Raw genomic sequence first — 57,671 nt, 5'->3', positions numbered from 1 at the left:
GTACAGGATGTTGTTGGTGGAATAATAGATGACGCCGTTCGAGACGGGTTGTTTCCCGGCACTGAATCCGCCTCCGTCTGCTTTTGCCTGCCAGCGCACTTGTATGGCTGCCGGTTTTGGGGATGGGGAGGCCTTTGCAGCTGCGAAAAGGACAGCGCGGGTATTCAGAGGATTGATAATTGATGATCTGGCATCTGTTATAGAAGCCACACTGTAAACAAGCAGGCCGGAGGCCAGAAATGCAGTAAAACCAAGTTTGAATTTTGACAAGCAGCTCAACTCCTTATTTCTTCTCATATCAAGTAGACTTCCTGAATACAATAAAGTTTCTTGATTATGGAAAAATACATTATATAGTTAACATAATCAAAGTTATGTTGACTGTAAAGCATTTTAGTTCATTTCCATCATAAAAACCTGGGCAAATCCGGAGAGTTTCGGGCTGGCGGGTAACCCATAACAGTTATTGGTGGGATTATCTGGGTTGCCGTGATTACGTTGGTGGCTCCTAAAGAGAGTGGAGTATATTTTTACACTTATTTTGCGCCATGGACGACGGGAGACGGCAAGTACACACTTAACCAGACATCAGCAGTTTTTGCCGTGGAAATTCAATAGCAGGAGAATGGAAAAGAGAAGAGGCCGCGTTGTCCTTGAATTTTAAGGACAACGCGGCCTATTGGTATGGGATAACCGGTTTTGCGTATTTTTAGATTACTTTGGACTTCTCCTGTGAGGTTTTGACCTCAGATAGGTCAGTAATAGAAGCGTGTTTATGACTTAGTAAAATAATTATTGTGAAAACCGCAGTGATAACCAGCGGATAGCCAATTGCCCAGCCGGTAAAAGGGAACACAGCCACCGTCGCCGCAAATGAAATCCAGCTGATTATAACACCGGGGCGGTGTCCTTTGAGCAGCCGGATGCCTGCAGCACAGCCGCCGATATAGGTCAAAATGAAAGTGGCATTCGGAAATTGGATCAAGGTGGTAATGGACAATAGACCACTGCCATACAGGAATAATACGGCTGTAAAACAGGCCAGCAAAAACCTGATAGCCCCGGTAGGCGTATGATACCGTTCCGATAAGCTCCCCATCCATTTCGGGGCATATCCTTGGCGGGACAACGCGAACGCCACACGGGAAGCTGCACCGGTATAAGCAATAATCGTGGCTGTACAGATGAACAGCCCCGTTAGCCCCGCGATGAATCCGCCCCATGAACCCAGCGGCTGGCTGATGATCCAGACCAGCGAGGAGTCTGCTCCGCCCCGGAGGTAGCTTTGGGTGCCGACGGTGGCCAGTGCCGACAGGAAGTAGAGGACTCCGACGATAATGGCGGCAATGGTGACGCCTTTAACCGCGGCCCGCTGCGGGTCCTTAAACTCTTCAGACAAATGGGATACCGCTTCCCAGCCGATGAAACACCAGAAAAGAATAGCCGCCGACTGCCCGACACTGGTCCAACCGTGTGGCATAAATGGCGTGAAATGTACACTTTCCATCCGTGGCAGTGCTGCGGCGAAGGAGAAGACTAAAACGGCAATAATGGCGATTACGACAGCGATCTGTACTTTGCCCGCTACCTGCATGCCGATCCAGTTCGTGATCAGTCCGATGGCCAGCATCCCTGCAGCTATCGTGATTCTGACGCTGTCACCCCAGCCAAGGGCTGCCGTCATATAACCGGCTCCAGTCAGAGCAGCCACCGGCCCGCCGATTGGAACGGACATTAGAAAGAACCAGCCGACCAGGCTTCCGGCTTTCGGGCCGAAGGCCAGTGTGACGAAATAGGACACCCCGCCTGCGTTCGGGAATTTGGCGGAGAGCAGTCCCATGGATAGCGCCAGGGGCAGAATGAGCAGGGTCATGAACCCCCAGGCCAGCAGCGAAGCCGGTCCGGACATTTCCGCCGCCAGACCGGGAACAATCAGCACGCCCGATCCAAGGACGGCGCCGATGTAGAGGGCAATCGCCTGCGGCATCCCGATATTACGTTCCAGTGAATGTTTTTCCTTCATATAATAGTCCCGCTTTCCTTGTATTTAAGTACAGAGTATCAGATAATGAATCCATTGGAAAAACGGAATTATTAAATACTATCCATTCAAAATACCGATAATAGCATGAAACAGGGGAGGGTTATGAACGTTCTATGGAATCACGGCATTTATTCACGTTCCTGGTTGTAGTGGAAGCTGGCAGTTTCACGCGGGCTGCCCAGAAGCTGGACTATGCCCAGTCCAGTATTACAGCACAAATCCAGTCCCTGGAGGCTGAGCTTGGCCAGCCTTTATTTGACCGGATCGGTAAAAAGATCATGCTCACCGATGCCGGACGCCGTTTACTTCCCTATGCGCAGGAAATCTCGCGGATGCATTCGCTGGCGCGCGATGCGCTGCGCTCAGAGACGGAGTTGTCCGGTGTACTGCGCATTGGTGCGCCTGAATCGCTGGCGGCCTTCCGGCTGCCGGGAATTATTAAGGAATTCCGCGGGTGTCATCCTCAGGTTCAGATTACGCTGAAGCCCGGCGCTTGCTGGGAGCTGACTGATTTTGTCCGAACAGGTGAGCTTGACCTTGCTTTTCTGCTTCAGCCTGAGACGGAGTATAAGGATTTACAATGTGAAACGCTGATTCATGAGGCCATGACAATGATAGCACCGCTGAATCACCCGCTAATGAATGCGGCGGAGGTAGAACCGACGGATCTAAAAAATGAAACCATTCTCCATACCGAAACAGGCTGCACCTACCGGACACTTTTTGAGCGTCATTTGAACAGTCATGGCGTATTTCCCGATCCTAATCTGGAATTTTGGAGTATTGAAGCGATTAAGCAGTGTGTGATGTCGGGACTGGGTATCTCCTTCCTGCCGCTGATAACGGTGAGAAGTGAGCTGGCAGAGGGCAAGCTGGTCCGGCTGAATTGGAATGATGAGGCACAGCGTGTAGCTACGCAGATTGTTTATCATCACAAAAAATGGATATCACCTGCACTTAATGAATTCATAAACATAGTCCAGACGCATGCTGTCAAGTGGCGGGAAGAGGCGGCCAACAGCTGAGATTTACGTGTGGTGAATTAGGAATGAGAAGGATTCTACAGGGATTATGTCTATGGTACAATAGGAATCCGGAAATGGGGGGATAGTGATGAATAATTCAGAATCAGACTATGAGGAAGAGCTGGAAGCTTTTCTGATCTGGATGAAAGATGCCGGTTATACAGCATATACACAGAAATCCTATCTGGCTGATGTACGCGAGTTTCTGGAGGGCCTAAACTCCAAGCCACTTGAATCCGTCAAAAAACTTCATGTTGTCTCCTATCTGACTTCTGTTCGTGAACGAGGAGTGAGTGATGCTACACGTAACCGCAAACATGCCTCGATTAACTGCCTGTTCAAAGCACTGATTGAGCTTGAGCTGCTTAGCGTGAATCCGGCGGCAGGCATCAAGAAATCCAAAACAGAAAAGAACCGGGAACCTGTCTATCTGGATGAAGGCGACCTGCAGCGGTTTTTATCTGCTATAGACGGTAAATACCGCAGCCGCAATCTGGCTGTCTTTTTACTCATGTCGTATATGGGACTGCGGGTAGGGGAGGTTCATACACTTAATCTGAGTGATTACAACGCGGAACGCCGCTTACTCCGTGTATTCGGGAAAGGGCGGAAATGGCGCAATGTTCCGGTTCCGGAGGATGTAGCCCCTTATCTGGAGCAGGCAATAAAAGAACGGCTAAACCCATGGCGCAGCAAAGAGGAAGCGATGTTCATTTCCCAAAAAGGCCGGAGGCTCTCCATCCGTGGTATCCAGGGGATCGCAGCCAATACATTCGGACGGTTTCAGAATGGTGTACCTGAGGCGCACCGCCGCCCCTATTCAAGTCATAAGCTGAGGCATTCCTTCGCTACTATGCTGCTGCGCAAGGGTGCGGATCTGCGTACAGTTCAGGAGCTGCTGGGTCACTCGTCTATTCAAACGACAACAGTGTATACACATATCACGAGCCGCGAGAAGGAAGAAGCGATGGCCAGACTGCAAATCAGCATGCCAATGATGGAAGCACCAGCAACAAAGTAACATAACATACATTATGTCAACCTACTTCAAACTGCCGACGGACGAAACAGTTCCCCGGCTTTTTTTGTACTCAAATTATTGCTGCAACAGCCTTAAGCATTATTCATAAATAAATAACTTGTTATTATATTGTTTTTGAATTATCCTAACAAAAGATAGGTATAGAAACTTTTATTATAAGCAGCGTTGAGAGAAGCAAGTTACGATCATTTAATAGGAGGACTGGACTGTGAAAGAACTGTTTTTTAAAGGAATGACCTATGGCTGGGAATCAACGCGAGGGGCGTTCAGACAGCCGTATGCGGAGGATTCACTGCGTAAACTGGCAGAGACCGGAAGTGAATGGATTGCTTTATCCTTCTGGACATGGCAAGATACTGTGCACTCAACTAATATTTATTTTGATTACGGATATACGATGACTGACAGGGATATTGAGCATGCTGTGCGTCTGGCGAAGGAACTGGGGCTGAAGGTATGTTTGAAGCCGGTTGTAAATTCTAGGGACGGCATTTGGAGAGCGCGGATCGGTTTTCCTGAGGAAGGGGACAGTTACTGGGAAGCCTGGTTCAGATCCTATACGAATTTCATCAAGCATTACGCAGAGCTGGCAGAGGAGCTTGAGTGTGAGATGTTCTGTATCGGCTGTGAAATGGTGGCGACAGAGTCAAGGGAAACAGAGTGGCGCCATTTAATAGGTGAGGTTAAAAGCTTATACACCGGCCCTATCGTATACAATGCGAATCACGGCAAAGAGGAGGGCATCGACTGGCTTGATGCTGTAGACTATATTGGAACAAGCGCCTATTATCCGGTAGCCTCCGTTCCGGGTGATTCCTATGAGAATATGCGCCTGGCCTGGGAGAAACAGAAGCCGCGGCTGAAGGCGTTAGCTGAGCGGTTCGGCAAGCCGCTGGTCTTTATCGAAATCGGCTGCCGCAGCGCGGTTGGCTGTGCTACTATGCCATGGGATTTTACACATAAAGAGCTTCCCGCTTCAGAACAGGAGCAGGCGAATTTTTACCGCTCGGCGCTTGAAACGTTCTGGGACGAACCCTGGTTTGCGGGATTCTTCTGGTGGGACTGGAGCACTCGGTTGTATAAGGCGGAGGAAGCCTCTTCCAATGTCGGTTTTGATATTTATGGTAAAGCAGCAGAGCAGGTATTGCGGGAATATTACAAACGCCCTGTCATCAGATAATGCAGAAATGATCCGCAAGCTGGAGCAAATGCACCAGTCTGCGGATCATTTTTCTTTCATTCATTCAAGCGTGTTGTTAATTGCAACCAAGATACTATTATCATTGTCAGGCAAAAATGTTTCATGTTATATTATCAAGATGACATGGAGAGTAAACTCCGTCCTTTAGCAGTGGTGGTATGCCATACACTCAAAGGACGGTTTCTTTTGTGTGCAGGGATTCGATTACAATTCAAGCTTGGAGATTTCCGCCTTGAGTTTTTCTCCCGATTTCCGGAACAATGCCTGTTCTTCCTCACTGAGCGGCAAATCAAGGACTTCTCGTACACCTGAGCGGTCAACTACACATGGTGCACCCAGGAATACATCTGAAACCCCGTTATAGTTGTTGAGCAGGGTGGACACGTTGAGCACAGCACCTTCATTGTCCAGGATAGAGACGACAATACGGTCAAGTGCCAGCGCAATTGCGTAAGAAGTAGAGCCTTTGGCATCGATAATTTCGTAAGCTGCATTCTTGGTGTCTTCGAAGATTTCCTGGCGTTCGGCTTCGTCGAACCCGAGATCAATTCCGGCGACATTGGACAAGCTCCATACCGGAAGCTCGGAATCTCCATGTTCACCGATAATTTGACCGTGAATACTGCGCGGATCGATTTCTTTATGCTTTCCGATCAGATAACGGAAACGTGCACTATCGAGCACTGTACCGGAACCGATGACACGTCTGCGGTCGAAGCCGCTGATTTTCAGGGTGGCGTAAGCCAGGATATCGACCGGGTTCGTTGCAATCAGCAGAATGGCGTGCTGGTTGTATTTCGTAATTTTTTGAATGATGTCTTTAAAGATCGAGATGTTTTTGCGCAGAAGATCGATTCGGGTCTCACCAGGCTTTTGGGATGCACCGGCGGTTACAATGATAATATCCGCTTCCCGGCAATCTTCGTAGGTACCTGCCCATAGCTTCACACCGCCGACAAAAGGCATGCCGTGGTTCATGTCCAGTGCTTCACCAAGTGCTTTCTGATGATTAACATCTATGAGTACCAATTCTTGCATGCGTCTGCGTAGAAGCAGGGTATAAGCAGTTGTCGTTCCTACTGCACCTGTGCCGATAACCACGACACGATTGGGCTTGAATGGGGGGGCCATTGTTACATCTCCTCCGAGTTTGAATTTTTTGTGTCCAATCTTAAACATCATAATCGCTAAGGATAGTGTTTTCAAGCATCCTGTTTTTAATCCATTACCCGAAAACGGGCATGCTAACTATAATATTTGGCAGAAGGGAGAGAATTATGTTTACGATATCCACCTTGTTTTTGTTTATTGGAGCCGCAGTGCTGCTGATTTTGATTCCTGGACCGGATCTTATTTTTGCCGTGACTCAGGGGATTACGAATGGACGCAGGGCGGGAGTTTATACAGCTGCCGGTCTGGCACTGGGAAACACGGTACATACACTGGCCGCTGCACTTGGGCTCTCGATCATTGTGACTACGTCACCGGTGCTTTTTACGGTTTTCAAGATTGCCGGGGCGGTTTATTTGTTCAATTTGGCTTTTAAATCCCTAAAGTACCGCAAAACGGCAATGGTACTGCAGGCAGGAGAGAAGAAAGACAAGCGTGTACTGCTGCGGAAAGGACTCTTGATGAATATCCTCAATCCGAAGGTAGCGATTTTCTTTCTCACCTTTCTGCCGCAATTTGTGAATTATGATCATGGCTTTGTACCGCTGCAAATGGTAGTGCTGGGACTGGTCTTCATTATTCTGACTTTTTTGATTTTTGGACTGCTTGCATATTTTGCAGGTGCATTCAGCAGTAAGTTTTTGGAGAAGCCCCGGATGCAGGAGGGCGCCAATCTTGCTGCCGGAGTTATTTTTGTAGGGCTGGGCATCAAATTGCTGACTACCTCGCCCTAGCTTGGCACACACATCTACTATCGATAGGAGAGAGAAGTAGTATGGATTTATTCCGCAAAAAACCGCTGGTTGCACCTCTTAGTGACAATGCCGGCAACCTCAGCAAAACCTTAGGGGCATTTGATCTCACTACACTCGGTGTAGGAGCGATTATAGGCACCGGCATTTTTGTTATGACAGGAGTTGCAGCTGCACAGCATGCCGGGCCCGGACTGGTATTATCCTTTGTACTGGCCGGATTCGCCTGTGTGCTTTCAGCACTCTGTTATTCAGAGTTCGCCTCTACACTTCCGGTATCCGGGAGCGCTTATGCTTACAGCTATGTTTCTTTTGGCGAACTGCTGGCCTGGATCCTGGGCTGGGATCTGGTACTCGAATATGGAGTTGCGGCTGCGGCGGTTAGCAGCGGTTGGTCCGGGTATTTCCAGGGACTCCTGGATGGTTTCGGAGTACATTTGCCCACAGCGCTCTCCGGGGCTTATAATGCGGACAAAGGAACTTTTATTAATTTACCCGCTGTGATTATTATTTTGCTAATTTCTTATTTATTAACCCGCGGGGTCAAAGAAACAGCCCGGTTCAATGCTATTATGGTTGTCATTAAGTTATCTGTGGTGCTTCTGTTCATCTTTACCGGCGTGTTCTACGTGAAACCGGAAAACTGGACACCATTTCTTCCGTTTGGCTTCCAAGGGGTTGTGAATGGGGCAGCCACCGTATTTTTTGCCTATATCGGCTTTGATGCCCTGTCAACTGCAGCTGAGGAGGTCAAACGTCCGCAGCGGGATTTACCGATTGGTATTATTTCTTCGCTTGCGATCTGTACGGTTCTCTATATTACTGTTTCCCTGGTACTGACCGGTATTGTTCCCTACCAGAGCCTGAATGTAAGTGATCCGGTTTCCTTCGCATTGCGTTTCGTAAATCAGAATACGATTGCCGGATTAATCTCAATTGGCGCTATTGCCGGTATGACAACGGTTCTGCTCGTATTGCTGTTTGGCCAGACCCGGCTCTTGTTTGCCATCTCACGGGACGGGCTGCTGCCGGAGATTTTATCCAAGGTCAATGCGAAGACTCATACACCTGTACGCAGCACCTGGGTGGTCGGAGGGATTATCGCGGTATTGACCGGCTTTGTCCCACTCGACCGGCTGGCTAATCTGACCAGTATCGGTACACTCTTTGCGTTTCTGGTCGTATCACTCGGTGTTATTGTGCTGCGCCGGACTCACCCAGACCTTAAAAGAGGCTTTAGAGTACCATGGGTACCGTTCATCCCACTGCTAAGTGCAGCAGCCTGCGGGTATTTGATGTATAATTTGGGCAGAGAGACTTGGATCGGCTTTATCCTTTGGCTGATTATCGGCCTGCTGATTTATTGGCTGTACGGATACAAACACAGTAAGTTGAATCGAAAATAATCAAGATACGAAAAGGGGAGAGAGTCTTGTCATCCGAAACAACAGGCTTCAAGCTTCTGAGAACAGCGATTGCTTTTCTCATGATCCTGCTGATCCTCTCGGCCTGCTCTTCATCCCCGGTGCCTGAGCCATCCCAGCCCCCACAGCCGACGGAAGCGCCGGAAGAGGGGCAGACGATAACCCTGATTACACCTGGTGATGCCAAGAACGTGACGAATGATAGTGCACCTAAATATCAAATTCAGACCCGGCTGACTGATTTCCGGCTGTTGAATCCATCGGTGGGTCTGGCCTGGGGCGTCACCAAAAATGAGCTGCGGATCTATATGACCAGGGATAACGGCGGGACATGGGCTAATATATCACCGTCTGCCAATGTGCAGTTCCTGTCCAATCCGGTTTACGGCGAAGAGATTTTTTTCACGGATCCGAGTAACGGCTGGATTATCCGCAGCGCATTTGGCATGACAGAGACAGTGGTGCTGCGTACAAAAGATGGCGGCCGGAGCTGGAAAGTGTCTTCCTTTCCTGATTCTAATACCATATCATCTATTTATTTTAATTCCCCGCAGACCGGCTGGCTGATGACCTCCTGGGATGCGAATGCCACCAAGGAGAGCAAGGCTTTGTACGTTACAGCGGACGGCGGAGCAACCTGGAATATGGTAATGCAGAACGAGCAGTATAATCCGAATCTGCCTAACAATACTATTCCTATGGCAGGGGTTATCACTGGAATGATATTTAAGGATATGAACCGAGGATTTGTGACACTCCAGACGGGTGCGCTGCCCAAAATTTATATGACCAGTGATAGCGGAACAACCTGGAATCCGGGACCTGAAATTCTGGTAAATGAAGAATGGGAAGGCTGCGATAAGGTCATTACCGGAGAACCCGAGTTTTTCGGTGATGATAACACCTCCGGCTGGCTGCCGGTAGCCTGTCAAATTGATAAAAAAAACAGCGTTACCTATAATGGTTATTTTACAGCGAATGGTGGAGACAACTGGAAATTTGTGAATTTTGCACTCCGCAGCCAGACTGGAATCAACCGCCATCTTCCTCCCGTTTTTTTAAATGCCGAGGTCGGCTGGACCCTGAATGGAAATCTGATGTACAAAACAGTAAACCAGGGTTTGACATGGACGTCACTGCCTGCTAGCAGTGTACTGCAATCCAAACTGCTGGAATATCCGGAGATTGTGAAGCTCCAGTTCATCTCAGACGATGTAGGCTGGCTTCTAATCCAAAAAGAAGTGGACCGCAGATCGATTCTGCTGCAGACAACCAATGGAGGAGTCAGCTGGCGGGTGATGTAGTACTTGCGCAGATAAGAGGGCTGCACAGGCAGCCTTCTTTTTTATGCTTTCAACCGTTTACTTTCTGTGTGATATAATGGGCAGAAAAGATTCTGTATTATAAATTCATACATACGGAGTGATGACGGTGCCTGACTTTGAGATTATCCAAACGGAAGAAGAATTGCGCACTATCCTCGGGTATCCGGGAGAACTTGTTAAAAACAAAGTGATTGATATTCTCGACGGGCATTGCCGGCAGTTTATCTCCCAGTCGCCGCTGGTAATGATAGCTACTACTGATCATGAGGGACGTTGTGATGTATCTCCCAGGGGTGACGCCCCGGGATTTGTACTTGTTCTGGATGACAGACATTTAGTTATTCCTGAACGGCCGGGCAACCGGAGAATGGATTCCCTTCGAAATCTGCTATCTAATCCTAGAGCTGGTCTTATCTTTATGATACCGGGCTTGGAAGAGACTCTGCGGGTGAATGGCCGCGCATATATCGTCAAGGACGAGAAGCTGCTGCAGCAAATGGAATCCCATGGCCGCAATCCGCTTGTCGGAATTGTGATAGAAGTAGAGGAGTGCTATAGTCACTGTGCCAAGGCATTCAAGCGTTCCAGCCTCTGGAACCCTGAATCATGGATGTCTAAACAGAATCTGCCGAATATTGCCCAGATGATCGCTGATCATGTGAAGCTTCCTGGTATGAGTGCAGACAAGGTAGCGGAGTCGTTGAACGAAAGCTATACTAAAAGGTTATATTAAACCTAGCTTACCAAAAGATGATTAAGCAAAAAAAACGTATTTAAAATTTTCTTTAAAAATGTGAAAAAAATCACATGACAAACGGTGAATCCTGTGATATATTTAACACATAGAAAGCAAGTTCATTTTTTCACAAACTTTAATCCCGAAGAGGAGCGATTACAATGACAACTTTTGAAACGGATTATACGACTAGAAACCTGCTGCAATTGTGCTATAACTGCGATGATGCCCACCTGTGTGAAACCGAAGAGCAATGCAGAGCCTGCTGGGCTGAGAACGGTATGCTTCCAGTTGAAGAGAACGAAACCAAACAACTCCTTGACCTTGTACATGCTTAATATGTTAGAACAAATAGAAGATAGTAAAGACCACATATGTTCTCGAAACGGAGAACAGCGTGGTCTTTTTGTTTATGTTTCTTAGAATTGCAGCTTCCGTATCCCTGATTTTCTTTTTTATGATGCTGTATTTGCGGTTAAGGGCATATACATGTACAGAAGCAACCTGAAGAGACTCAGGGTGCAGCCGCAAGTATTTGGGGATTAAGGGGGAATAAGTCATGGGAATGGGCTCGGATCCTTCTTGGATGTTTGATCTTACCGGAACGGTGATACCGATTTTCCTCGTCGTGATGATTGGCATAGTTGCTGTATCTGCGGGCAGGGCACTGTTTCAATGGAGCCGCAACAACAGTTCACCCTTGCTGACTATCCCCGCCCGCATCGTCAGCAAACGCAGTGAAGTCCGCCAGCAGCAGCTTCAGGATGAGAGCCAGACCAGCCGGACCAGCACAACCTATTATTTAACCTATGAAGCTCAAGATGGTGCGCGGATGGAGTTTAAGGTGGACGGGATTGAATTTGGAATGAGTGCAGAAGGGGATAGAGGATTACTGACATACCAGGGAACAAGATACCATGGTTTTCAGCGGCATCCTCATTACTCTACTGCGGAATAGATCTTGTCTTCAAATAGAGCTGCTGAACTTCTAGCGTCCTGTTTACTATATAATGCATTATGCTGTACAATCCCCTTGTTTCCGCTTTTGGAACAAGGGGATATTTATATTATGGTAAGCTAACTTTTTGAAGGGAGAATCATACTCGTGAAATATGCAGATAAAACAGTTATTGTTACTGGTGCCGGTCATGGTATTGGCAGGGCAATTGCCGGAGCGTACGCTGCAGAAGGTGCAAATGTTGTTATTGCAGAGCTGAATGCAGCTCTTGGACAGGAAGCAGAGGAGGAGATCAAGCGAAGAGGCGGATCTGCGGAATTCGTAGCCTGTGATGTAAGTAAAGAAGGACAGATTATTGCCTTAGTCGCCCACACTGCCAGCAAATACGGTACTATCGATATCCTGATTAATAATGCAGGGATTGCCAATGCACACACTAAGACGCTCTACGAGCTCTCGGCGGACGAATGGGACAAGGTGCTTAATACGAATGCCCGGAGTGTTTTTCTGGCCACCCGTGAGGCAGCTAAAATCATGCGGAAGAATGCAGCAGGAGGTGCTGTTGTGAATCTGTCTTCCACCCGTTCGTTAATGTCTGAACCTAATACGGAAGCTTATGCGGCCTCCAAGGGAGCAATTACAGCCTTAACGCATGCCATGGCGGTCACATTAGGAGAGGATGGTATCACGGTGAACTGTATCAGCCCCGGCTGGATTGAGACCGGTGATTATGCGCAGCTGCGTGAGATTGACCATAAACAGCATCCTTCCGGACGGGTAGGCAGGCCGGAGGACATTGCCCGGGCCTGTCTTTATTTGACGGCGCCTGAGAATAATTTTATTACTGGCGCACAGCTAGTGATTGATGGAGGGATGACCCGTAAAATGATTTATGAACCCTAAATCACTCAAATAAAAAAGTACCGGGGAGAAATTGGGCACTGACTGTCACCTCTTAGGCGAATGCACATACAATACAGCGAGCAGTTAAGAAAAGTGGCAAGAACAAGGAGGAGAAAGCGTGGCCGTCATCAAAGCGAACTCAGAGGATGTGAAGGTGCTCGCGCGGCTTATGAGGGCTGAGGCTGAAGAGGATGGGGAATCGGGCATGCTGATGGTTGGCAATGTAGGTGTGAACCGGATTCTAGGCAATTGTCTGGACTTCAAAAACATTCGCAATGTGAATGATATGGTGTTCCAGAGTCCGGGCGGCTTCGAAGCCCCGCAGAAGGGATATTTCTATCAGCGGGCGCGGGATAGGGACATCCGCTTGGCCCGAAGAGCCGTAGGAGGCGAAAGAATCAGACCTGCATCAAATGCTTTATGGTTCTTCCGTCCTGTCGGTGACTGCCCAGCCCAGTGGTATAACCAGCAGAATAGCGGACGTTACAAAGCCCACTGCTTTTTCACCCCGACTGCTGGAGATTGCCCGGCTGTATACTAGGCAACACAGCCCGCAGGAGACAGTTGGATGGATAGGGAGTAATTCCAGAGTCTGTCTCCCAGGCTAATTACGATTAGGAGGTTTTACAAATGATAGGTCAACCTTACCGCCCCGTTACTTATATGATGGGCAGCAATGCTTCCGGTGGCATGATGCCAGCCGGGTCAATGGGAACTATGGGAACTATGGGATCAATGGGAACTATGGGAACTCCGGGTACAATGGGTACTATGGGAACTGTGCCGCCTCAAGTTACAAGCGGAAGTCCGATGACTCCGACTGGAACGGTAATGCCGACAACCGCCCCGGTCTTTGAACAATCCTATATCGAGAATATTTTCCGTCTTAACTTGGGTAAAATCGGTACTTTCTACTACACATATGAGAACAACAAAGAGTGGAATGCTAAGATATACAAAGGCGTTCTTGAAGCTGCCGGCCGTGATCACATCATTATCAGCGATCCTGCTACCGGTCAGCGGACCGTACTTCTGATGGTCAATTTCGATTACGCAACCTTCGATGAACCGCTTGTTTACCAATATCCAGGGGTCATAGGCAATCCGCCAACCCGCAACTGGCGTTAATTGACTTCTGCTTCCTATCCATAGAAAACAATCCAAAGAAACAGCAGAACCCCTTAAAGGCGGTCTGCTGTTTCTTTAATGCTGGAGTACAAAAGTTGACGGAGCGGGCTCTGAGGATTTAACATATATATTAAAAGTTTTACGCAGGTACCTTCATTTTTATATAGATCATATTTTACAATGGTTTAGACCTGTTTTTGTACTGCGAGTAATAATATAATATTGTATATATTTATAAATTCGTGATTTCAGTCAGGAGATGAAGGCATTGGGAAATTGATTCTGAAAGGAACAGCTGACGGTATACAGGCTGACATTTTGAACAAACGAAGGAGGTGGGCCTATCCGCCCGAATGAGGAGACGGTGGATAGGAGTATAAATTGAGCGACCCTTTACCCGGTATATTACATGTAGGTCTAATTATTTTGCTTGTGCTGTTTAACGGCTTTTTTGTTTCGGTCGAGTATGCAATGGTCAAGGTACGCAGTGGCCGCATTGAATCGCTGATTGAGGAAGGCAGCAAAAGAGCGCTCGCAGCTAGAAATATTGTACACAATCTGGATGCTTATCTGTCCGCCTGCCAGCTGGGCATCACGCTTGCCTCGCTTGCTCTGGGGTGGCTTGGAGAACCTGCAGTAGCCACGATTGTGGGGCCGCTTGTAACAAGCTTAGGCTTTGGCGATGCAGCCGTTTATGTGATTTCGCTGATTATTGCCTTTATGTTTATCACGGTTCTGCATATTGTCCTTGGAGAGCTTGCTCCCAAGACCATTGCGGTGAACAAAGCGGAAGCAGTACTTCTGCTAACCTCGGGAGCCATGAATGTATTCTACCGGATCATGTATCCGTTTATTTGGATCGTGAATGGATTGGCCCGGGGATTACTTCGCATTTTCCGCTTGTCACCGGCTTCGGAGCTGGCAACAGCGCACACCGAGGAAGAGATCCGTATTATCATGCAGGAGAGCAATAAGAGCGGGCTGATCGACAATACCGAAATGACACTGGTAGACAATATCTTTGAATTTGCTGATACCATGGCACGCGAGATCATGATTCCCCGGACTGAAATGATCTGTTTGAACAGCCATCTTTCTACTGAGGAGAACCTGGAAATTGCCTTTGATGGAATGAGAACCCGTTATCCGGTCTGCGACGGCGATAAAGATCACATTCTCGGATTCATTCATATTAAGGATATGATCCGTGAGCAGGCTCCGAAGTATAATGAATTGATTCGTCCTATTCTTACGGTTCCTGAATCGATCCAGATTAGTGCGCTTCTAAAGGTAATGCAGCGTGCCAAGACTCAAATTGCTATTCTGATTGATGAGTATGGCGGTACTTCGGGTATGGTTACCCTGGAAGACATTATGGAAGAGATTGTCGGAGAGATTCAGGATGAGTTCGATGAGGAACGTCCCGGCGTTGAGAAGCTGGGGGAGGATGAATATTCTATTGATGGTCTTATGCTGATTGAGGAAATTAATGACCTGCTGGGACTTCATATGGAGACGGATGACTATGATACAATCGGCGGCTGGATGTATTCCAAGCTGGAGGTTAATCCTCCGCAAGAAGGTCAGACTGTCGAATTTGATAGCCACCTGTTTGTGGTAGAGGAGACTGACAACAAACGGATTTCCCGGATTAAACTGTTGAAGATGCAATTTTTGACGGAGGAAGCCGGAGCGTAAATTTAAATCTACATGTGGTATGGCGCTGAGCCATTGTGCTGTGCTTTTGCAGTAAATAACGTACTTGCGGAACGGATACTGTCCCTTGGGAGAGTATCCGTTTCTTTTTTTTGATGAAATTGACCATGCAATGGTCATATTTGGCCGATTCGTGCCGTTTCTTGTCGGGTAAAGGTAGTGTAAATAGTATATTTATACTTTATTGATGAAGAAAGGGGGAGGGGCGAATGCTGCATCATCAGGATCATTTTAGTGAGCTGCTGGTCCTCTTTTCCGTTGTAATAGCATTACTTACCTGTTTTGCAACCCTTGATCTGGCAGAACGGCTGGTGCGCGGAAAGCGAGGGTATCGCTTTATCCTTATAATATCCTGTATCCTGGGTACTGGGATGTGGAGTATGCATAATATCGGTATGCGGGCTATGAAACTGGAGGTCACTGTATCGTATGATCTCCCGTTGCTGCTGCTGTCCCTGGTTGTGTCCATAGCCGCGTCTTACGCGCTTCTTCTGCTCCTAAGTAGTCCTTACACACGCAGCAAGGGTTATTTGGCGTTCGGCGGTATACTATTCAGCAGTGGTATTCTCATCATGCATTTTAGCGGAATTATCTCTATGAAGTTTGCCGGTGACTATGAGCAGAGCCAGCTTTCTGTCCTGCTGGCCATTGTTTTCTCTTTAGCTGTTCCGGTAATTACTGCTTCGTACAACCCCAAATGGATTGAAAATGACTACAACATGTTCACGGCGAAAAAAATACTGCTAGTATCCGTACTGACCGCTTCCTTAACAGGGACACATTATGCTGTGATGTCAGGTGCGTCATTTCCAGCAGACGAGACCCTCAGTTATTCAAGTCCAGCTCCCTTACTGGCTGAATCGTTCCTCGGTATGATCCTTGCCGGTTCATTTATATTAATCGTATTAATCGTACTGACTCTTCTTTATAAAGACCGTAAACGGGTCCTCTTCTCGGCAAAATTCAATGAACAGCGGTATACGGCATTGTTTGAATCCAGCCCGGATATGGTGGTTTGCATCGATCCGTTCCGTAAAAAAGTCGTCAGTGCTAATCCATCATTGCGGCAAACGACCGGCTATGGAAAGGAAGAGCTTAGTGATTACAGGAAGATCCTGTGCACTCCAGACGATGAAGCCTTACTTAAGGCAGCGGTTAAGCAGGCGGTGGAAGGGCACTCTGCCAAGCTGGAACTTGCAGTGAAAATAAAAAGCGGCGGAAGACTGATCTGCAGTACTACTGTCTTTCCGCTCATCAATGACAAACAGCGTTTCGTATATATCGTTGCGGAGGATGTAACCTCTATTGTTAAGTTTCAACAGGAGCTGATTATTGCCAAGGAAGCGGCAGAAAGCGCAGACCGGATGAAAAGTGAATTTCTGGCCATCATGAGCCATGAAATCAGAACACCGCTGAACGGGATTATTGGAATTAATCAGCTTCTGGCAGAGGATATTGAGAATCCGGAACAGCAGGAAATGCTGCCGCTGCAATATAGAAGCAGTCAGGCGCTGCTTAATGTAATAAGTGATGTTCTGGATATTTCCCGTCTGGAGTCAGATGGAATGCAGCTGCGTTGTGAAACCTTCCGTCTGCCTGTATTGCTGAAAGAGTGTATAGATTTGTTTGAGGCGACCGCCAGAGAAAAGAAACTGGAGCTCCATCTGCAGGTATCAGGGGATATTCCAGAATATTTGATCGGAGACAGCTTGAGAATCCGCCAAATTATGGTGAATCTAATCGGTAATGCCGTGAAATTCACTCCGTTTGGTGAGGTGCATGTAACAGTAGAATCCTCTGGTGTGCATGAGAATAGCCAGGGATTAATATTCAGAATAAAAGATACAGGCATCGGAATTCCTCCGGACAAACTGGAGCTGCTGTTTCAGCCGTTCACCCAGCTGGATGCCTCACATAGCAGGCAGTATCAAGGTACAGGGCTGGGCCTCGCGATTTGCAAGAAGCTGATAGAGCTGATGAATGGACGGATCTGGGCAGAATCGGAGGTTGATAAAGGTACTGAGTTTATTTTGAATATCAGGCTGCCGTCCGCGGAGACAGAGCCCCGGCAATTACAGCATAAGAATGAACAGAATGGGAGGCAAATGAAACCGGAGGCCGTGTAAGCTCTAGTTTGCCAAAGTGAGAAGTTTAATTATATAATTTTAAATTATATGATTCATATCTCATGGGTCCTACAGGACAGAAAGGAACTCTCATTTGAGCCAAAACAAACGAAAAACCGCTGCGATTCCCCAAATGAGCAAACAGGAGAAACGTAAAGCAGAGCTGGAGCACCAAAAGCAGAAAACGAGAATCCTTATTGTCAGCACAATAGCTTTAGTGGTCATTATCTTTGTAGGGTTATTTATGCTTGCTGCAAAGGACAATTCCAATTCGGGTTCATCCGCCGAGCCGGTCAGTTTTAACTACAGTGAACTACCACGACTCGGAAAAGAGGATGCGCCGGTCAAAATCGTTGAATTCGGTGATTTTAAATGCCCGGCCTGCGCTCAATTCACCGGTGTCATTAAGCCGCAGATTGTACAGGAGTATGTGAATCAAGATAAGGCAGCCTTTTATTTTGTAAACATGGCCTTTATCGGACCGGATTCGACTACAGCCTCGCTCGCCGCTTTGTCTGTCTATCATCAGAACAGTGATGCATTCTGGACCTACTATGACGCTCTCTATGCCAATCAGGGCGACGAGAACAAGGAATGGGCGACCACAGACTATTTAGTGGATCTGGCCCGTAAGGAAAGCCTGCCGGTTGATTTTGATCTGCTGCGCAAAGATATTGAAGATAAGACTTATATGGATGAATTACAGACCGATATTGATCTTGCCAAAAACGCCGGAGTTAGTTCAACACCTACCGTATTTGTTAATGGAGTGATGGTTAAAGAACCGTTTAATATCGAAGCCATTGACGCTCAGATCAAAGTCGCTTCTGAAGCGGTGGATGCCGAGTGATGAAATTCTCTACCTTTTGCCGCCGCCACTGTCTGTATTTGGCCTGGTTTGTGTCCATCATTGCCGTTGCCGGCAGCTTGTACTTAAGTGAAGTCCTCAAATATGAACCCTGTAAGCTGTGCTGGTTCCAGCGTATCTTTATGTATCCGCAGCTGTTTCTGCTTGGAATTGCCACGTACCGGGGGGATAAGCGCATCATTCCCTACGTATTGCCATTAAGTATTATTGGCGGGAGTATCTCATTGTATCACTATGCCGAGCAGAAGATTCCTGCGCTGAGCAAAGTGCTTCCCTGCACCATCGGCGTTCCTTGTAATCAGGATTATATTAACTTATTGGGGTTCATTACAATTCCTTTAATGGCTCTGACAGCGTTTGTGCTGATCACAATATTGCTGTGGACCGGACGCAAGACTGATCAAATGGAATAGGCAGAGGGTAGGCTGAATTTCAAGCCTAAATTATTCCTGATTTTTCTGTCACAATTAACATCCAAAACACTCAAAAACCAAGGTAATGAGGGATAATGCAAGAGAATGAAAGATCACCTTATCCCCGATCTTGGATTTGCGTGTTTTGGATGTTTTTTCATTCTTTTTTCATTTGATTCAAAGCTTTACTGTAAATGCATTGTAGACTATCATTAGACCTTGTGAGAAGTTGAATATGCGCTGAATTTTCCGAAGGGAAAACGGGGGAACCAAACTTGGCCGTAAGGCCATTGGGGTGAATCGGAAGCGGCCAGATCGACCGCAACTGTAGGGCTACCACAGCCCGAATCCGCCAGCTAACCTCGTAAGCAAGGGTGGGATAATGACCATGCCCAGGCATGCGGATCATTTCCGTATGCTTATTTTTGTGCCTGCATTTATGAAATCCGCCTATGAAAACAGCGCACGGTACTACCGTTTCAACTCACAAAGAGAGGAACTGTTACTACAATGGTAAGCAAGGTAAAACGACTATTGATCGGGCGTCCGATGAAGTCGAACGAACTCGATCATGAAAAGTTATCCAAGGTGAAAGCACTGGCTGTCCTGTCTTCTGATGCGCTCTCGTCTGTAGCCTACGGAACGGAACAAATCCTTATTGTACTAGTGGCCGCGGGTTTCACTGCCATCTGGTACTCACTGCCAATTGCATTAGCCGTTCTGGGCTTGCTGGCCATACTTATTTTGTCTTATCGCCAGACGATCTTCGCTTACCCGCAAGGGGGCGGGGCATACATCGTGGCCAAGAGCAATCTGGGTGTTCCTACCGGTCTGTTAGCCGGAGGCTCTTTATTGGTAGATTATATTCTTACTGTTGCGGTTAGTGCCTCAGCCGGTACAGACGCGATTACATCCGCTTTTCCAGGTTTGCATGATCATTCTGTACTGATTGCGGTATCCGTTATTTTACTGTTAACAATTATCAATTTGCGCGGTGTTACGGAATCGGCTTCTTTTATAGCAATCCCGGTATATTTATTCGTAGTTTCTATCTTTGTCCTGATTGTTGCCGGAGTATTCAAATACATGACCGGCGGCGCACATGCCAATGTGCCTGAAATCGGGTCTGCTGTATCAAACGTCAGCCTGTTCCTCCTGCTTAAGGCATTCAGCTCCGGCTGTTCGGCCTTGACCGGGGTAGAAGCGGTATCGAATGCTATTCCGAACTTCAAGGCGCCTGCAGAAAAAAATGCAGCGAAAACCTTGATGATGATGGGCCTTATCCTTGGTATTATGTTTACAGGAATTACCCTTCTGGCCTACTGGTACGGAGTAGTTCCTGATGAAAAAGCAACTGTGGTTTCACAAATTGCTGAATCCACTTTCGGCCGCGGCGGTTTGTACTTCTTCATTCAAGGGATCACGGCAGTGATTTTGTTCCTGGCAGCTAATACGGCATACTCGGCATTCCCGCTGCTTGCCTTTATGTTCGCCAAAGATAAATACCTGCCCCATGCCTTTATGGTCCGCGGAGACCGGCTGGGCTTCTCGAATGGTATTATTTTCCTCGGTGTGTTATCAGCATTGCTGGTTGCTGCGTTCCACGGAAATACAGAAAGCCTGATTCCATTATATGCGGTAGGGGTATTTATCCCGTTCACTTTATCCCAGCTTGGAATGATGGTGCATTGGTATAAGGACAGACCAAAGGGCTGGCAAAATAAATTCGCTGTCAATACAGTGGGTATGCTCACAACACTTACGATTACACTGATTTTCATTATTACGAAATTTTCAAGTGTCTGGATGGCTTTCATCTTCCTGCCAGTTGTTATGATCGTATTCCACCGCATTCACGGCCATTATCTGAATACTGCAGATCAGCTGCGCATTTGTCCATCTACCGATAAACCGTGTATCAAGGGCAGTACGGTAGTGGTTCCTGTCGCTGGTGTTACACGTGCCGTGCTGCATTCGATCAGTTATGCGAAATCTTTGACCGAAAATGTGGTCGCAGTATATGTTGGTTTTGATGAAGAAGAGATTCACAAGATGGAGCAGAAGTGGGAGGAATGGAATCCGGGCGTACGCCTGATTGTCCTTCGTTCCCGTTACCGCAGCATCATCCGTCCGTTAGTGAAGTTTATCGATACGGTGGAGTGGAAGACAGCTTCGACAGATCATATTACAATACTGATTCCACAGTTTATCACTAAGCATTGGTGGCAGGCGATTCTGCATAATCAGACCAGCTTGTTCATCCGCTCGTATTTAATGAATCAAAAAGATATTGTTGTAGCGACAGTACCTTATCATTTGCACAAATAGACTGGTATATTCCAGCAGACGGCTGTTTCCGTAATTCACGGATGCAGCCGTTTTTTATTGATTTTAACCGGATCTGATCCTCAGTATACAAATGGGAAAATAAATAATATATTGACATAGATAATGAGAATCAATATCATTTAAGAAGTTAAGGCGAAGGCATTCCAAAAACCTTTGACCAAAAAGGATAAATATACAGGAGGGGTATTACATGTTTTTGTTTGATCCAAAGAAATCCGGGAGTAGGAAGCTGGTCTTGGCCGGCCTCTTGATGATGACTGTACTCTTGTCCGCTTGCGGCAATAACAACAATGGCAATGCGGCTAATTCTAGTGCTGCACCTGCGGCAACCGCTGAGACTACAACTGCCCCGGCAGAAACCGCTGCTCCGGCTGCTGAGAAGACTGTGACTGACGCCATGGGACATAAAGTAACTGTTCCGGCAAATCCACAGCGTGTGCTTGGTTCTTATCTGGAAGACTATCTGGTAACACTCGGGGTAACTCCAGTTGCCCAATGGTCCGTGTCAAATGGGATTCAGGACTACTTGTCCGATGCGCTTAAAGATGTGCCTACGATCAGCTACGATCTTCCGCTGGAGGCTGTAACCAGCTTCGCACCGGACTTCCATATCGTCCAGTCTGAAGGCAGTGTGCAGAATGGTCTTTATGATCAGCTGAACAAAATCGCGCCTACCTATGTACTGGGCGATGAGATCAGTAAGGACTGGCGTAAAACGCTGCTTACCATCGGTGACCTACTGAACAAGACTCCTGAGGCTGAACAAGCGATTGCTGAATATGACCAGAAGGCTGCTGAGGCTAAGGAAAAAATCACAGCATCATTCGGTGGTGACAAATCCGTTGCCATTCTGTGGCTGGTGCAAAAGAGCTTCTTTATTGTGGATGAAACACGCAGCAGTGGCGCTGTATTATACGGCGACCTTGGCTTGAAGCTTCCTAACCTTGTAACAGAGATTCCGGCTGACTCCAGAGCGACCTGGAATCCTATCTCACTAGAGAAACTGGCTGAACTGTCTGCTGATCATATTTTCCTTGTAAACAGTGATAAAACAGAGGCATCAGAAATTCTGAACGGACCCATCTGGAAGGGGATTCCTGCCGTTAAGGCAGGAAATGTTACCGAGCTCAGTGCATCCGGCAGCTGGCTCTACAGTGGTGCTTATGCTAACTCCAAAACGATTGATGATGTGCTTAGCGCACTTGTAAAATAAGTGAGCTGAAAATTTCTTTGGCCGCCCGAGAAATGTGCAGGTTCTTATACCTTCGGGTATAAGGCCTGCATCTTTTTTTGGAGCATTGTGAAAAAAAGAACAAAATTTTCAAGAGATCCGTGGAGTCTTGTACATGTTTCTTTTATTTGCGATAATGAGAATGATATACAGTATCAATCAAGTGAGATTCGTTATCATCAACGACTTGGATTTAATCCATTAAGGGGAAGACTTATGGCCGCATCTACACATTCTACAGATCAATCTACAAAGATGGATGGAGCGATGCCGCTGAAATCCAGACCGGCTGCGGCTGCTATTATTTTACTTCTCGGACTTGCAGCCATGCTCTTTGGTCTAGCGCTTTCCGTTTCGGTAGGTGCGGCAGATATTAAGCTGGCGACGGTCTGGGAGGCTGTATTCAGGTTTAATCCGGACTTGCAGCAGCATCAGATCATCAGGGAGCTGCGGATTCCCCGCGCACTGGCAGGGGCCTTAGTCGGAGCCTGTCTTGCTGTGGCGGGAGCAATTATGCAGGGAATGACCCGTAATCCGCTGGCAGACTCGGGTCTGCTTGGCCTGAATGCCGGTGCCAGTGCCGCTTTGGCATTAACCTTTGCCTTAGCTCCAGCGTCATCCTTTTTATACATCATGTTGTATTGCTTCACCGGTGCCGCAGCCGCATCTATTCTGGTATTCGGAATAGGTTCACTTTCTCACAGCGGTCTGACGCCACTACGGCTGACTCTGGCAGGTGCAGCAGTAAGCGCGCTGCTACTTGCCGTGAGCCAAGGGGTAGCAATTCTGTTTCATCTATCCCAAGACATCGCCTTCTGGATGGCTGGCGGCATTGGAGGGGCCAATTGGACTCAGCTTAGAATCATGACGCCATGGATTGCAGGGGCACTGATAATTGCAATGATGCTATCGAGGTCTATCACTCTGCTAAGTCTGGGCCGGGATGTAGCAGCTGGGCTCGGGCAGCGTACTAGGCTGGTACAATTCACCGGGATCATTGTTGTTGTGATTCTGGCGGGGGCGGCCGTTTCGACAGTAGGCCCCATCGCTTTTGTCGGGCTGATCATACCGCATATCACACGATATTTGGTCGGCGTCGATTACCGGTGGATTCTGCCCTGTTCGGCGGTGCTGGGCAGCCTTCTGATTGTTTTTGCCGATATTGCTGCCAGACTTATCAATGCTCCTTATGAAACTCCGATTGGCGCTTTAATTGCTGTGATCGGCGTACCGTTTTTTGTATATTTGGCAAGGAAGCGGAAGGGGGAATTGTAATGAACCGGTTACTGACCTCTCCCGCAGCTCAGCAGCGCCGCAGCCGTGATATAACCATAATATCCCTGCTGGCTATTCTCATTATTATCATGTTTGTTGTCAGCATGAATACCGGACTCATGCGCTTATCGCCGCTTGATGTCTTACATACATTTCTTGGGGGTGGAACTGAGCAGCAGAAGCTCATTCTGTTTGATTTCCGGCTGCCACGCATCGTGATTTCAATACTTGTCGGCGCAGGTTTTGCTGTATCAGGCTGCATCCTGCAGGGTCTGTCGCGCAATGCCCTGGCCGAGCCCTCCACACTGGGCATCAATGCTGGTGCGGGATTTGCTGTCATCATTTTTATCTCGTTTGTACCGGCTACAACCGGTGCTCATATTTATGTACTTCCGTTGATGGCACTGGCGGGAGCTGTGCTTACTGCAGCACTGATTTATGTTTTGACTTACCGCCGAGAAGACGGCTTGTCACCCACCAGGATGATTCTGATTGGAATAGCAGTAGGAGCGGGTATCTACGCTATCCAGCTGATTCTATCCCTAAGGCTGGACCCGCAGAATTTTCAATTCGTGTCGATCTGGTTAGCCGGTAAAATATGGGGCGGAGATTGGCGGTTTGTCCTTGCGCTTCTGCCATGGCTTGTTATTCTGCTTCCATTTGCCTTCTACAAGTCCCGGGTGCTTAATCTGTTGAGTCTCGGTGATCAGACCTCGGCTGGGCTCGGGCTGCCGGTGGAGAGGGAACGTATCCTGCTGCTGGCTGCTGCAGTCATTCTGTCAGGTGCCTGTGTTGCCGTAAGCGGCGGTATTGGATTCGTGGGTCTCATCGCACCACATCTGGCCCGCAGGCTGGTTGGTCCGAAGCATCAGGTACTGCTGCCGGCATGCGCATTAGTGGGCGCCCTGCTGTTAATAACCGCTGACACTATCGCTCGGTGGATTCTGCAACCCGCAGAGATACCAACCGGTATCGTTGTGGCGATCATCGGTGCACCGTATTTCTTATATTTATTAGCCAGATCGAAGGCCTGAAATAATATAAATTCGTAAGGAGTGGAAATCATGTCAGAAAGGTTGAACACAGAACAGCTAAGCATTGGGTATGCAGAGGCTACGATTGTTAATGGCCTGAACCTGTCACTTCCGACGGGAAAAATCACGGCGCTGGTAGGGGCTAACGGCTCCGGGAAATCCACCATTCTCAAAACCATGGCACGGATTATGAAGCCAAAGAGCGGTAGTGTCATGCTGGACGGAAAGTCGATTCACACGCTGTCCACCAAAGAAGTGGCCCGCCAGTTGGCGATTCTTCCGCAGAATCCAACAGCTCCTGACGGACTGACCGTATCCGAACTGGTCGGGTATGGCCGCTATCCGCACCAAAAAGGATTCGGAACTATGACGCCTGAAGACCGCAGTATTATCGCAAACGCGATTACAGTGACCGGGATGGAGGAGTTCCACGATCGCCCGATAGACCGCCTCTCCGGCGGCCAGCGCCAGCGGGCCTGGATAGCTATGGCTCTAGCCCAGCAGACGGATATTCTGTTCCTGGATGAACCGACTACCTTCCTTGATATGGCTCACCAGCTGGAAGTCCTGCAGCTATTGCAGAAATTGAACGAGGAAGAAGGGAGAACCATCATCATGGTGGTGCATGATTTAAATCATGCCTCCCGTTATGCACAGCATATGGTGGCGATTAAATCGGGTACGGTAATCTGTGAAGGGACTCCGGCAGAGGTTATGACACCCGATGTTCTCCGCAAAGTGTTTGGTATTGAATGTGACATTGTTTCAGATCCGCGTACCGGCGTGCCATTGTGCTTGCCTTATGAGCTTGCGGCCTCAAAGGCAGCTGGTTTGTAGCTTCGGCTGAAGGTCAGGGAACATAGGAGGAATTATTATGGATGAGGCACAGACGTCTGAACTGATAAAAGATTTTGGCAGCAAATTTGATCTTCATCCAGAAGTACCGGAGGGTGCGAGATATTCTTTTATCGTCAAAGAGCTGATCCGTGAAGACGGCATGAGGGCTTTTATAGAGTGCTACCGGCCAATCATCAAAGGGCTGGATGACAAAGTAGCGGCGTCTTATTTCGCCGGGTCATTCGGGAACGTGGCTCTTGCCATGCAGTACGCAATTTCTGTTTACTCCGTGATGCCAGAGGTCAGCTTGTCCAGCCTGTCTGTGCATCTCATTCCTGCTGAAGGATATTGGCGGGTAGCCTTTTCCTTGGACACATGGACCTTCAGTCCGGCTCCTGCGGATGCTGAACAGCGGATTTGCTGGCGAAATGGCAGGTTAACACAATTCTATCAGGAAACTGCAGCACCTCTGCTGAGTGTATTATCCAAGGTTTCAGGCCTTGGGCCTAGTGAGATTTGGGGACAGCTGCCAACCAAATTCAACTACTATATTGAAATGCTGGCTGCCGGCAGACATAGCGGCCTCATTCAAACCATACAAGCTGACTACAGGTATCTGACAGACGAAATGCCTGCAGCAGTATTTAAGCTCGCGAGAAATCCGTTCCACGTGAAGGTGCGGAAGGTGGAAGCACTTGCTGATCCGGCTTCTAAGGTCCAAGTACGTAACCGCTGCTGCCTTTACTACCGTACTAAAGGAGGAAGCTACTGCTATACTTGCCCCCGGCTGACAGAGGAAGAACGGGCCAAACGCAGAGCCGAATACCGTAACAACACTGCTTCGGCGCAGGCTTAGATTATATTTTATGAAATTGCCGCATAATTTTATATAGGACAATTTCAAGCGCGGCTCCCGGTCATTGACAAGGGAGCCTGTTCGTTGTTACAGTTGTGGTTGCCGTAGTTAGGCACTGAGTTCTCGTTATATTCTGCATAGATTAATGCCATTCTTTTTCCTTCGGATATATGTAGATCATCATTTTCAGGTAGTTAAAGGAGCATGAACGATGAATATCAATAAAATTCAAGAAGATTTGCAGCAGCTGCTTCCGAGTGGAACAGTTAGAAGCGGTGAAGTGCTGAAATCTTATGTGTTCACCCAAATAGGAGGCAAAGCGGACATCCTGGCTGCGCCCGTTTCGTATGAGGAAATCCGAACCATAGTTACATATGCACGCGAGAATCACATCCCGCTCACCATTCTGGGTAACGGCTCGAATGTCATTATCCGTGATGGCGGTATAAGGGGGATCGTCCTTCAAACCTCGGAGCTTAGCCAAATAGAAATTCATGGGGAGCTTCTTGTCGCCCAGTGCGGTGCTAAGATTATTGATGCTTCTAATTATGCCCTGGAGCATAACCTGTCAGGTCTGGAATTTGCATGTGGTATTCCCGGAACAGTAGGCGGAGCTCTATATATGAACGCTGGAGCATACGGGGGGGAAGTGAAGGATGTACTGGAGAGTGCCCTTGCCCTTAACCAATCAGGTGAAATGGTCACTCTAACTGGAGATGATCTGGAATGGGGGTACCGGCACAGCATCTTCGCCAGTGGAGAATATATTGTGCTGGAGGCACGGTTTGCCCTGAAGCAGGGGGACCCGGCTCTGATCAAAGCATCAATGGATGAGCTTACCCATTTGCGGGAGTCAAAGCAGCCTCTCGAATATCCTTCATGCGGCAGCGTCTTCAAACGGCCGCCCGGGCGTTATGCCGGCCAGCTGATTCAGGAAAGCGGTCTGCAGGGAACCCGGATCGGCGGTGCTGAGGTTTCCCGTAAGCATGCCGGATTTATTGTGAACGCGGATAATGCAACCGCAAGTGATTACATTGGGCTGATTCAGCACGTGCGCTCAGCAGTTAAAGATAAATTCGGCGTTGAACTGGAGACCGAAGTGAAGATTATTGGAGAAGAATAAATCAGGCCGCGGGAAATTCCCGCGGCCTTTTATTTCGCTTAACTCAGAGCAAGGGTGTATTTGGCACGCTCCGTCTGCAGCTCCACTTTATCAGCTTCGATATTATGCAGCTTAAGACCGCTTACGGCAATTTCATAGCTTTGCTGCGGAAGCGGCACAAGATCACCATCAGCATTCAGAGTGCTTCCCGAACCTCTCAAGATCAGCGCGTCACCCAGATAATCATCAATGGTATCCTCTGAATCCCGGTAATCAACGCTCTCTAAACTGAAATGAACCGTATCCAAATCATTAAGCTCCTCTTTCGTGATTACAATCGTTTCATTTACTTCAGAGGTAAGCCATTCCTTAAGCTTCTGCACGTTTTCTTCCATTGGCTGATCCCATCCTTGTTATTGGAGATTATAATTTTTAAGTTACCCCTTTCATTGAAATTGAATCCATATTGTAAAATTAGCTTGGAAGTCACGACTATTAGTCTGACTATTGACCGGGGAGCTTGGCTATAAACAATGAAACATTTATTTAATTACATTAATAATTAATAATATGAATCATATCGAAAGCTCCAGAACAGTTACAAAAGATGGAGGGAGAACACAGCTGCAATGTTTGCCCGTTTATTTTGAAGTGTACAATACTACTATGCCATTTCTGTGCAATTTAAACTGACTGTAGAAGGTGAAGCTGGTGTTGAATGCTGTCCTATGGGGTGCGGTTTCCGGATCTGCTGTACTAATTGGTGCGCTGATGGCGTTGTTTCTGCATATCCGCAAGAAGCTTATTGGCTTTATTATGGCGTTCGGAACCGGAGTGTTAATCGGAGCTGCCGCCTATGAGCTGCTGGACGATTCCGCTAATGATGGGGGGCTGTTCCCGACCATTATCGGATTTATAGCCGGTGCGCTGGTTTTCACCTTGTTCGACTGGTACATCTCGCGAAAAGGCGGGTCCGGACGCAAACGCTCCGTTAGAGGTGCTGGCGGCTCAAAGGGAAAAGGCAGCAGTGGGCTGGCGATTTTTGCCGGTACGGTGCTGGATGCGATTCCTGAGTCCATCATGATCGGGGCCAGTCTGATTTCAGGTAAAGGGGTTAGCCTGCTGCTAGTAATTGCAATCTTTATCAGCAATATTCCCGAAGGGCTCTCCAGTACAGCCGGGCTCAAACAGGATGGCTACAGCAAAAGCAAAGTGGTGCTGCTCTGGATAGGCGTACTTGTTATATCAACGCTCGCCTCGGGTACAGGCTATGCCTTTATGGATCATGCCAGCGGGTATACAACAGCTATTATTGCTTCTTTTGCCGGAGGCGGGATCATTTCCATGGTATCCTCCAGTATGATGCCGGAGGCATATGAGGACGGAGGTCCGCTGACCGGATTTATGGCCGCGCTGGGTATGCTGTGTTCACTAATTTTGGATCATCTTTAAGGGTTGCCAGCGATCTGCGAAACATGATATAGTTCAAGACGCTAGTATAAGTATAAGAAGAATTCTGCGTATATGTCGCAGGAGAGGTTCGCAAACTCCCTCTATAAAAAACTAAGGCCGCTTTGAGCATATCTGCAGTATACTTTACATGTTATGCCATGCGTCAATAAGACAACGCCTGACCGCCAGACGGCTAAAAATGCCGTTTACTGGTGTCATAGAGGCTTGTCTTCTTAGTAGAGCCAAGTTTTCGAAATCTCGTTCTTCTTTCCGAATCCGGCGAAAGCCGCAGGAAAAGAGAGGGGTTTTTTGTCATGTCAGAAGGAAGATTGAAAGAGGAAATGAAGGAAGTTACCCTGCTGGGCAATCAGGGAACACAATATAAATTCGGGTATGCTCCTGAGATCCTGGAAAGCTTCGATAACAAGCATCCCGGCCGTGATTATTTTGTGAAATTCAATTGTCCGGAGTTCACCAGTCTGTGTCCCGTAACCGGACAGCCTGATTTCGGTGTGATGTACATCTCGTACATTCCGGATATCAAGATGGTTGAATCCAAATCACTGAAGCTCTATTTGTTCAGCTTCCGCAATCATGGTGATTTTCATGAAGATTGTGTCAACATTATTATGAATGATCTGATCTCCTTGATGAATCCGCGTTATATCGAAGTGTGGGGCAAGTTCACACCGCGCGGCGGCATTTCCATTGATCCTTACTGCAACTGGGGACGTCCGGGAACCAAGTATGAAGCTATGGCCGAGCACCGGCTGATGAATCATGATATGTATCCGGAGAAAGTTGATAATCGGTAGGACCAGAGCAGTAATGGAGAGGAGAACTGTTAATGAATAAAAAAGCACTCGTTGTGTTCAGCGGCGGACAAGACAGCACCACTTGCCTCGTATGGGCGCTGAAGCACTTCGAAGAGGTTCAGGTAGTTACTTTTAACTATAATCAGCGGCATGCAGCCGAGATTGAAGTTGCCAAAGAAATTGCTGCAAAGTTTGGTGTGAAGCAGCATATTCTAGATCTGGGACTGCTCAATCAGCTGGCACCTAACGCTTTAACACGGGATAACATCGAGATTGAAGCCGGAGAAGATGGGGAACTGCCAAGTACGTTCGTGGATGGGCGTAATCTGCTGTTCCTGTCCTTTGCCGCCATTCTGGCCAAACAGCTGGGCTATGCCAACATCATCACCGGTGTGTGTCAGACGGACTTCAGCGGGTATCCCGATTGCCGGGATGTGTTCGTAAAGTCCCTGAATGTGACACTCAATCTGTCGATGGACTATGAATTCGTTATTCATACGCCGCTGATGTGGCTCGATAAAAAGGAAACCTGGAAGCTGGCCGATGAACTGGGTCACTTTGACTATATCCGTGAGCACACGTTGACTTGCTATAACGGCATCGTCGGCAGCGGCTGCGGCACCTGTCCGGCTTGTCTGCTGCGTCAGCGCGGCCTTGAGCAATACATGGCGGAACAAACGAAAGGTGGTCTGTAATGCTGGGTGATGTATCGGTCTGTAAGATTTTCACCTTTGATTCTGCGCATCAGCTGGTTGGACATAAAGGAAAATGCAGCAATCTGCATGGCCATACCTATAAGCTTGAAGTCGTGTTAAAAGGCAAACCTTCAACAGAAGCAGGGCACTCTGATGAAGGCTTTGTTGTGGATTTCAGCGACATTAAGGCTATTGTGCAGCAAAGTCTTGTAGACCGTCTGGATCATGCTTTTCTGGCAATGGGCAATGAGCCTGTCCTGGAGGCTCTTCAGAATTCCGGCTCAAAAGTAGCACTGCTCGGATTCCGTACAACTGCTGAGAACATGTCTGCCTATATGGCCTATCAACTGAAACAGGCGTCATTGCCGCTGTATTCAGTCAAGCTGTGGGAGACGCCTACCTCCTGGGCAGAGGTAATGGCTGCAGATATTCCGGAGGATGGACCTGCCTACCGCCTGCACGGGGGCTGTGACTGTGAGTAAAATACCGGTAATTGAAATCTTTGGCCCGACGATTCAAGGGGAAGGCGCCGTGATCGGTGTCAAAACAATGTTCGTCCGCACCTACGGCTGTGACTACCGCTGCAGCTGGTGCGACTCAGCCTTTACCTGGGATGGTTCTGCTAAGGATATTGTACGGATGCTGGAGCCGGAGGAAATTATGAATGAGCTTATTGCACTGGCTGGCCAGAACTTTGACTCTGTGACCATTTCCGGCGGGAATCCGGCCCTGCTCGGCAACAGTATGGCGGAATTTGTTGCTCTGCTGCATGAGCACGGCATTCAGGCCGCTATCGAAACACAGGGCAGCCGCTGGCAGGACTGGTTTTATGAGATCGATACGCTAACGATCAGTCCTAAACCGCCAAGCTCGGGAATGAAGACGGACTGGGCAATGCTGGACAGAATCATGGGCAAGCTGAAGGAGCAAGGCAAGGCTACGCATAGCCTGAAGGTCGTGGTGTTTGACGAGCAAGACTATGCCTATGCCAAAAGCGTTCATCAGCGTTATCCCGGAGTTTCGCTGTACCTGCAGCCCGGGAATGAGGATGTAACGGAACCGGGGGACATTTCGGCACGCCTCTTAGGACGGCTGGAATGGCTGTTCAACCTAGTGATTGCTGATCCAGAGATGAACCGGGCACGGGTGTTGCCGCAGCTGCATGCGCTGATATGGCATAACAAGCGGGGCAAATAACTATTGAAAACAAAGGGGGATCTCCGCACCATTTGATGGTGTGTGAGATGCCCCTTTTTCCGCTTCACGGTCCTTTCCAAGACGTATCCATAAATTTCACTGGATGGGGAGTCTATTTGAGCTCTAGGTCTGATATAATCTTTTTCAGTATAATGAGTAGAAAAAGGATCAAAGAACCAAGGAGGAGTTATCAATGACAACAGCACTGCTGATTATTGATGTTCAAGAGGCGATGTTTTCTTATCCGGATATGAAGCTGTATGATGTGGACAATGTGATGAAACGGATTGTATCTTTGCTCGATAAAGCGAGATCCGCCAATATTCCGGTTGTATATATTCAGCATACAGAAGACGAGGAATATACCAAGGGATTGCCGACCTGGGAGATCAGCAGCCTTGTGAAGCCCCGCGAAGGTGAGACCATCGTGGAGAAACCGACTTGGGATGCATTTCATCGGACCTTACTGCATGAAGAGCTCCAGCGTCAAGGAATTACAGATCTTGTGATCTGCGGGATGCAGACCGAGTTCTGTCTGGATTCAACCTGCCGGCGGGCATTCAGTATGGATTACAACAATATACTCGTTCAGGATGCACACAGCACCTTCGATAATGGAAATCTAAGCGGTGAAGAGATTGTGAAGCATCACAATGGAGTGCTCGGCGGAAGATTTGTAAAACTGCGTCCTGCCGATGAAATTACGTTCCAACCATATGAAACCCGGTAAAGACTGGTATTGGTGGCCGGATGAGGAAGTGGGACTGGGCAGAGCCAGCAGACGCAAACGGCATATCAAGGTCTGGCTGGTATTGTTCATTGTACTTTTGACCGCTGCAGTTCTGGGAGCTTGGCTTCTGATGGAGAGCATATTTGATCTTTTCAGGCACCTTGAGGGTTAAGACTTTCAGATCTGGGGATAAGCTAGAGGAGTTTAGGGTTATAACATAGTATGCTGCTAACCAATGTAGCCCGCTAAGTTCTTTACTCTATTTCCAAAGGAGTGGACCTCGTCATGAAGGCAGTAACTTATCAAGGGAAAAGGAAAGTCGAAGTCAAAGAAGTAGCCGACGCTAAGCTGGAGAAAAAGGACGATATTATTGTACGTATCACCTCTACCGCAATTTGCGGCTCCGACCTGCATATTTATAACGGCGAAATTCCGGGCATGCATGATGATTATGTTATCGGGCATGAGCCAATGGGGATTGTCGAAGATGTAGGACCGGAGGTCACTAAGGTAAAAAAAGGCGACCGTGTAATCGTCCCTTTTAACGTAGCCTGCGGACAATGTTATTTCTGCCAGCATGAGATGGAAAGTCAGTGCGATCATTCGAATGAGGCTAAGGACACCGGAGGATTCCTCGGTTATTCGGATACGTACGGAGGTTATGCCGGAGGCCAAGCAGAATTGCTTAGAGTGCCTTATGGCAACTTCGGACCGTTCGTGGTGCCGGAGGATGCCGAGATGGAGGATGAGAAGCTGCTCTTCCTCTCTGACATAGTACCTACCGCCTGGTGGGGGGTTGAAAGTGCCGGTGTGAAGCCCGGAGATACGGTAATTGTCCTGGGCTGCGGCCCGGTCGGCCTGCTGACCCAGAAGTTCGCCTGGATGAAGGGAGCTTCCCGTGTGATCGCCGTTGATCATGTCCCGTACCGTCTGCAGCACGCCAAACAGACAAATAATGTGGAGATTTTTAATTTTGAAAAAGTCAAGGACATCGAGGCGCATCTCAAGGAGATTACCCGCGGCGGAGCGGATGTAGTCATTGACTGTGTAGGGTTGGATGCTAAAAAGACAGTAGCGGAAAAGGTGGAGACAGCCTTGATGCTCCAGGGTGGTTCGCTTGGGGCTTTCCGGATCGCGGCTCAGGTAGTCCGTAAATTTGGGACGATCCAGTTAGTCGGGGTGTATGGCCTCAACTATAATCTGTTCCCGCTGGGCCAGCTTTTTGAACGCAATATTTCACTGAAAATGGGGCAGGCGCCAGTGATTCACTACATGCCGACCCTCTACAAGATGATTAAGGAGAATAAGTTTGATCCTACTGACATCATCACCCACCGGCTGCCGATCAGCAGAGCGGAGCATGGCTACCAGGTGTTTCAAGAGAAAGAAGAGGATTGTATCAAGGTGATTCTTAAGCCTTAGCGTAGCAGAATAGCTGTAAACTCCAGAGGCATGAGTTCTAGCAGGAAGCAGGAACTTGTGCCTCTACCCAAATGATTTTTCCTGAAAAAGCTGCTTTTTTTCGAAAATTGAGGTAAATTTACATAGGTATCATCTAATTGACCTGAAAGGACGCTTTGCTGTGAATGGTAAAAAACCGCCCGTTCCGGTTCCGCTATTAATGCTGATTGGAATTGTGGCCATCTCTTTTTCGTCCATTTTTATTAAATGGTCCTCGGCTCCGGCCTCTGTTCAAGGCATGTACCGGTTGTTGTTCACTTCACTGCTGATGCTGCCGTTTGCCCGGCCTTACAGTGGAGCAGCTTTTTCCTTGCGGCGTAAAGACTGGCTGCTGCTCGGATTCTCCGGAATGATGCTCGCCTTGCATTTTTTACTGTGGATGGGCTCGCTCAAATTCACTTCCGTGGCCAGCTCAACGATGATAATGGCACTGGAACCCGTTTTTATAATGATTGGGTGCTATGTGCTGTATAAAGAAAAAAGCACACTTTCTGCGATTGCTGGTCTTGGTATTGCGATCTTCGGAACCGTATTTATCGGCTGGGGTGATATTGGACTGTCTCCTGATAATGTAAAAGGTGATCTGTTGTCCATTGGCGGAACTGCCGCTGTTGCGGTACATATGATGGTTGGCCAGCGTCTTGTTTCCCGAATGCCGTCTTATTTGTACAGCCTAATTGTCTTTATCTCCGCATCTATAGTATTCGCAGTTTATAATGTGCTGGCCGGTATTCCGTTCTTTGATTATCCGCCAAAAGAGTGGGGGATTTTCGTTCTGCTGGCTGTGGTGCCGACTGTCTTTGGCCACATTTTGTTTAACTGGCTGATGCAGTATGTATCGGCTACAACAGTCTCGATGAATATACTCGGGGAACCCGTTGGGGCGAGTATTCTGGCTTTCCTGCTGCTTGGAGAGAAGCTGAACGGACTGCAATGGACCGGGGGTTTGCTTGTAATGGCTGGACTGGCAGTCTACTTATATGCAGGACGCAAAAAAACACTGGGGATTGAAGACTCTCTTCCGAGAAGCATCGTAAGCAGCTGAACAGCTAACTTCACACACAAAAGGGGTATTTAACATAATGAATGATCATGATTTGAACCAGCCGGCAGCGGCTTCTTCCAGTGAGGAGACATGGAACGAAGATACGTATACGGCCTGGACCAGCCGTTTCGGCACACCTGCGGAAGCTGCCGCAAAGCTGGCGAAAGACCCTCAGGGCAGATTATTTCCGCTAAATGCTTACTTTGGAGAGGTTAGCGGGAAAAAGATTATGAACCTCATGGGTTCGAACGGCATGAAAGCTGTGGCACTCAGCCTGCTTGGAGCAGAGGTGAGTGTAGCAGATTTCTCTGAAGCCAATGCTCGTTATGCAACTGAACTTGCGGAGGAAGCAGGCGTGAAGCTTACGTATATCATATCTGATGTTCTGAAGCTGCCAGAAGAAGTATTGGATAGCTCATATGACCTTGTGTTTGCCGAGATGGGGATTGTCCATTATTTTACCGATCTTAGACCATTTATGGACACTGTTTATCAGCTGCTGGCTCCCGGGGGGCGGTTCGTGCTGCGGGATTTCCATCCGGTTACGACCAAGCTGATCACCTCGAAGGGATCGACGGCCAAAGTTCGTAAGCATAGGGTGGACGGTGATTATTTCGACACGACTTTGGAGGAGAAGAGGGTATCCTATTCCAAATATCTGCCTGCTACAGGGCAGGAGCCTGGAAGTGAACCAAAGCACAGTGTAGTTTATTGGCGGCGCTGGACATTAGGGGAGCTTGTGACAGCGGCAGCACGCAGCGGACTTATTATCCGTGAGTTGGCAGAAGAGCCGAACCTGTCGTCAGACGTGTATGACAAGGGCATTCCGAAGACCTTTACCTTGGTTGCTGAGAAAGACTAAAATAACAATAAACCGGCATGATCAAGCGAGCTTGTAAAAAAAGCAGCGCAGTCATGCCGGTTTTTTAATTATTTAATGACATTAACTATGATAATTAATTCCATTAAATAATGTATACATTGTCGTATATAGAAATGTTTGATTTATAACCGATATGTTTCTTAATCAGCGGAGCCGCTTTCCCCGGCGAGATCTATAAATGCCTGCTGCAGGGGGGTCAGCGTATGGTCTTTACGCCAAGCCAGCACAAACCCGCCATGGTCTGCCTGATTGCCCGGAAGGGGGGCATAACGCAGACTCCCCAGCGCCAACTCCGCTTCGATCCCCGACTTGGAGAATACCCCCACGGAGCCTCCTTCACTAACCATCCTTTTATGTGCTTCCGGAGAATTCACCACAGCATGATTCCATAACCGAACACCATTAGCCTGTGCCCATTTCTCAGCCGTCTCCCCCAAATAAGAAGCTGGTTCATGTTGAATCCATGGCTCTAGCGCCAGAAGCTCTGCTGTTAATTCCACAGATTGTGCAAAAGGATGTCCCGGTGCAAAGATAAGTACTACCTCATCGTCAGCCATACGCTTGGTATGAAAAGAATCATCGCCGCTACCCGCCAGATGCAGGACAGCCATCTGGATTTCCCGGCTCCGCAGCCGATCCCGCAATTGAAGGTCGCTTTGTACCTTTAATGAGGTATCGATGCCCGGATGCAGATTAATGAATTGTGAGAGCAGTTTTGGCAAAACATATGTACCAGGAATATAAGAAGCTTCCAGCTCCAGATTTCCTGATGTAAGCGAAGAGAACTGCTTAACACTGCGCTCTGCTTCAACAGCCAGGGTGACGATCCTTACGGCATACTGATACAGTGCACGTCCAGCATCGGTCAATAGTACACGGCCGCTGCGGTATTGAAAAAGTGAGGTTCCCAGTTCGCTTTCCAGACTCTTCATATGAAAGGTTACCGTCGGCTGCTTTAAGCCCATTTCAGAAGCCACATCCGTTACCTTTTTATATTTTTCTATCAGAACAACGATTTGTAGTTTGGTTATATTCATGACTTTCCCCCAGATGCGTACTGAAAAATTTTCGTTTTATATCTTTAATATAGATTATATCTATAATGATATACATTTTCTATTAGTATTTTTATCTTCCGTTTTACAAAACCAAGACTTTTCTCTAACGAACGAGTTCTAGAATAAGAAGAGTAAAGCAGAGAGACAACATAGAGGAAGCTTCCAAAGTGAGTTTTGTCAGAAGCAGATTCGATGGGGCACAATCACACAAAACCTAAGTGTATGCTTACGAAGCGAGTTTTGCGGAGTAATTAAAAATGCATATGCTAACAAAACTTTAGGAGGAACAAAATCAATGCAATTCAGAAAATCGTGGATCATGGCTTTGGCATTAACAAGCGTAGTGGCACTTTCGGCATGCGGCAACAACGGAAATAATGCGGCAACTAATAACGGGGGCAATAACGCAGCTGCGACAAATACACCTACAGAAAGCAGCAGCGGAAGTGAATTAAGCGGATCGATTCTGGCTTCGGGCTCTACAGCTCTGCAGCCGCTCGTTGAACAAGTAGCAGAAAGCTTCATGGACGCAAATAACGGCGTTGACATTCAGGTTCAAGGCGGAGGAAGCGGCACCGGATTGACACAGGTTGCTGAGAAACAAGTGGATATCGGAAACTCCGATGTGTTTGCAGAAGAGAAGCTGAAGGATGCCGATGCTGAAAAAGCAAAGGCACTGGTTGACCATCAGGTAGCAGTTGTGGCTATCGCCGCTGTATCCAACCCGGATGCAGGTGTAGACAGCTTGACCAAGCAGCAGCTCGTTGACATTTTCACAGGAAAAATCACGAACTGGAAAGATGTAGGCGGTAAGGATCAGGCGATCCAAATCATTAACCGTCCAAGCAGCTCCGGTACCCGTGCAACATTCGAAAACTTTGCGCTTGGAACCAAAACGGAAGACCTTCAAGGCTCTGTGCAAGAGGATTCCTCCGGTACAGTTAAGAAAATGATCGGTGAAACTCCGGGGGCAATCGGTTACCTGGCTCTGTCCTACCTTGACGATACCGTAAAAACCTTGAACTATGATGGTGTTGAACCTTCTGTAGACAATGTAATCAGCGGTAAATATCCGGTATGGGCTTACGAGCACATGTACACTAACGGTGAGCCTAATGAAACTGTAAAAGCATTCCTTGATTACATGCTTACTGATGAAGTACAAAACGGCGACGTTGTAGACCTTGGCTACATTCCAGCAAATAAAATGCAGGTTTCCCGTGATGTAGAAGGCAACGTAACTACGAAATAATTAAAAACACACTTATCACCGGATAACATCCATTAGAACTTCATGTGATTAGAGGCGGAAAACTTCTGCCTCTCTTTTCACTTTAGAAAGAGGGAGCATCTTGCGGGTAAAACCAAAGAAAACACGGATTGAAAAACATCATATTGAAGACTTTTTAGGGCGTATTTATATGTCCTTTTGTGTGCTGTTACTAATCGTGATCATTGTATCAATGGTCTATTTTGTAGCGTCTAAAGGGATAGCTAACTTTATCAGCGGTGAAATGAAGGTGTCAGATTTCTTGTTCGGCAGTAAGTGGGCTCCTGAAGCGGATACACCATCTTACGGGGCACTGCCCTTTATTACCGGTTCATTCCTCGTCACGCTGCTTGCTGCACTTATTGCAAGTCCTCTTAGTATATGTGCAGCCCTCTTCATGACAGAAATTGTTCCGGGCTGGGGGAAGAAGCTGCTGCAGCCGGTAATCGAGCTGTTATCGGGGATACCTTCCGTAGTGTACGGTTTTGTAGGACTCAGTGTTATTGTTCCCTTTTTGCGGAACACCTTTCCCGGCCAGGGCATCGGGGTTGCTGCAGGCGCGCTTGTGCTGTCGGTAATGATTCTTCCGACCATTACAAGCGTGGCTGCAGACGCGCTTGCTTCTTTGCCGCAAAATTTGAAAGAATCCTCATTTGCGCTCGGTGCCACACGGTGGCAGACCATCTCCCGGGTGATTCTACCGACTACGCTGCCGGCCATTATGACTGGTGTAGTTCTGGGGATGGCCCGCGCGTTTGGTGAAGCCCTGGCTGTGCAGATGGTTATCGGTAATGCGCCTTTCGTGCCGCGCTCGCTTTTTGAATCGGCTTCCACATTAACCAGTGTAATTACACTCAGCATGGGGAACACAACGATGGGTTCGCCGCAAAATAATGCGCTATGGAGTATGGCGCTGGTTCTTATGCTGATGACGTTTATCTTCGTCCTCCTCGTAAGAATGCTCGAAAGGAGAAATAAGATTTGAAGCCGAGAACTGCAGACAAAATCGCCACTACGCTTATCGTCTTTTTCGCATTGCTGATTGTAGCCATTCTAATTGGGCTGCTGGGTTACATCCTGGTTCGTGGACTTAATCATATCAGCTGGGATTTCTTGACCTCAGCACCGCAAAAAATCCGCGCAGGCGGAGGAGTAGGGCCGCAGCTGTTCAATTCGTTGTATCTGCTGGTGCTCACCTTGATCATCACCGTTCCGCTCGGCCTTGGCGCAGGGATTTATATGGCCGAATATGCACGTCCCGGTAAGATCACCGGTTTCATTCGTCTGATTGTAGAGGTGCTCTCGTCATTCCCGTCCATCGTTGTGGGTCTGTTCGGCCTCCTCCTGATCGTCAACTACTTTGATCTTGGCTTCTCGCTGATCTCCGGTGCGATTGCCCTGACATTCTTCAATCTGCCATTGATGGTGCGGATTACCGAGCAGGCTTTCCGAACCGTACCGAAGCAGCAGAAGGAAGCAGGGTTTGCGCTCGGGCTCTCCAAATGGAAGATTGTGACTTCTGTGTTGCTTCCGGTAGCCTTGCCTACGATCATCACCGGAACGATCCTGTCCGCAGGACGTGTCTTCGGGGAAGCGGCAGCACTTATGTTCACAGCTGGGATGAGCAGCCCGCGTCTGAATTTCTCAGACTGGAATCCGCTGCATTCGAACTCACCGCTTAACCCGTTCCGTCCGGCAGAAACACTGGCTGTGCATATCTGGAAAGTTAACAGTGAAGGTCTGGCCCCGGATGCTATGCAAATCGCTGCCGGAGCCTCGGCGGTGCTCGTAATTATGGTCCTGCTGTTTAACCTGCTTGCCCGTTACTTCGGTAGATTTATTTACCGCAAGCTTACAGCATCCAAAAGAATGAACTAATCAGTAATTATTAGAGAACACTAGGAGGAGTAAGAGATGGGAACAGCGGCAGCGGTGCGGGAATCATTTCAAACAGAAAACCTGAGCATATTTTACGGAACATATGAAGCGGTGAAGGGGATCAGTCTTCCCTTTGCCCAGAATACAGTTACAGCGCTGATAGGGCCTTCGGGCTGCGGCAAATCAACGTTCCTCCGTTCCTTAAACCGGATGAATGATGATATCTCAGGATCGACAACGAAAGGGAATATCTGGATTGACGGTGTAGACATCAATGCACCCGGTACGGATGTTATCAAGCTGCGCCAAAAGATCGGAATGGTCTGGCAGAAGCCGAATCCTTTCTATAAATCCATTTATGACAACATCGCATTCGGCCCGAAATACCATGGCATCAAAGGGAAGGCCGCACTGGATGAGATAGTGGAGAGCAGCCTGCGCCGTGCAGCCCTGTGGGACGAGGTTAAAGACCGTCTGAAAGACTCGGCACTCGCCTTGTCGGGCGGACAGCAGCAGCGTCTCTGCATCGCCCGTGCACTGTCAGTGAATCCGCAGATCCTGCTGCTGGATGAGCCGGCATCGGCACTTGATCCTGTATCTACAGGTAAAGTCGAAGAGCTGATCAAGGAACTTAAGGAAGAGCTTAGAATCGTTATCGTCACGCACAACATGCAGCAGGCAGCGCGCATCTCAGATTACACTGCGTACTTTTATCTAGGTTCACTTGTCGAATATGACAAGACAGAAAAGGTATTCAGTAATCCGGAGAATCAAATGACACAGGAATACATTATGGGCCGTTTTGGCTGATTCACTTTACTGAATCATTCTCATTGATTTTAAAAAGCATCCTTCGGGATGCTTTTTTTATATGTAGAATGCAGTACGGATGAAGGTCAAGGATAATCCCTCTTGTAAAACTAATCGTGTTAGTTTATATTGTAACTAATTACATTAGTTTTGGGAGGGGTAATTATGAGAGTTACTCAAGCAGGGGATTTATTGCAGTTAACGTGGATGCCGAATTTCTTTCCCGTAAATTGTTATCTTGTTGTAGAAGAACAAGAACTTACTGTAATCGATGCGGCGTTGCCGTTTAGTACTAAAGGGATTATTGCGGCCGCTGCCAAGCTGCAGAAGCCGATTACACGAATTGTTCTGACTCATGCCCATGGCGATCATGTGGGGGCCTTAGACGAGCTTAAGAGACAACTCCCTGAGGCCAAAGTCTACATCTCTGAGCGGGATGCTGCCTTGTTGAGAGGTGACCGTTCTTTACGGCCAGGTGAGCCGCAGACACCGATTAAAGGGTCGGTACCTAAAAAACTGAAAACACAAGCGGATATACTTTTGCATGAGGGAGATCAGGTTGGGTCACTGCAGGCCGTCAGCACTCCGGGGCATACCCCGGGATCAATGTCCTTCCTGGATCAGCGCAGCGGTGCTCTAATTACCGGAGATGCATTCCAGACCTTCCGGAGGACGGCTGTATCGGGTACAGTAGTGCCATTATTCCCTTTTCCGGCTATGGCTACCTGGAACAAGGAATTAGCTCTTGCGAGCGTTCGGAAGCTGCTGGTATTATCACCCTCGATTCTCGCACCCGGTCATGGCAACCTGTTAAAAACACCTGGTGTAGCGATTCAGCAGGCCATTAATACAGCGCAGCAGTCGCTGAGAAAGGCCGGAAATTAAATGTCACCCAGAGCAGGGCTAGATAAGCATACATTGGTACTTGCAGCGGCGGATTTGGCTGATGAACAAGGCATTTCAGAAGTGACGCTGGCAGGACTTGCGGCCAAGCTGGGCGTTCGCTCACCATCGTTGTATAATCACATTGATGGACTTAAGGAACTGCGCAAACTGTTGGCTATCCACGGGCTGGAGCAGCTCCAAACAGCTATGGAAGCCTCAATCGATGGAATCAGCGGTGATGCAGCGGTTCATGCCATGAGTAGAGCTTATGTTGAGTTTGCCAGGCAGCATCCGGGTCTATACGAAACTACGCTACGGGCTCCGGAAGAGGGAAACACTTCTCTTGAGGAGGCGGGCGGACAGATTTTGTCATTAATCATCAATGTGCTTGCAGATTATGAGCTTGGTGAAGAAGGCGGGCTGCATGCAGTCCGCGGGCTGAGGAGTATTCTGCACGGATTCGCTTCCCTCAAGAATCAGGGAGGCTTCGGCATGCCGTTAGATCTGGAGGTTAGCTTAACCCGGCTGATCAACACGTTTATAGCCGGAATCCGGTGCATGCGATCCGGTGAAGAGCGGTGGTAAAGAATAATTCAATGAATAATAAACGCAGGGAGGAAACGTGATGAAGAGTATGGAAGAGCAAGGCATTGTAACTACATTCGAAGAAATGGCGGGGGTTATTGCCAGACTAGGGATTCTGCCGCTTGCCCAGCTAATACCAGAGCATCCCTCGGTAAACGGTTTGACCAAGGCAGAGAATTGGCATACCGGTTCAGAGCTTGATCCTTGGGCTTGGCGTGCCAGATTCCCGGGAGAAGGATTAGCCGGCTACGGCAAGTTCATCCGGAAAAAAGCGATTCTAGTCTCGCGGGAATGGTTCCCTGCATTCGCTGCTGCAGTCGGCAGCGTACAGGAGATTGAAGAGCGTTACAACAACGGCTTAGCCAGCAGAGAAGCAGTAGTACTCCTGCAAATCATCAGGGACAACGAAGGTATTGAAACACGTGAGCTGCGTGCTCTTGCAGATATGAAAGTGAAAGAAAAGAAAACAGCGTTTGACAATGCCCTCACTGAGCTGCAAGGAACAGCGGATATTGTTATCTCCGGTGTGAAAGCAAGGCTTAATGCCGAAGGTGTGGTTAACGGCTGGAATAGCACATCCTTTGAAACAGCAGGACACTGGATGCAGGTTAATAACCTATCTTCGTTTGAAGGTTCCCGCGAAGAAGCAGCAGCCTGGCTGCAATCAGCAATGACGGATGTATGGACACCTGCAGCAATAGCCTGGATCCGTAAAGTTATGTCCTGGTAAATAATAAAACGGCCTATAGCTTCCAAAGGGAAGTTATGGGCCGTAAGCGCTTTCTAGAGTGAATATATAATTTAACATCCTTACAGCATAGGTGCCAGGTAGGCAATCAGGAAGTATAGGAAACCGAAGAGCAGCATGATGTAAGCTGTGTATTTGATTGCATTGGAGGCTACGATGCTTGCGTCCGTGGGAGGCTGAATCTTGGTCCGCTCTGTTTCTCTCGGCTCCAGGTTCTGGGACAATGATTCTTTCATAGGATTCCCTCCTAAATTTGATAAGGCTATAAACTGGAAATGCAAACCTTAATTGTATTGTGACATATTTGTGAATTAATTTCAACAATTATGTGAATATTATTTGAACAAAACTTCAAATTTGAGCAAAAAGCCCCCCGCTGTCTCCAAAGAGAAGCGGGGGACTTTAATTTTTTACATTAATATGGCAGGTGATTATATGCTTGAAGCCCAGTTTCCTGCTCTGAATATCGGTTCTGTGTTGCCGTCATCCGTAATACCGTCGATGTTCATCTCCGGCGATCCCATCATGAAGTCGACATGGGTAAGACTTTGATTCATTCCATGGCCGGCCAGCTGTTCCTTGGTCATAGCAATGCCGTCCTGCAGAGTGAAAGCATAAGCTGCTCCAAGAGCCAGATGACAGGAGGCATTCTCATCATAAAGGGTAGTGTAATAGAGGATACCGCTTTCCGAAATTGGAGAATGGAAGGGCACCAGTGCCACTTCTCCAAAGTAAGCAGAGCCTTCATCCATCGCAAGCAGCGAAGCCAAGGCTTCCTGACCTGTTTCTGCTGTAAAATCTGTTACCTTGCCATTCTCTAATGTTAAGGTGAATTTGTCGATGATATTCCCGCCGTAGCTAAGCGGTTTCGTACTGCTCACCTTGCCGCTGGCACCGGTCTTAAGCGGTGCAGTGAACACTTCCTCAGTCGGAATGTTGGCGAGGAAGGGAATTCCCCGTCCGTTTACAGCACCGGCCTGACACCAGATATGACCTTCCGGCAGCTCAAGAGTCAGATCTGTGCCTGCTGCAGTGAAATGCAGTTTGCGGTATTTACGCTCATTCAGGATGTCGCAGCGTTGTTTCAAGCCGGCCAAATGGTTGCTCCAGGCTTCCACGGGGTTCTCCTGATCGGCGCGGACTGCCTTAAAGATTGCATCCCAGAGCAGATCAACCTGTGCTTCTGGTGCTGCATCGGGGAATACTTTGGCCGCCCAGGTAGTGGAAGGGTAGGCCACAATGCTCCAGCTGACATGATTGGCCATCATCATTTCACGATACGGGGCCATAGCTGTACCGGCTGTACGCTGATTGTCGGCGATCCGGCTGGCCTCAATTCCATTAAGGAGATCCGGATTAGCGGAAACAACACTCAAGAATGCTGCGCCTTTCCGGGCCAGGTCCTCGAGTTCATCCGCCTGCCATTTCGGCGGTTCAAGGAAGCTTTCGGACGGCGCGAGCTCGTAACGGGTACGCGTGACGAATTCATCGCTATAATTAACCTTGACCAGCTTGGCTCCGGCTTCATAGGCTTGGCGCACGATAAGGCGGACTAATTCTGCAGATACGATATCTGCATTGATCACCAGCGTCTGTCCAGGTTGAATATTAATCCCGATCTTAACCGCAAGCAGGGCATAATTCTCCAGCTTTTGCTTGAAATCCAGCATTGGTTCAGCTCCTGTCATCTTTATCTGTATTTATTAAAACGCCCAGTTTCCTTTGAGGAAGACGGGTTCTTGCGAGCCGTCTGCGGAAATGCCGTAGATATCCATCTCAGGCGATCCGATCATAAAGTCAACGTGGGTAACGCTTGTGTTAAGACCATGTGCAGTCAGCTCATCCTGGGTCATTTCTTTGCCGCCTTCCAGACAGAAAGCGTAAGCTGTGCCAATGGCCAGATGGTTGGAGGCATTCTCATCAAACAAGGTATTGAAATACAGGATGTTTGATTCAGAGATCGGGGATTTATGCGGTACAAGCGCAACTTCACCCAGGTATTTCGCGCCCTCATCCAGGCCGATCAGATATTCCAGTGAATCCTGGCCTTGCTCGGCGCTTACACTGATGATACGTCCGTTCTCAAAGGTAATAGAGAAGCCGTCAATAATATTCCCGCCGTAGCTGAGCGGTTTGGTAGCTCTAACAGTACCGTTAACACCAGTCTTAAGCGGTGCAGTGAATACTTCTTCGGTTGGCATATTGGCGACGAAGGAATGGCCCTTCGCGTTGATGCTGTCACCCTGTGCCCACAGATGGCCTTCCGGGAGCTCAATAGTGAGGTCGGTACCGGGTGCTATGTAATGCAAGCTTTTATATTTCTTGGCGTTTAGGACATTGGCTTTCTGCTCCAGGGTGTCCAAATGCTCCTGCCAGGCGGCTACCGGGTCTTCACGGTCTAAGCGCACGGTATGGAAAATGGCTTCCCACAGCTTATCCACGCGTTCTTCAGCCGGCACATCCGGGAACACTTTGTCAGCCCAGGGCTGTGACGGGATAGCCACAATACTCCAGCTGACTTTATCGGACATCTGCAGCTCACGGTATCTCTGGAGTGCTGCACCACGTGTCTTTTGGAAATTGGCAATACGTTCAGGATCAATACCTGTGAGCGCATCGGGATTTTCTGCGATAACATTCAGGATGGCAGCGCCATTCTCAGCAAATTCGGTCATTTCCCCGGCATACCAGGTAGGTGCTTTCGTGAATACTTCCGGAGCGGCATGCTCGAATTGCTGGCGGGTGACGAATTCATCACTCCAGTTTACTTTGACCAGACTTGCTCCCTTGGCGTAGGCCTTGGCAGTAATCAGACGGACAAACTCGGCTCCGGAAATCGGTGCATTCACGACCAGAGTCTGTCCCGGCTGGACATTAACTCCAATCTCAACAGCCAAATCCGCATACTTACTAAGCTTTGCTGCAAAATCGATCATTGGTTTTCCTCCATTTGGTATATTTTTAGTTCTATATATGCATTGTATTAAATTATTAACCGCCGGATGAAAAAAGTCAATTGCGCAGTAAAGAGAGGAAATTGCCCATATATCAATGCTATACTGGGGATGTGAGATTGAACTGATGAAAGGTAGGAAAAAGCATGAACGTAGAAATTGTCAAAGCAGAGCTGAAACGCGAGGAAGACAAAAGCTTTGTCGGGAGAACAGTATTCACCATTGAGCAGCATAAGTTCCCGTATGAGATCACTTTTTTCAGCAAACGCGGCAGTGAATGGGATTACAGTCTAAGCTTCGCCGGCGAGCCGGGAAGTGAAGAGCAGTTCCTGGAAGTGGATACTCTGCTGGAGAACGACGATGATTTCTTTAATCAGCTGCTGGATGCCGCTTTGGACACCCAGGAGGACGTAGAAGAATAACAAGCAAAAAATGCGACCGCTTAGAGGAGGACAAGAGTGCCTGCCTGCTAAGGGTCGCATTTTTATTCATTTAGCCGATAGTAATGTTGCCTTCGGGGTACCGGTAAAGCTCTTTATTTTTTTTGGGTTTAATCGCATAGGCAAGAGTTAGGGGTCCTGTCCGCCCGACGAACATCAGAATGATGACCAGAATTTTACCGGCCGTCGTCAGCTCCGGTGTCAGTCCCATCGTTATACCGGAGGTGCCGAATGCGGACACAGCCTCAAACAGTACGGTCAGGAAGTCTGCACTCTCTGTAACCGACAGCAGCATAGTCGCGGTTACGACGAGAATTAGTGACAACAGCGTCATTGTAATCGCCCGATAGACATTGTCTTTGGATATCCGGTGGCGGAACATGACAATATCCTCCTTGCCCCGGATTCTGGCATATACAGTAACGACCAGAAGGGCAAAGGTGGTGATTTTGATACCGCCCCCGGTAGATCCGGGCGCAGCCCCGATGAACATCAGCAGAATCATCAGAAACTGGGTAGATTCGCGCAGCAGCGGGATCTCAATCGTAGTGACGCCACCGGAACGCGGGGTAATCGCCTGCAGGAAGGAGGCCATAATTTTACCTCCGGCATGCAGCGGTTTCAGCGTAGAATTCAGCTCCAGCCAGAAAAAGACTGCCGCACCGATCACGATCAGAGCTGCTGAACTAGACAAGACTACTTTGGAATGCAGGGTCAGCCGTTTGCGCTTCGGAAAGTCAACTACGTCTGACAGTACGATAAAGCCAATGCCGCCGAGGAAGATCAGCAGCATGGACGTAATATTCACAATCGGATCCTCTACATAACGGGTAAGGCCGCTGAATGGCCCGTGGACGTCTCCGAAGAGATCGAAGCCGGCGTTGTTGAAGATAGAAACGCTATGGAACAATCCGTAGTACAAGGCTTTGCCAACCGGCATATCTATCAAAAATCTTGCAGCAAGCAATATGGCTCCACTGAGCTGAATTACGAGCGAGTAGATTAATACCCGGCGGATCAGCTTTACGATTCCCTGCATCGAATTCTGGTTCATCGATTCCTGGAGCAGCAGCCGTTCTTTCAGTGAAATCCGTTTGCTGAGCACCAGCGTAATTAAAGTCGCCATTGTTATGAAACCCAGACCTCCGAACTGGAACAGTACCAGTAACACAACCTGGCCGAATACGGTCAATTCGGTTCCGGTATCAATAACGGCAAGTCCGGTAACACAGGTGGCTGAAGTTGCCATGAATAATGCATCGATGAATGAAATACGGTCACCCGTCGAAGCAGCAGGTAAATATAATAGCAGTGTTCCGGCTGCGATCAGCAGGATAAATCCAAGCGATAATATTTTGGGGGGTGTCAGTCTAAGATGCGCGAGTGATAAATTAGCCAAAATAATTCTCCTGACATCATAATATAATTTGCCAAGATTATATCATAAGTAGTTGCCGCTTCACTAAAGAGCGCAGGAAATTGGCAGATTTTATCGAATTAATAAGTGTTAAACCTATTCTTCAATTCTTAGAGGAGGCTATACTCGCTGTGACAAGTCCGATTCTGAATCAGATTGGCGCCGTCTTCATCCCGGTCAGCGACATTGAAAGGTCAAAGAACTGGTACTGCAGCTTATTGGGACTTCCGCTGGATGGCGAGGTATTGTTCGGACATTTATATGTGGTGCCGATGCAGGGCCCGGGAATTGTTCTGGACAGTAAAATTTTCACTTCTGAATCCGTGCTCAAAGTACCTTCCTTTCATTTGAACACAGAGGATATTGATGCTGCTTATGATTATGTCAAAGCGAGCGGGGCAGAGATACTCACAGATATCGAGCATGATCACTGGTTCAATTTCAAAGACCCGGATGGGAATGTTCTGATGATTTGCCGCTGTTGAAGGTGACGGGAGGGGGACTGGCCATGATCGTAACACTGCGGAAGCTCGTTCCAGAGGATGCTGCCGGACTGTTAAGTCTGCAGCATGCTCTGGACCGGGAGTCTTCATTTATGCTGCTGGAGCCTGATGAACGTCAGACCGGGCTGCAGCAGGTCAAAGAAATGATTGAGAGCTTTACCGCCTCGGAAACTTCGATATTGATCGGAGCAGAGGTGAATGGGGGGCTGGCCGGTTATCTATCGGTCAGGGGTGGCAGTGTAAGGCGGAATAAACACAGTGCCTACATTGTTATTGGTATCCTGCAGCAGTATCAGGGCATGGGGATCGGCAGCGGATTATTTCAGGAAATGGAAGCTTGGGCACGATCCGCGCGTATCGTACGCCTTGAACTTACTGTTATGACCCATAATGAGCGGGGGATCGCACTGTATAAGAAATGCGGATTTGAGATTGAAGGCATGAAGAAGAAATCTTTGAACATCGGCGGAGAATGGGTGGACGAGTATTATATGAGCAAGATTATTGATTAACTGGAATTTCTGCCGGTAGTTCTGTTAGAATTGACGGGAGAAATTCTATTTAACCGTTAATCGGATCCGTTCGGATATGGGCATAAGAAAGGCGCTCCTGTAAAGGGGCGCCTTTCTTCTATATAAGGTTTATATGATTCATACTATAAATTATCCTTCTACTTCACTATGAGCCTGATTATTCCTGATGCTGTGACGAATCTGCCGTATTTTTCTGACCGATATGCACCTCAACCTTGCGGATACGGTTCTTATTCATTTCACGTACCGTAAGGGTAATATGCTCATGGTCAATGCTTTTGCCGATTGCCGGCTCGTCCAAGTGGCTGTACAGCCAGCCCCCGATAGTCGTTACCTCGTCATCATGCAAATCAATGCCGGCCTTCTGTTTAATCTCAAGCAGTGAAACCTTGCCGTCGAAGAGGTAATGGGAATCGCTGAGCTTCTCCACATTCCTTCTCTCATCCCCGTCGAACTCATCACGAATCTCACCGACAATCTCTTCCAGAATGTCTTCAATTGTAATCAGACCTGAGGTTCCGCCATATTCATCCAGCAGCAGGGCAATGTGCACACGCTCCAGCTGCATGCGGGTCAGCAGGGTTTTGACCGGTGTAACCTCGGATACGGTCAGCAGCGGCAGAATCAGCTTTTTGAAATCGAAATCAGGATCATTATCATATTGTAAATACAGCTGCTTCGTGTTGATCATGCCAATAATATTGTCTTTACTGCCATCTGCAACCGGGAAACGGGTGTATTGTTCCTTGCGGATGATGTCGAAATTCTCCTTTAATGAGTGATTGGAGAACAGGCAGATCATATCGGTCCGCGGCACCATAATTTCCTTGGCCAGCATTTCATCAAAATTAAAGATCCGGTTCACATAACCGTATTCAGCTTTGTTGATCTTTCCATTCTCATAACTCTCAGAGAGGATCAGACGAATTTCTTCCTCGGAATGCGCATCACCATGCTCACTGGCCGGCTTCATCCCGAACAGACGGACAAGCATATTGGCGGAGCCGTTCATAATCCAAATCAAAGGGTAAAGAATTTTGTAGAACCAAATAATCAGCGGTGAAGTAAATTGACCGATTTTTTCCGGAATGTTTATAGCTGCAGTCTTCGGAGCAAGCTCACCCACGACCACGTGCAGGAAGGTTGCAATAATGAAGGCTAATGCGAACGCAATAGGCTCACTGACGCTGTGGCTGATATTCACCATATCGAACAGTGGCAGCAGCAGCTGCTCAAAAGCCGGTTCAGCAAGTGCCCCGATACCGAGTGCGGTGATGGTAATCCCAAGCTGACAAGCGGACAGATAACCATCCAGGTTAGCGGAAACCCGCTGCACAGCAAGTGCATTCTTCTTGCCATCGAGGACCATCTGGCTCACCTGGCTGCCTCTAAGCCGTACCACTGCAAATTCCGTAGCTACAAAAAAAGCGGTTAAGATAATCAAAATAGCCACCAACGTCAAACTAAGTCCTATACCCATAAAATCTTTACCATCCCTCTCGTCTTTAAAATAGGTTATACTCATATTATGAGTTCATATGAACTTATTGTACGAACTTTTAAACGAAAAATCAAATGGCGAAGGGGTGCCATCTATGGAAGCTTTTACTTTGAGCCGCAAAGAAATGTCGGGTCTGCTGCTGTCCCTGACCGAAAATGGTGATCGGAAGCCGCTGCGTATATTGCAGGAAGCCTGGACCAAATTCCATCAGGAAGAAGTGCAGAAGGGGTTGTCCCTGCCTGCTTTTTTATCTACGGATATCCCGCCGATCCTGCAGAAAATTATTAAAGGTACCAGAGTCAAAGGCCTTTCACTTGCAGACATCGCTGCCCTGGGACATCTGATTGAGTATTCCACACTATCTGTTACCGCTATGCAGAACTGGGTGAAACGCGATTTCAAAGAATATTTAGGTTCACCGCGGGAAGGGAAGAAATATTCAGTGAATCAGGCCGCGCTTCTGTTTATAATAGACGACCTCAAAGCAGTGCTTGATTTCGAGAGCATCCGCCAGCTCTTCCGCATCCTGTTCCTGAAGCCCGAACGTGATGATGATGATCTGGTTGAACCGGCGGAACTGTACTACGGGTATGCCGAGCTGTTTGAGGACCTCAAGACAAGTCCGGCTCTACAGGCGCAGGGGATTGCTGAACGGAGTGCCCATAAGGAATATTCCTGGAAAACGGACAGAACCATCAGTGGATTTCTGGAGAAAAGAATGGACAGGCTTACACATCTCACACGGTCGCAAAAGGATGCCGTACAGAACATGCTGATGATTGCGGCGATTTCCGTGCAGACCTGTTATTTTCAGTCACTGGCTAGGCAATACTTTAATGCTGAGTTATTCCTTGATTTTTAATCATTGCAAAATTAAAATGTGTAGGAGTAACAAATCGTTCCAGGTAGAATAGTCGGAGTTAGAAAGAGGTGCTTGAGGATGAATCAAATGACGCTGCTGCGCGATCCGAAGAGGCGCAAGCTGCTGCTGAGCGCTGGTTTAAGCTGGATGTTCGACGCCATGGATGTCGGGATGATCTCGTTTGTCGTTGCCGCGCTGGCTAAAGAGTGGGAGCTGGGTCCGGAGAAGATCGGACTCTTAACCAGTATAAATTCTCTAGGGATGGCGGCCGGTGCTGCGGCGGCTGGCATTCTGGCCGACCGTTTCGGCCGCAAATCAGTGCTGCTATGGACGCTGCTGATCTTCTCACTGGCGAGCGGCTTATCGGCTTTTGCGGCGGGCTTTGCCATACTGTGTGTACTACGGTTTATTGCCGGGTTCGGCCTGGGCGGAGAATTACCTGTTGCCTCAACGCTAGTATCCGAGAGCATGCCCGCTGCGGAAAGAGGAAGGGCTGTCGTCCTTCTGGAGAGCTTTTGGGCGGTGGGCTGGATCGCTGCGGCCTTAATCGCCTATTTCGTCATTCCGGATTACGGCTGGCGAGTAGCTTTTGCCATAGGGGCCATTCCGGCGTTATACGCTCTTTATTTACGCCGTGCCATCGAGGATTCACCGCGGTTTGCGGAAATGAAGAAAAAAGCACCGGTACCGCTGGGTACGCGGATTGCTACTGTCTGGTCACCGGAGTACCGCCGTTCGACGATTATGCTGTGGATTCTTTGGTTCACCGTGGTCTTCTCTTACTATGGAATGTTCCTGTGGCTGCCTACGGTGATGGTGCTGAAAGGCTTCAGCCTCGTCAAGAGCTTCGAATATGTGCTCATCATGACGCTCGCTCAGCTGCCTGGTTACTTCACAGCCGCGTATTTCATAGAGAAGTTCGGGCGTAAGTTTGTGCTTGTTATTTATTTACTGCTAACTGCAGGAAGTGCTGCCTGGTTCGGTAATGCGACGACCGAAGGAATGCTCATGGCTGCCGGGATCTGCCTATCCTTCTTCAATCTCGGCGCATGGGGCGGTATGTATGCCTACACTCCTGAGCTGTATCCGACAGCAATCCGCTCTACAGGTGCTGGGCTGGCTACCTCCTTTGGCCGGATCGGCGGGATTCTGGCTCCGCTGCTGGTCGGTGTGCTCGTAGGGAAATCAGTTGGCATCAGCTCGATATTTATGCTGTTTTTCGTAACGATTGTTATTGGTGCGCTTGCGGTGCTGCTGCTGGGAAAAGAGACCAAAGGGATCGAGCTCGAATAAGCACACAATCTTGTCTATCTGCTACTTGATGTCATTCCGGCAACAGTGCTAATATGAATAGTGAATTGTACAAGAGGCTCGGATAATTCGCGAACAGAACGGTTCCTTCACACCTTGTGAACAGGACCGTTTTTTCATAAGAACTGGAAGAAATCACGTCTGCAGTTAGTGAATTGGAGTGAGGAAGATGACAAGTGAAAGGAACCAGCCGCATTTCACGGAACTGGTCTGGGAAAGCACGGAGCAGAACGTTCCGATCCCTCCGCGTAGTGAAGGGAAATCCGGGATACCCGTCCCTCCCGCCGCTAAACCCAAAAAAAGTTCAGAGGATGCGGTTCAGATTCAGCTTTGGGATATGGAAGAGAAGCCTGAACCGGTGACGACAACAGAAAGCCAATTTGTTGCACGTGCGAGGGAATTGGCCGGAGAAAAGGGGCCGGCGGCGCTGTTTGTCCCCTTTAAGAGCTATTGGCCGACCTACGGGCATATGACCGGAGCGCAGAGCAGGTGGTATTTCTTCTGGCGGGATGAGGTGAGGCAGGGCAGGTATCCGAAGACGGATCTTTCCTATATCTTCCTGCATGTGTATGAGCTGATCAACGGGGTGGGCTGGACAGATCCGCAGGACGGTTACCGTCAGATGGGTCAGATATGGGAAGCGTACAGGGATCAGTACAAACGGCTGGATCAATATCTCGGCGGCTGGATAGCCGACTTCGCTTTCGTCCATAAGCTGGAGGTACCGCTGTCGGGCATCGTCGCTCGTTCCCGCGGACTTGCCGGTGATCTGGCAGAGATTGAATTAATGCGCTGCCTGACAGCTGCCCCGGAGCAGCTGACCTTCGAAGTGTTAACGGTGATGTCTGACTATGATATCAGCAAATCCAAGTTCTATTTAGGTGAGGGTAAAGAAGCCGCAGAACGATACATCCCTCTGGTTGTGGCGTTAATCGATGCTTATGTCGCCCGCAAGCACGGATCGAATCTGGTAGAGATGTTTCCGCCGGGGCCGGTGGTGATGAGAGAGCGGTATTTGTTCCGCAGTGCAGTATATGATATCTCACTCTATGGCTATTCAGTGCTTGTACCTGTTGTACGGATCAGCAAATCACCGCCGCTGCGCAGCTTGATCACCCGCCTGTTCCGTCTGACCGAGAATAAGCTGCGCGAGCTGATGGGCTATCGGGGACGGCTGAAGGATATCAAGGTCGATGCGGATATGGACGAGCTGATCGGCAAGTATCTGCAGCGGGAGTTCCTTAAAGCCGAGCGGGAAGCGAAGGGGCCGGCAGTTGTCATTGATCAGCGGAAGCTGGAGCAACTGCAGAACGATTCTGAGGTGGTCCGGACGCTGCTGACGGTGGAGGATATGGCTGAGCCTGAAAATAATGATGATAATGCTGAGCCAGAAATCACTGAACAGCAGGCAATCATACCCGCGGAACAAGCTACTGTCGTAGAGCTGGATGAAGCTGAGGCAGTGAGGGATGACATGAATACCGTGACCGCGAACACAGAAGCCGGGGACCATCCGGAATGGGAGCAGTTTAATGCAGAGCTGACTCCACTTCAGCGTGAAGCGGCACTAGCGCTGGCTGAGGAGGATGGGCTCCTCATGGTGAACAAATTAGCAGCTTCCACAGGAACGATGCCGGAACTGTTGTTCGATGAAATCAATGAGCTTGCAATGAACCACCTCGGCGATTTGCTGATCGATGGAGAACAAGTAGCTGACGAATGGATTTCTATGCTGCATTATTTAATGAGGTGAATTCCGGAATGAATGAATTGAAAATACCAAAACGCATGACAACGGCGCTGGTTAACTCGCTGACCGCAGGAGTGGTACCTCGAATCGGGCTGGAGCATATTGCAGTCGGTCGCCGGCCGGAAGTGGAAGCGATACTTAGAGACATGGACAATATTGCCGAAGGAGGCGCCGCCTTCAAGCTGATCACCGGTAAATTCGGCAGCGGCAAAAGCTTTCTGCTCCAGATTATCCGCAACTATGCGATGGACCGGGACTTCGTGGTCGCCGATGCCGATCTTTCGCCGGAACGCCGGCTGGTCGGAACCAAGGGGCAGGGCCTGGGAACCTACCGGGAGCTGATGAGCCATTTATCGACACGCACACGTCCCGATGGCGGTGCTCTGGAGATTATGCTGCAGAAATGGATTGTTACCCTCCAGCAGGCGGTGATGAAGGAGAACGGTTATTTGCCTGACTCCCCGCAGCTTGGGGAAGAGGTAGAACAGCGGATCTATACCGTGGCTTCCGAGATGCGCGGGCTGGTGCACGGATTTGATTTTGCCAAGGTGCTGGCCGCGTATTGGAACGGGCATAAGCATGGAGAGGATGAGCTGAAGCAGGATGCGCTGCGCTGGCTGCGCGGCGAGTTCGCCACCCGCACGGAGGCGCGGAAGGCGCTGGGTGTAGGTGTTATTATCGACGATGACAACTGGTACGATTACATGAAGCTATGGGCAGAATTCACCGGGGCGATCGGTTATAAAGGGTTGCTGCTGTTCATTGATGAAGGCGTGAACCTCTATAAGATCACAAACAGCATCTCCCGGCAGAGCAACTATGAGAAGTTGCTGACCATGTTCAATGACACCATGCAGGGCAAAGCCGAGCGGTTGGGGATCTTCATCGGGGGCACCCCGCAGTTCGTTGAGGACGGACGGCGGGGCCTGTTCAGCTACGAAGCGCTGCGTTCCCGGCTTGTTGCCGGGCGGTACGGCGCAGCCGGACTGAACAACTTCACCGGCCCGATCATTGCGCTGGAGATGCTCTCACATGAAGAGATACTGGTGCTGCTGCAGAAGCTGCGGGATATTCATGCCCTGCATTACGATTATGAGGCCAGGCTGACACAGGATCAGCTGGTCCATTTCATGGAGGAGGCTGTCGGCAGACTCGGCGCGGACGAGCTGCTGACCCCGCGTGAAGTCGTGCGTGACTTCATGGACCTGCTGCATACGCTCAGCCAGCACCCGGAGATTTCCTTCGAGAAGCTGGTTGGCGAACGCACATCCAAACCGGCTGCTGCAGAAGAGAATGAGCTAGACGGGCTGCTCGCGGAGTTTGACCTATGAGTGACAATCCGTTCTATAGGCTGGCACCTTTCATTAAAGAATTCATCTATAAAAACCGCTGGGAGACGCTGCGGGAGGCACAGGTGGATGCCTGCCGCGTGCTGTTCGATACGCCGCATCATCTTCTGATTGCCTCCGGCACGGCTTCCGGCAAGACGGAGGCGGCTTTTTTTCCGGCGCTGACCGAGCTGTACGAGCGTCCGTCCGGCTCCGTGGGAATTCTCTATATTGCGCCGCTCAAAGCGCTGATTAATGATCAATTCACACGGTTAAATGATTTGCTGCGCGAAGGCAACATCCCGGTCTGGCACTGGCATGGCGACGTGCCGCAGGCGGATAAGACGAAGCTGATGCAGAAGCCTTCCGGCGTCCTCCAGATTACCCCGGAGTCGCTGGAAGGTCTGCTCATGAACAGGCCGAACGCCATTCCGGCCCTGTTCCATGATCTGCGCTTCATCATTGTCGATGAAGTGCATGCGTTTATGGGCGCGGACCGCGGCATCCAGGTGCTGAGCCAGCTGGCGCGGATCTCGCGGATGGCCGGCTGCCATCCGCGCCGGATAGGGCTCTCCGCCACGCTCAGCGACTACGCCTCCGTGACGGAATGGCTGGCCGCCGGAACGCGGGAGAGCGTGGAGGTGTCGGCGCCGCAAGGAGGACGCAAGCTCCGCCTCAGCGTCGAGCACTTCTCGTTCCCGGATGCGCGGGACGAGGTACAGGCCGAGCATCTGGAACAGGCGCGTCAGGCCTATTACGATTTCATCTATGACCACACGCATCTGAAGAAGGCGCTGGTCTTCACGAACAGCCGCACGGATGCGGAGGAGACCATCCTCGAGATGCGGCGGGTGGCCGCGAAGCGCGGGGAGCGGGATGTGTTCCATGTGCATCACGGGAGCATCTCCGCGATGCTGCGCGAAGAGACGGAAGCTGCGCTCCGCCAGGGTCCGGGCCCGGCAGTGGCCGCAGCGACGCTTACGCTGGAGCTGGGCATTGACCTTGGCGAGCTGGAACGGGTGCTTCAGCTCGGGGCGCCCTACAGCTGCGCGAGCTTCGTCCAGCGGCTGGGACGCTCCGGGCGGCGCGGCGATGCCGCCTCGGAGATGATCTTCGTCACGCCGGAGGAAGAGGACGAGGAAGCGCAGCTTCCGGCGCGGATGCCGTGGACGCTGCTGCGGGCGATAGCGGTCATCGAGCTGTACGTGCGCGAGAAATGGGTCGAGCCGCTGAATGTGCGGCAGCTTCCGGTAGGCCTGCTGTATCATCAGACAATGAGCATTCTGAAGAGCATGGGTGAAGCCGAGCCGGAGGATTTGAAGGAGGCCGTACTGAGCCTGCCGTCCTTCAGGGGAATTGACCCTGCTGACTACGATGCCTTTATGGAATATATGATCGGCATGGGCCATATCGAAATGATGGAGGAAGGCACCGTACTGATTGGGCTGGCCGGGGAGAAGATCGTGAACAACTTCCGTTTCTATGCGGTGTTCAAGGACGATGAAGAGCATGTAGTGTACAACGGCACCGAGGAGATCGGCTCAATTACGACGGTGCCGCCGCCCGGCTACTGCTTCACCCTCGCCGGTAAGCTGTGGAAGATTGAGGAGGTTGATACCCGCCACAAAGCGGTCTATGTCAAAAGCTCGCGGGGCAAGGTAGATACCTTATGGCTGGGTGCAGGCGGCGATGTGCATACCCGCATTATGGCCAAGATCCGTGAGGTACTGGGATCGACAGCGCTCTATCCATATCTTGCGCCAAGCGCTGCTGCAAGGCTTGAACGCGCGCGCCGTCTGGCCAAGGAGAGCGGCCTGCTTACACGCGAAGTGCTGCCCGCTGGCGGCGACTCCATGTTCATCCTGCCCTGGGCCGGAAGCCGGCAGTTCCGTACGCTGGAACGCCTGCTCAAGAACAACCTCAAGGGCCGGCTCGGGCTGCGTTCCATCGTGCCGATGGAGCCGTATTACATGGTTGTGGCCGGACGTACTGATGCCGAAACACTGGAGGAGGAGATCATTGCCGAGAGCACTGCGGCAACCGAT

58 protein-coding genes and 2 riboswitches (2 of these 60 running past the window's edge) are annotated in these 57,671 nt (G+C 49.0%); of the genes, 48 read left to right on the top strand and 10 right to left on the bottom strand.

Translation table 11 applies throughout. The features are described from left to right. Positions 1 to 270, bottom strand: the 5' portion of a protein-coding gene (locus JRJ22_RS14615) for a PQQ-binding-like beta-propeller repeat protein (RefSeq protein WP_206100256.1). 1,059 nt of this gene lie to the left of the window's left edge; the window shows 270 of its 1,329 coding nt (coding positions 1-270); it begins with the start codon at positions 268 to 270; the stop codon falls past the left edge of the window. A gap of 439 nt (positions 271 to 709) precedes the next feature. Then, positions 710 to 2,023 carry an APC family permease gene (locus JRJ22_RS14610; protein ID WP_206100255.1) on the bottom strand — a complete coding sequence of 438 codons (1,314 nt, stop codon included), beginning with the start codon at positions 2,021 to 2,023 and terminating at the stop codon, positions 710 to 712. Positions 2,024 to 2,157: 134 nt separating this feature from the next. Between JRJ22_RS14610 and JRJ22_RS14605 the strand changes: the two genes are divergently transcribed. The 3 genes from JRJ22_RS14605 (at position 2,158) to JRJ22_RS14595 (ending at position 5,291) form a co-directional block, all read left to right on the top strand. Beyond that, a complete protein-coding gene (locus JRJ22_RS14605) occupies positions 2,158 to 3,069 on the top strand; it encodes a LysR family transcriptional regulator (protein WP_206100254.1) in 912 nt (303 codons plus the stop codon). Positions 3,070 to 3,157: 88 nt separating this feature from the next. Then, complete coding sequence (locus tag JRJ22_RS14600) at positions 3,158 to 4,090, top strand: tyrosine-type recombinase/integrase (protein ID WP_206100253.1); 933 nt, start codon at positions 3,158 to 3,160, stop codon at positions 4,088 to 4,090. 229 nt (positions 4,091 to 4,319) lie between these two features. After that, positions 4,320 to 5,291, top strand: a complete 972-nt coding sequence (locus JRJ22_RS14595; RefSeq protein WP_232380846.1) for a glycoside hydrolase family 113 — start codon at positions 4,320 to 4,322, stop codon at positions 5,289 to 5,291. A 225-nt stretch (positions 5,292 to 5,516) separates the two neighbouring features. Here JRJ22_RS14595 and JRJ22_RS14590 read toward each other — a convergent pair whose 3' ends face one another. Further along, positions 5,517 to 6,443, bottom strand: a complete 927-nt coding sequence (locus JRJ22_RS14590; protein ID WP_206100252.1) for an L-lactate dehydrogenase — start codon at positions 6,441 to 6,443, stop codon at positions 5,517 to 5,519. Positions 6,444 to 6,589: 146 nt separating this feature from the next. Here JRJ22_RS14590 and JRJ22_RS14585 point away from each other — a divergent pair, with 146 nt between their 5' ends. The 20 genes from JRJ22_RS14585 to murB all read left to right on the top strand — a co-directional run bounded on the left by JRJ22_RS14585 (position 6,590) and on the right by murB (position 27,536). Then, entirely contained in the window at positions 6,590 to 7,216 is a 627-nt protein-coding gene (locus JRJ22_RS14585; RefSeq protein WP_206100251.1) for a LysE family translocator, read from the top strand. A 41-nt stretch (positions 7,217 to 7,257) separates the two neighbouring features. After that, positions 7,258 to 8,640: a branched-chain amino acid transporter BcaP gene (locus JRJ22_RS14580; protein WP_206100250.1), complete on the top strand. Its 1,383-nt coding sequence runs from the start codon at positions 7,258 to 7,260 to the stop codon at positions 8,638 to 8,640. Between the two features lie 26 nt (positions 8,641 to 8,666). After that, positions 8,667 to 9,962, top strand: a complete 1,296-nt coding sequence (locus JRJ22_RS14575; protein WP_206100249.1) for a VPS10 domain-containing protein — start codon at positions 8,667 to 8,669, stop codon at positions 9,960 to 9,962. Positions 9,963 to 10,083: 121 nt separating this feature from the next. After that, the gene (locus JRJ22_RS14570) at positions 10,084 to 10,716 is read left to right on the top strand and encodes a pyridoxamine 5'-phosphate oxidase family protein (protein ID WP_206100248.1); all 633 of its coding nucleotides are present in this window, start codon (positions 10,084 to 10,086) and stop codon (positions 10,714 to 10,716) included. 164 nt (positions 10,717 to 10,880) lie between these two features. After that, positions 10,881 to 11,057, top strand: coding sequence for a hypothetical protein (locus JRJ22_RS14565; protein ID WP_167347614.1), 177 nt, complete (start codon positions 10,881 to 10,883; stop codon positions 11,055 to 11,057). A 227-nt stretch (positions 11,058 to 11,284) separates the two neighbouring features. Further along, positions 11,285 to 11,677: a DUF2500 domain-containing protein gene (locus JRJ22_RS14560; protein WP_206105139.1), complete on the top strand. Its 393-nt coding sequence runs from the start codon at positions 11,285 to 11,287 to the stop codon at positions 11,675 to 11,677. 147 nt (positions 11,678 to 11,824) lie between these two features. After that, complete coding sequence (locus JRJ22_RS14555) at positions 11,825 to 12,580, top strand: SDR family NAD(P)-dependent oxidoreductase (RefSeq protein WP_206100247.1); 756 nt, start codon at positions 11,825 to 11,827, stop codon at positions 12,578 to 12,580. A gap of 118 nt (positions 12,581 to 12,698) precedes the next feature. After that, positions 12,699 to 13,121, top strand: coding sequence for a cell wall hydrolase (locus JRJ22_RS14550; RefSeq protein ID WP_206100246.1), 423 nt, complete (start codon positions 12,699 to 12,701; stop codon positions 13,119 to 13,121). 89 nt (positions 13,122 to 13,210) lie between these two features. Further along, positions 13,211 to 13,708, top strand: coding sequence for a spore coat protein GerQ (gene gerQ / locus JRJ22_RS14545; RefSeq protein WP_206100245.1), 498 nt, complete (start codon positions 13,211 to 13,213; stop codon positions 13,706 to 13,708). A 381-nt stretch (positions 13,709 to 14,089) separates the two neighbouring features. Further along, positions 14,090 to 15,406: a hemolysin family protein gene (locus tag JRJ22_RS14540; RefSeq protein ID WP_206100244.1), complete on the top strand. Its 1,317-nt coding sequence runs from the start codon at positions 14,090 to 14,092 to the stop codon at positions 15,404 to 15,406. Between the two features lie 227 nt (positions 15,407 to 15,633). Continuing rightward, on the top strand, positions 15,634 to 17,550 hold the full coding sequence (locus JRJ22_RS14535; protein ID WP_206100243.1) for an ATP-binding protein: 1,917 nt from the start codon (positions 15,634 to 15,636) through the stop codon (positions 17,548 to 17,550). A 94-nt stretch (positions 17,551 to 17,644) separates the two neighbouring features. Continuing rightward, complete coding sequence (locus JRJ22_RS14530) at positions 17,645 to 18,400, top strand: DsbA family protein (RefSeq protein ID WP_232380845.1); 756 nt, start codon at positions 17,645 to 17,647, stop codon at positions 18,398 to 18,400. Then, entirely contained in the window at positions 18,400 to 18,831 is a 432-nt protein-coding gene (locus JRJ22_RS14525; RefSeq protein ID WP_206105137.1) for a disulfide oxidoreductase, read from the top strand. The genes JRJ22_RS14530 and JRJ22_RS14525 overlap by 1 nt, the downstream gene beginning before the upstream one ends. 228 nt (positions 18,832 to 19,059) lie before the next feature. Then, positions 19,060 to 19,217: riboswitch (cyclic di-AMP (ydaO/yuaA leader) on the top strand. Between the two features lie 124 nt (positions 19,218 to 19,341). Continuing rightward, the gene (locus tag JRJ22_RS14520) at positions 19,342 to 21,159 is read left to right on the top strand and encodes an APC family permease (protein ID WP_206100242.1); all 1,818 of its coding nucleotides are present in this window, start codon (positions 19,342 to 19,344) and stop codon (positions 21,157 to 21,159) included. Positions 21,160 to 21,370: 211 nt separating this feature from the next. Next, positions 21,371 to 22,393 (top strand): iron-hydroxamate ABC transporter substrate-binding protein, encoded by a 1,023-nt coding sequence (locus tag JRJ22_RS14515; RefSeq protein WP_206100241.1) that lies wholly within the window; start codon positions 21,371 to 21,373, stop codon positions 22,391 to 22,393. A 234-nt stretch (positions 22,394 to 22,627) separates the two neighbouring features. After that, positions 22,628 to 23,686 (top strand): FecCD family ABC transporter permease, encoded by a 1,059-nt coding sequence (locus JRJ22_RS14510; protein ID WP_206100240.1) that lies wholly within the window; start codon positions 22,628 to 22,630, stop codon positions 23,684 to 23,686. Continuing rightward, a complete protein-coding gene (locus tag JRJ22_RS14505; protein WP_206100239.1) occupies positions 23,686 to 24,720 on the top strand; it encodes a FecCD family ABC transporter permease in 1,035 nt (344 codons plus the stop codon). The genes JRJ22_RS14510 and JRJ22_RS14505 overlap by 1 nt, the downstream gene beginning before the upstream one ends. A gap of 30 nt (positions 24,721 to 24,750) precedes the next feature. Continuing rightward, positions 24,751 to 25,557, top strand: a complete 807-nt coding sequence (locus tag JRJ22_RS14500; RefSeq protein WP_206100238.1) for an ABC transporter ATP-binding protein — start codon at positions 24,751 to 24,753, stop codon at positions 25,555 to 25,557. Positions 25,558 to 25,594: 37 nt separating this feature from the next. Continuing rightward, on the top strand, positions 25,595 to 26,413 hold the full coding sequence (locus tag JRJ22_RS14495; RefSeq protein ID WP_206100237.1) for a (2Fe-2S)-binding protein: 819 nt from the start codon (positions 25,595 to 25,597) through the stop codon (positions 26,411 to 26,413). 211 nt (positions 26,414 to 26,624) lie between these two features. Beyond that, on the top strand, positions 26,625 to 27,536 hold the full coding sequence (murB, locus tag JRJ22_RS14490) for a UDP-N-acetylmuramate dehydrogenase (protein ID WP_206100236.1): 912 nt from the start codon (positions 26,625 to 26,627) through the stop codon (positions 27,534 to 27,536). A gap of 38 nt (positions 27,537 to 27,574) precedes the next feature. Here the strand turns inward: murB and JRJ22_RS14485 are convergent, their stop codons facing one another. Then, a complete protein-coding gene (locus JRJ22_RS14485) occupies positions 27,575 to 27,910 on the bottom strand; it encodes a protein YmzB (RefSeq protein WP_206100235.1) in 336 nt (111 codons plus the stop codon). A 316-nt stretch (positions 27,911 to 28,226) separates the two neighbouring features. Here JRJ22_RS14485 and JRJ22_RS14480 point away from each other — a divergent pair, with 316 nt between their 5' ends. From JRJ22_RS14480 to JRJ22_RS14435, 10 genes are all read left to right on the top strand, one after another. After that, entirely contained in the window at positions 28,227 to 28,967 is a 741-nt protein-coding gene (locus tag JRJ22_RS14480) for a ZIP family metal transporter (RefSeq protein WP_206100234.1), read from the top strand. Between the two features lie 77 nt (positions 28,968 to 29,044). Continuing rightward, a riboswitch (PreQ1 riboswitch) is annotated at positions 29,045 to 29,088 on the top strand. A 193-nt stretch (positions 29,089 to 29,281) separates the two neighbouring features. Further along, complete coding sequence (gene queF / locus JRJ22_RS14475) at positions 29,282 to 29,782, top strand: preQ(1) synthase (protein WP_206100233.1); 501 nt, start codon at positions 29,282 to 29,284, stop codon at positions 29,780 to 29,782. A gap of 32 nt (positions 29,783 to 29,814) precedes the next feature. Continuing rightward, entirely contained in the window at positions 29,815 to 30,477 is a 663-nt protein-coding gene (gene queC, locus JRJ22_RS14470; RefSeq protein ID WP_206100232.1) for a 7-cyano-7-deazaguanine synthase QueC, read from the top strand. Beyond that, positions 30,477 to 30,959 carry a 6-carboxytetrahydropterin synthase QueD gene (gene queD, locus JRJ22_RS14465; protein WP_206100231.1) on the top strand — a complete coding sequence of 161 codons (483 nt, stop codon included), beginning with the start codon at positions 30,477 to 30,479 and terminating at the stop codon, positions 30,957 to 30,959. The genes queC and queD overlap by 1 nt, the downstream gene beginning before the upstream one ends. After that, entirely contained in the window at positions 30,952 to 31,674 is a 723-nt protein-coding gene (queE, locus tag JRJ22_RS14460; RefSeq protein ID WP_232380844.1) for a 7-carboxy-7-deazaguanine synthase QueE, read from the top strand. Before queD ends, queE begins: the two co-directional genes overlap by 8 nt. A gap of 193 nt (positions 31,675 to 31,867) precedes the next feature. Further along, positions 31,868 to 32,404: a cysteine hydrolase family protein gene (locus JRJ22_RS14455; protein WP_206100229.1), complete on the top strand. Its 537-nt coding sequence runs from the start codon at positions 31,868 to 31,870 to the stop codon at positions 32,402 to 32,404. Beyond that, positions 32,391 to 32,576: a hypothetical protein gene (locus tag JRJ22_RS14450; RefSeq protein ID WP_206100228.1), complete on the top strand. Its 186-nt coding sequence runs from the start codon at positions 32,391 to 32,393 to the stop codon at positions 32,574 to 32,576. The genes JRJ22_RS14455 and JRJ22_RS14450 overlap by 14 nt, the downstream gene beginning before the upstream one ends. A 113-nt stretch (positions 32,577 to 32,689) precedes the next feature. Then, entirely contained in the window at positions 32,690 to 33,826 is a 1,137-nt protein-coding gene (locus tag JRJ22_RS14445; RefSeq protein WP_206100227.1) for a zinc-dependent alcohol dehydrogenase, read from the top strand. Between the two features lie 160 nt (positions 33,827 to 33,986). Beyond that, positions 33,987 to 34,910, top strand: a complete 924-nt coding sequence (locus JRJ22_RS14440) for a DMT family transporter (RefSeq protein ID WP_206100226.1) — start codon at positions 33,987 to 33,989, stop codon at positions 34,908 to 34,910. A 37-nt stretch (positions 34,911 to 34,947) separates the two neighbouring features. Beyond that, positions 34,948 to 35,772: a class I SAM-dependent methyltransferase gene (locus tag JRJ22_RS14435; RefSeq protein ID WP_206100225.1), complete on the top strand. Its 825-nt coding sequence runs from the start codon at positions 34,948 to 34,950 to the stop codon at positions 35,770 to 35,772. A 161-nt stretch (positions 35,773 to 35,933) separates the two neighbouring features. Here the strand turns inward: JRJ22_RS14435 and JRJ22_RS14430 are convergent, their stop codons facing one another. Further along, complete coding sequence (locus JRJ22_RS14430) at positions 35,934 to 36,830, bottom strand: LysR family transcriptional regulator (protein WP_206100224.1); 897 nt, start codon at positions 36,828 to 36,830, stop codon at positions 35,934 to 35,936. A 316-nt stretch (positions 36,831 to 37,146) separates the two neighbouring features. Between JRJ22_RS14430 and JRJ22_RS14425 the strand changes: the two genes are divergently transcribed. From JRJ22_RS14425 to JRJ22_RS14395, 7 genes are all read left to right on the top strand, one after another. Then, on the top strand, positions 37,147 to 38,103 hold the full coding sequence (locus JRJ22_RS14425) for a phosphate ABC transporter substrate-binding protein (RefSeq protein WP_206100223.1): 957 nt from the start codon (positions 37,147 to 37,149) through the stop codon (positions 38,101 to 38,103). 100 nt (positions 38,104 to 38,203) lie between these two features. Next, positions 38,204 to 39,106 carry a phosphate ABC transporter permease subunit PstC gene (gene pstC / locus JRJ22_RS14420; RefSeq protein WP_206100222.1) on the top strand — a complete coding sequence of 301 codons (903 nt, stop codon included), beginning with the start codon at positions 38,204 to 38,206 and terminating at the stop codon, positions 39,104 to 39,106. Then, positions 39,103 to 39,999, top strand: a complete 897-nt coding sequence (gene pstA, locus JRJ22_RS14415; RefSeq protein ID WP_206100221.1) for a phosphate ABC transporter permease PstA — start codon at positions 39,103 to 39,105, stop codon at positions 39,997 to 39,999. The genes pstC and pstA overlap by 4 nt, the downstream gene beginning before the upstream one ends. A 36-nt stretch (positions 40,000 to 40,035) precedes the next feature. Then, entirely contained in the window at positions 40,036 to 40,809 is a 774-nt protein-coding gene (gene pstB / locus JRJ22_RS14410; protein WP_054940781.1) for a phosphate ABC transporter ATP-binding protein PstB, read from the top strand. A gap of 165 nt (positions 40,810 to 40,974) precedes the next feature. After that, a complete protein-coding gene (locus JRJ22_RS14405) occupies positions 40,975 to 41,694 on the top strand; it encodes an MBL fold metallo-hydrolase (protein WP_206100220.1) in 720 nt (239 codons plus the stop codon). Continuing rightward, positions 41,695 to 42,279 (top strand): TetR/AcrR family transcriptional regulator, encoded by a 585-nt coding sequence (locus JRJ22_RS14400; protein ID WP_206100219.1) that lies wholly within the window; start codon positions 41,695 to 41,697, stop codon positions 42,277 to 42,279. Between the two features lie 40 nt (positions 42,280 to 42,319). Next, the gene (locus tag JRJ22_RS14395; protein ID WP_206100218.1) at positions 42,320 to 43,009 is read left to right on the top strand and encodes an AlkZ-related protein; all 690 of its coding nucleotides are present in this window, start codon (positions 42,320 to 42,322) and stop codon (positions 43,007 to 43,009) included. Positions 43,010 to 43,089: 80 nt separating this feature from the next. Here JRJ22_RS14395 and JRJ22_RS14390 read toward each other — a convergent pair whose 3' ends face one another. The 3 genes from JRJ22_RS14390 to JRJ22_RS14380 all read right to left on the bottom strand — a co-directional run bounded on the left by JRJ22_RS14390 (position 43,090) and on the right by JRJ22_RS14380 (position 45,963). Next, positions 43,090 to 43,263, bottom strand: a complete 174-nt coding sequence (locus JRJ22_RS14390) for a hypothetical protein (RefSeq protein WP_206105357.1) — start codon at positions 43,261 to 43,263, stop codon at positions 43,090 to 43,092. Positions 43,264 to 43,458: 195 nt separating this feature from the next. Further along, positions 43,459 to 44,697, bottom strand: a complete 1,239-nt coding sequence (locus JRJ22_RS14385; RefSeq protein ID WP_206100217.1) for an aminopeptidase — start codon at positions 44,695 to 44,697, stop codon at positions 43,459 to 43,461. A 33-nt stretch (positions 44,698 to 44,730) separates the two neighbouring features. Then, a complete protein-coding gene (locus JRJ22_RS14380; protein WP_206100216.1) occupies positions 44,731 to 45,963 on the bottom strand; it encodes an aminopeptidase in 1,233 nt (410 codons plus the stop codon). A 164-nt stretch (positions 45,964 to 46,127) separates the two neighbouring features. On the opposite strand from JRJ22_RS14380, the gene JRJ22_RS14375 reads away from it, so the two are divergent. After that, a complete protein-coding gene (locus tag JRJ22_RS14375; RefSeq protein WP_206100215.1) occupies positions 46,128 to 46,403 on the top strand; it encodes a hypothetical protein in 276 nt (91 codons plus the stop codon). A 70-nt stretch (positions 46,404 to 46,473) separates the two neighbouring features. Here the strand turns inward: JRJ22_RS14375 and JRJ22_RS14370 are convergent, their stop codons facing one another. Further along, the gene (locus tag JRJ22_RS14370; RefSeq protein ID WP_206100214.1) at positions 46,474 to 47,820 is read right to left on the bottom strand and encodes a TrkH family potassium uptake protein; all 1,347 of its coding nucleotides are present in this window, start codon (positions 47,818 to 47,820) and stop codon (positions 46,474 to 46,476) included. 149 nt (positions 47,821 to 47,969) lie between these two features. Here JRJ22_RS14370 and JRJ22_RS14365 point away from each other — a divergent pair, with 149 nt between their 5' ends. Both JRJ22_RS14365 and JRJ22_RS14360 read left to right on the top strand, forming a co-directional pair. Further along, entirely contained in the window at positions 47,970 to 48,323 is a 354-nt protein-coding gene (locus tag JRJ22_RS14365) for a VOC family protein (RefSeq protein ID WP_206100213.1), read from the top strand. A gap of 23 nt (positions 48,324 to 48,346) precedes the next feature. After that, on the top strand, positions 48,347 to 48,853 hold the full coding sequence (locus JRJ22_RS14360; protein WP_206100212.1) for a GNAT family N-acetyltransferase: 507 nt from the start codon (positions 48,347 to 48,349) through the stop codon (positions 48,851 to 48,853). A gap of 178 nt (positions 48,854 to 49,031) precedes the next feature. Here JRJ22_RS14360 and JRJ22_RS14355 read toward each other — a convergent pair whose 3' ends face one another. Further along, complete coding sequence (locus JRJ22_RS14355) at positions 49,032 to 50,354, bottom strand: hemolysin family protein (protein ID WP_206100211.1); 1,323 nt, start codon at positions 50,352 to 50,354, stop codon at positions 49,032 to 49,034. A 115-nt stretch (positions 50,355 to 50,469) separates the two neighbouring features. On the opposite strand from JRJ22_RS14355, the gene JRJ22_RS14350 reads away from it, so the two are divergent. The 5 genes from JRJ22_RS14350 to JRJ22_RS14330 all read left to right on the top strand — a co-directional run. Beyond that, entirely contained in the window at positions 50,470 to 51,237 is a 768-nt protein-coding gene (locus JRJ22_RS14350) for a DUF1836 domain-containing protein (RefSeq protein ID WP_206100210.1), read from the top strand. 78 nt (positions 51,238 to 51,315) lie between these two features. Then, entirely contained in the window at positions 51,316 to 52,530 is a 1,215-nt protein-coding gene (locus JRJ22_RS14345) for an MFS transporter (RefSeq protein ID WP_206100209.1), read from the top strand. A 187-nt stretch (positions 52,531 to 52,717) separates the two neighbouring features. Next, entirely contained in the window at positions 52,718 to 54,301 is a 1,584-nt protein-coding gene (locus tag JRJ22_RS14340) for a TerB N-terminal domain-containing protein (RefSeq protein WP_206100208.1), read from the top strand. 8 nt (positions 54,302 to 54,309) lie between these two features. Continuing rightward, the gene (locus tag JRJ22_RS14335) at positions 54,310 to 55,629 is read left to right on the top strand and encodes an ATP-binding protein (protein ID WP_206100207.1); all 1,320 of its coding nucleotides are present in this window, start codon (positions 54,310 to 54,312) and stop codon (positions 55,627 to 55,629) included. Then, a protein-coding gene (locus tag JRJ22_RS14330; RefSeq protein ID WP_206100206.1) for a DEAD/DEAH box helicase crosses the window boundary here: on the top strand, positions 55,626 to 57,671 show its 5' portion. It continues 153 nt past the right edge of the window; only the first 2,046 of its 2,199 coding nucleotides appear in the window; its start codon is at positions 55,626 to 55,628; the stop codon falls past the right edge of the window. The genes JRJ22_RS14335 and JRJ22_RS14330 overlap by 4 nt, the downstream gene beginning before the upstream one ends.

The organism is Paenibacillus tianjinensis (assembly GCF_017086365.1).
In the GTDB taxonomy this organism is placed as follows: domain Bacteria; phylum Bacillota; class Bacilli; order Paenibacillales; family Paenibacillaceae; genus Paenibacillus_AQ; species Paenibacillus_AQ tianjinensis.
Note: the sequence above shows the minus strand (reverse complement) of the source record. Positions and strands in the feature narration are given on the sequence as shown.

Excerpts from the sequence above, each read along its gene's own strand:
- JRJ22_RS14400 (WP_206100219.1), top strand. The coding sequence starts at position 41,695 with ATGTCACCCAGAGCAGGGCTAGATAAGCATACATTGGTACTTGCAGCG.
- JRJ22_RS14505 (WP_206100239.1), top strand. The coding sequence starts at position 23,686 with ATGAACCGGTTACTGACCTCTCCCGCAGCTCAGCAGCGCCGCAGCCGT.
- JRJ22_RS14485 (WP_206100235.1), bottom strand. The coding sequence starts at position 27,910 with ATGGAAGAAAACGTGCAGAAGCTTAAGGAATGGCTTACCTCTGAAGTA.
- JRJ22_RS14535 (WP_206100243.1), top strand. The coding sequence starts at position 15,634 with ATGCTGCATCATCAGGATCATTTTAGTGAGCTGCTGGTCCTCTTTTCC.
- JRJ22_RS14565 (WP_167347614.1), top strand. The coding sequence starts at position 10,881 with ATGACAACTTTTGAAACGGATTATACGACTAGAAACCTGCTGCAATTG.
- JRJ22_RS14560 (WP_206105139.1), top strand. The coding sequence starts at position 11,285 with ATGGGCTCGGATCCTTCTTGGATGTTTGATCTTACCGGAACGGTGATA.
- JRJ22_RS14570 (WP_206100248.1), top strand. The coding sequence starts at position 10,084 with ATGACGGTGCCTGACTTTGAGATTATCCAAACGGAAGAAGAATTGCGC.
- JRJ22_RS14610 (WP_206100255.1), bottom strand. The coding sequence starts at position 2,023 with ATGAAGGAAAAACATTCACTGGAACGTAATATCGGGATGCCGCAGGCG.
- JRJ22_RS14390 (WP_206105357.1), bottom strand. The coding sequence starts at position 43,263 with ATGAAAGAATCATTGTCCCAGAACCTGGAGCCGAGAGAAACAGAGCGG.
- pstB (WP_054940781.1), top strand. The coding sequence starts at position 40,036 with ATGGGAACAGCGGCAGCGGTGCGGGAATCATTTCAAACAGAAAACCTG.
- JRJ22_RS14345 (WP_206100209.1), top strand. The coding sequence starts at position 51,316 with ATGAATCAAATGACGCTGCTGCGCGATCCGAAGAGGCGCAAGCTGCTG.
- JRJ22_RS14335 (WP_206100207.1), top strand. The coding sequence starts at position 54,310 with ATGAATGAATTGAAAATACCAAAACGCATGACAACGGCGCTGGTTAAC.
- JRJ22_RS14520 (WP_206100242.1), top strand. The coding sequence starts at position 19,342 with ATGGTAAGCAAGGTAAAACGACTATTGATCGGGCGTCCGATGAAGTCG.
- JRJ22_RS14430 (WP_206100224.1), bottom strand. The coding sequence starts at position 36,830 with ATGAATATAACCAAACTACAAATCGTTGTTCTGATAGAAAAATATAAA.
- JRJ22_RS14395 (WP_206100218.1), top strand. The coding sequence starts at position 42,320 with ATGAAGAGTATGGAAGAGCAAGGCATTGTAACTACATTCGAAGAAATG.
- JRJ22_RS14580 (WP_206100250.1), top strand. The coding sequence starts at position 7,258 with ATGGATTTATTCCGCAAAAAACCGCTGGTTGCACCTCTTAGTGACAAT.
- JRJ22_RS14515 (WP_206100241.1), top strand. The coding sequence starts at position 21,371 with ATGTTTTTGTTTGATCCAAAGAAATCCGGGAGTAGGAAGCTGGTCTTG.
- JRJ22_RS14425 (WP_206100223.1), top strand. The coding sequence starts at position 37,147 with ATGCAATTCAGAAAATCGTGGATCATGGCTTTGGCATTAACAAGCGTA.
- JRJ22_RS14340 (WP_206100208.1), top strand. The coding sequence starts at position 52,718 with ATGACAAGTGAAAGGAACCAGCCGCATTTCACGGAACTGGTCTGGGAA.
- murB (WP_206100236.1), top strand. The coding sequence starts at position 26,625 with ATGAATATCAATAAAATTCAAGAAGATTTGCAGCAGCTGCTTCCGAGT.
- JRJ22_RS14605 (WP_206100254.1), top strand. The coding sequence starts at position 2,158 with ATGGAATCACGGCATTTATTCACGTTCCTGGTTGTAGTGGAAGCTGGC.
- JRJ22_RS14600 (WP_206100253.1), top strand. The coding sequence starts at position 3,158 with ATGAATAATTCAGAATCAGACTATGAGGAAGAGCTGGAAGCTTTTCTG.
- JRJ22_RS14375 (WP_206100215.1), top strand. The coding sequence starts at position 46,128 with ATGAACGTAGAAATTGTCAAAGCAGAGCTGAAACGCGAGGAAGACAAA.
- JRJ22_RS14405 (WP_206100220.1), top strand. The coding sequence starts at position 40,975 with ATGAGAGTTACTCAAGCAGGGGATTTATTGCAGTTAACGTGGATGCCG.
- JRJ22_RS14510 (WP_206100240.1), top strand. The coding sequence starts at position 22,628 with ATGGCCGCATCTACACATTCTACAGATCAATCTACAAAGATGGATGGA.
- JRJ22_RS14585 (WP_206100251.1), top strand. The coding sequence starts at position 6,590 with ATGTTTACGATATCCACCTTGTTTTTGTTTATTGGAGCCGCAGTGCTG.
- JRJ22_RS14495 (WP_206100237.1), top strand. The coding sequence starts at position 25,595 with ATGGATGAGGCACAGACGTCTGAACTGATAAAAGATTTTGGCAGCAAA.
- JRJ22_RS14435 (WP_206100225.1), top strand. The coding sequence starts at position 34,948 with ATGAATGATCATGATTTGAACCAGCCGGCAGCGGCTTCTTCCAGTGAG.
- JRJ22_RS14385 (WP_206100217.1), bottom strand. The coding sequence starts at position 44,697 with ATGCTGGATTTCAAGCAAAAGCTGGAGAATTATGCCCTGCTTGCGGTT.
- JRJ22_RS14500 (WP_206100238.1), top strand. The coding sequence starts at position 24,751 with ATGTCAGAAAGGTTGAACACAGAACAGCTAAGCATTGGGTATGCAGAG.
- JRJ22_RS14445 (WP_206100227.1), top strand. The coding sequence starts at position 32,690 with ATGAAGGCAGTAACTTATCAAGGGAAAAGGAAAGTCGAAGTCAAAGAA.
- JRJ22_RS14380 (WP_206100216.1), bottom strand. The coding sequence starts at position 45,963 with ATGATCGATTTTGCAGCAAAGCTTAGTAAGTATGCGGATTTGGCTGTT.
- JRJ22_RS14360 (WP_206100212.1), top strand. The coding sequence starts at position 48,347 with ATGATCGTAACACTGCGGAAGCTCGTTCCAGAGGATGCTGCCGGACTG.
- JRJ22_RS14525 (WP_206105137.1), top strand. The coding sequence starts at position 18,400 with ATGAAATTCTCTACCTTTTGCCGCCGCCACTGTCTGTATTTGGCCTGG.
- JRJ22_RS14455 (WP_206100229.1), top strand. The coding sequence starts at position 31,868 with ATGACAACAGCACTGCTGATTATTGATGTTCAAGAGGCGATGTTTTCT.
- JRJ22_RS14590 (WP_206100252.1), bottom strand. The coding sequence starts at position 6,443 with ATGGCCCCCCCATTCAAGCCCAATCGTGTCGTGGTTATCGGCACAGGT.
- gerQ (WP_206100245.1), top strand. The coding sequence starts at position 13,211 with ATGATAGGTCAACCTTACCGCCCCGTTACTTATATGATGGGCAGCAAT.
- JRJ22_RS14355 (WP_206100211.1), bottom strand. The coding sequence starts at position 50,354 with ATGGGTATAGGACTTAGTTTGACGTTGGTGGCTATTTTGATTATCTTA.
- queF (WP_206100233.1), top strand. The coding sequence starts at position 29,282 with ATGTCAGAAGGAAGATTGAAAGAGGAAATGAAGGAAGTTACCCTGCTG.
- queC (WP_206100232.1), top strand. The coding sequence starts at position 29,815 with ATGAATAAAAAAGCACTCGTTGTGTTCAGCGGCGGACAAGACAGCACC.
- JRJ22_RS14350 (WP_206100210.1), top strand. The coding sequence starts at position 50,470 with ATGGAAGCTTTTACTTTGAGCCGCAAAGAAATGTCGGGTCTGCTGCTG.
- queD (WP_206100231.1), top strand. The coding sequence starts at position 30,477 with ATGCTGGGTGATGTATCGGTCTGTAAGATTTTCACCTTTGATTCTGCG.
- JRJ22_RS14450 (WP_206100228.1), top strand. The coding sequence starts at position 32,391 with ATGAAACCCGGTAAAGACTGGTATTGGTGGCCGGATGAGGAAGTGGGA.